Below are 50,028 nucleotides of genomic sequence, written 5' to 3'. Positions count from 1 at the left end.
TTCCCGAACTGGATAAATGCATAGATGGCAAGGACAACTAAATATAATTCAATATTTTAGCGTCGAGTTCACGTTAAAAATACAGGCTTTCAGCAATGAGAGCCTTTTTTAATTTCTAATTTTTCCCGAAATTCGTGGCTCCTAAAATGAATTTAGAAACCTCCATAGAATACGTAAAAGGAATCGGTCCGGAAAAAGCCAAACTCATCAAAAGCGTTCTGGGAATTTCCACCGTGGAAGATCTCCTGAATTTCTACCCGCTCCGTTATCTGGATAAGAGCAAAGTTCATAAAATTTCGCAGCTTGGAGACGTTTCCACAGACGTGCAACTGAAAGGGAAAATCACCAACGTTCAGGAAATACAGACCGGAAAAACCAAAAGGCTTTCTGCGAAATTCAATGATGATACAGGATCGATGGATCTGGTTTGGTTTCAGTATTCAAAATGGCTGAAAGAACAGCTTCCTGTGAATAAAGAAGTTTTTATTTTCGGTAAAATCAATGTTTTCAACAACCAGTTTTCTATGCCACATCCCGAAATAGAAATTGAAGAAAAAAAAGATTCCGAAAACAGATTAAGACCCATCTATCCAAGTTCGGAAAAGCTTACCAAAAGAGGACTGAATCAGCGGTTTTTTCAGGTTGTGTTACGAAATGTATGCAAAGAAATCCCGAATCTTATTCATGAGAATTTTCCGGATTATCTGATGAAGGCATTTAAGTTTTTATCAAGGCAGCACACCTATCTCAATATTCATTTTCCGAAGGATATGGAGCATTTTGAGAAAGCCGATTACCGTTTAAAATTTGAAGAATCATTTTTCTTTCAGTTAGGATTCGGGCTGAAAAAACTTCACCACAAAAGTCATACCGCAGGAAACCCTTTCCCCATCGTTGGAGATTATTTTAATGATTTTTATGAAAATCATCTTCCGTTTGATTTAACGGGAGCTCAGAAAAGAGTACTCAAAGAAATCCGGATGGATATGAAACGTCCGATCCAGATGAACCGTCTTTTGCAGGGAGATGTAGGTTCCGGAAAAACAATGGTTGCTCTTTTAACGATGCTTATTGCGAAGGACAACGGTTTCCAGAGCTGTATCATGGCTCCTACGGAAATTCTTGCCCAGCAACATTATAACGGAATTAAAGAACTTTTAGAAAAGACGGAAGTTAAAATAAGACTTTTAACAGGTTCCACAAAAAAGTCCGAACGGAATAAAATTCATGAAGAACTGGAAAGTGGCGAACTTTCTATTCTTGTGGGAACTCATGCTGTTCTGGAAGATAAAGTAAAATTTAAGAATCTCGGGTTGGCCATCATCGACGAGCAGCATCGGTTTGGTGTGGCACAAAGAGCAAAACTTTGGGCAAAAAATAAAATTCCGCCTCATATTCTGGTCATGACAGCAACGCCAATTCCGAGAACTCTTGCGATGAGTTTTTATTCGGACCTTGATGTCTCGGTAATCGATGAACTTCCTGTTGGAAGAAAACCCATCATTACCGCTCACAGAAGGGAAAAAGACCGCGCGTATGTTTATAATTTCTGCCGCGAGGAAATCCAGAAAGGACGGCAGGTTTATTTTGTGTATCCTTTAATTGAAGAATCTGAAACGTTAGATTACAAAAATCTGATGGAAGGTCTGGAAAATGTAATGGATAATTTCACACATTACAATGTGGCAATGCTTCACGGAAAGATGAAACCGGACGAAAAAGATGCTGCCATGAATTATTTTGCCTCCGGAAAAGCAGAAATTATGGTCGCAACAACAGTAATTGAAGTGGGTGTAAATGTCCCGAACGCCTCGGTTATGGTCATTGAAAGTTCTGAGAGATTCGGGCTTTCGCAGCTTCACCAGCTTCGCGGACGTGTCGGTCGTGGTGCGGAACAGAGCTATTGTATTCTGATGACTTCGGATAAATTGTCTAAAGACAGCAGAACCCGCATTAAAACGATGGTGGAAACCAATGACGGCTTCAAAATTTCTGAGGTAGATATGCAGCTTCGCGGTCCGGGAGATATTTTGGGGACGCAACAAAGTGGTGTTGTGGATTTTAAAAGGCTGGATCTTGTGAATGATGCTGCCATTATCAAAGCAACAAAAAAAACGGTAGAAAAAATACTTGAAGCAGATCCGCTATTATCCAGACCGGAAAACCAGATTATTAAAAATGATTATCTGAGAAATTACAAAGGAAAAAATAAATGGAGTAAAATCTCCTGAAAACAAAAAACCGCGAAAAGATCTTGTCTTCACGCGGTTCCCCCTTATAAAACTGTTATTTGAAGAAAAATTACTTTACTTCTTTAAAATTCACATAAGCCTTTCGCTTAATATTTTGTGATGTGGTGTGATGAATATAGTAATTGTAATGATGTTTAAGCTTAAAAAATGATGTAAAAAAACAAAATGAATTAAGTTTCCAATTGCTTATTTATAAAAACTAACTAGGTTTCTGACAAAGGATTTGAAAAATGAAACGATATATTCTCCTTTGGCAGTACTAAGTTTTCATGATTGTACCGTTTTGTTTAAAGATCTTCTGCGCTTTTAATTGGAAATTATTATAATTCATTTTGTTTAGCTAACATTGTGATTTATATAATTTTTTTCAAAAACTGAAACAATTTTCATTCTTCATTTATCGTTTTTTGATATGATAAATCTGTGTTCCAATTTCGGTAATTTCTCAAGAGATAATCAATGTATTTTCTACTTAATTATCACCTTTGTGTGAGTATTACTTTACAAATATAAAAATTTAATTTTAATTCCAAAATAATTTAATCAAATTTTTCACACTTTCATGATAAAATTATTTTTATTGAATCCTGAAGTATGATATTGCCAGTTTATCGCGATAATCTCACTCACTTTTTTCTTCATATCTGTATAATTATCAGGAAGTTTCATAATAACATTAATTCCTTTTACCAAAAAATCTTCTTCTTCGTCATTCTTAAAATTTTCCGAATAAATAACAATCACAGTATCATTAAACTTCATATGTGATTGTATTACTGAAAAAAAATCAAAATCGTCTTTTGCAATAATATCTTTATTAATCCAGAGCATTTCAGGAATCAAAATATCTTCTTCATCCAGCAAATCCATCACACATTTTATCTTGTGAAAAGCATTTGTTTTAAGGGCAATTTTTGAGTCCGAAAATATATTTTCAAAAAAGATTTGTTTTCCTTCGTCCTCTTCTACAAGAATTATATTCAGATAATCTTTGGTCATACAGCCTTCAAATATTGTTCGTTGATATGGGATAATTTTCTCCTCAGCGAAATAATTTTCTGGAACTGAGAAGGCGTCATTCCCGTCGTATTTTTAAACTGGGTGCTGAGATGTGCTACACTGGAATAATTTAAGCGGTAAGCGATCTCCGTAAAACTCAGCTTTTTACTGATAATCAATTCTTTTGCAAATTCTATTTTGCGGATAATGAGAAAATTTTCAATGGAAGTATGGGTAATCTCCGAGAACAAATTCGAAAGATATCCGTAGCTGTGATTGAGTTTTTCGGCAATGTAAATGGAAGCTTTTACAGAGATTCCTTCTTCGGAAGAAATAAGTTCTACAATGGCATCTTTAATTTTTTGTACCAACGCAGCCTTTTGATTTTCAATTATTTCAATTCCATAATCTTCAAGGTTTTTTTTAAAATTCTTGTGCTGTTCCTGAGTAAGAGATTCATAGAACTCTACTTCTCCGAAATTCAGAAGCCTGTATTTAAGACCGTGCTCCCGAAGTTTCTCATCAAGAATCTTTTTACAGAGGGTATTGAAGTCAAATTTTACGTACATTTTCATCTTTTATATATCCTTTAATGTTTCAATGTAAATATAAAAATTTTATTTCAATTAAAAGTGAAATAATAAAAATCTGCTATTTTTTGCATAAATAAAAAACTCCTGCATTATTAAATACAGGAATTTAAACACTAAGGATGAAAAAAAATATACTGATAAAAAGCCAATAAAGCTTAGCACCAAGCATATGAATGTACTTTTGAAGGTGATTTGGTATGACAAAAATGCGAAAAATAAATAAATCACATTTTATAGAATTATGTTTAAGATTTATAAAATTCCAATCTCAGCTCCTTTAAAGTTTGAATTCCATCAGGTAATCATCCATTACAAAACCGTCTCCAATATCCAGAACTACCTCATCATAAACCTTAAATCCCTGAGATTCGTAGAAATGTTTAGCATTATTATCTTTATTCACATTCAGAATAATTCTTTTATCATTACTCTCAGAAATTTTCTGCTTTAAAAAGTTCAGGGCTCCTTTTCCAAAACCTTTTCCCTTACTTTCCGGAACCAGATAGATTCTGTGGAGCTTCGTTGTAACATCTTCGTAACCGTTTTCATATCCCATAAAGCCTTCAAAGGAATTATTATTTTCATCAAAAATTAAAAAATAATGATAATCCGGATTCTTCAAATGGGATGAAATTTCCTCTTCTGAATACATTTTCTCCAACATATAATTAATCTGTTCATTCGAGATAATCCCCTTATATGCACTTTCCCAGGATCTTCTTGCCAAATCCTGAATCATCGGAATATCTTTTTCTGTAGCTTCTATTAATTTCATTTAATTAAATTTTAAAAATTGAAAAAGGTGAAAGAACTGATTCTTTCACCTGATATTTTGGAATGCTTTAAAATGTTACTGTGAATTCACCATTCATTATAAAGCAGATTAATAACTTCCTTTTAAATATTTGCCATTTCAGCTTTAATTTTAGCATGAAGCCCTTCTGAAGCAGCGATCAACGGAAGTCTCAGATAGTTTTTGATGATTCCCATTTCTGCCAGAATCACTTTAATTCCGCAAGGATTTCCCTCAGCAAAAATCAGTCTTGTGATCTCAACCAGCTTGTTATGGATTTCGTAGGCTTCATCCACTTTTTTATCAAAAGCCAACTGAACCATGGTAGAAAATTCTTTAGGATACGCTTGTCCGATTACAGAAATTACCCCTGCTCCACCTGCTAAAGTTACAGCAAGCGTATATTCATCATCCCCAGAAACCAGATTGAAACCTTCCGGCTTCTTTCTTAAAATATCGAAGTACTGAAGAATATTCGGAGCCGCTTCTTTAATCAGGAATAAATTAGGGAACTCTCTTGCCAAGCGCAGCGTTGTTTCTGCCTCAACATTTTGTCCTGTTCTCGAAGGAACGTTGTAGATAATAATATTTTTCCCGGTTGAAGCCAACATTTTATAATGCTGATAAAGCCCTTCCTGATTGGGTTTGTTGTAATAAGGAGAAACAGAAAGTACTGCAGTAAATTCAGAAAGATCTGCTTCTTCAATCTGTTTCTTTACTTCAAGAGTATTATTTCCGCCGATTCCCAAAACCAAAGGAACCCGTTTATTATTAACCTTAATGATATGCTCAATTACCTGTTTCTTTTCCTCGGCAGAAAGCGTTGCAGCCTCCGCTGTAGTTCCCAAAACAACTAAATAACCTGTTCCGTTTTCGATATTGTAGTCTACCAATTTTGTTAAACTATCGAAATCTACGGATAAATCTTCATTAAAGGGCGTTACCAAAGCAACACCTACTCCTTTTAAAATGCTCATCTGTTAGAATTATTTTTGCCAAATTTAATCATTTGTGAGAAGAATTTCTAATAATTAATAATGTTTTATTATACATATAATTATATTTGCATATACTAAAAGATATAATGGAGTTATCAGCTAAATTGTTTATCAATATACAATAGAATGATAATTACCAATACCTTAATAATATAATTGTCGACGTATGAAAAATAAATTCTTGTTATTAGGAATTGCTCTGGCTGCCCTTTCGGCTTGTAAGACGGCTTCATCGGCTTCTTCCATGCAGATTGCAGAGGTAAAAACCCAGAAAAATATTTCTATTAATAATGAGCTAAAAAATGATGAGGAATTTGTAAAAATTATCGAACCTTACAAGCAAAAACTGGATAAAGAGATGAACCAAAAGATCTCTCACACCGATGTAGATCTTACAAAACAAGGCGATAACAGTAACTTAGGTAATCTTTTAGCAGATTATACTTTCGACGGAGCTGATGTATGGGCAAAGAAAAATTTACAGAAAAATGTAGACGCAGCCCTCATTAACATCGGAGGAATCCGTACCACGATCGGGAAAGGAGATATTTTACTGAAAAGTGTTTTTGAAGTAATGCCTTTTGAAAATGAAGTGATTATCGTAAAAATGAAAGGCAGTGATCTTCAGGGACTTTTCGATTATTATGCAGAACATCAGGTAAACAATCCTGTGTCTCATTTGTATATAGAAACCAATAACGGACAGCTAACCAAAACTTTAATTAACGGAAAGACAGTAAATCCGGAACAGGATTATTATATTGCCACTTCAGATTATCTGGCTTTGGGAGGCGACAATATGAAATTCTTCTCGAAAGGAGAAATGATCCCGACAGGAATTAAATTAAGAGATCTTTTCATCGATTATTTTAAGAAAACTCCTGAAGTTGTTCCCAATACAGATGTTCGTCTAAATTTTATCGGTAAAAAGTAATGGATAGAAAAAGTTTTTTAAAAGCAATAGGTAGCGGAACTTTAGCAATGGCTTTAGCTCCCAATATGATGATGGCGGAAGAATTAAACATTCTTGATTTAAAGTCCGCAACGAAACTTACTATTCTTCACACCAACGATCAGCACAGCAGAATAGAGCCTTTTGACGCAAGCTATACCAAAAATCCCAATCAGGGAGGTTTTGCAAGAAGGGCAAGTTTAATACAACAGATCAGAAATCAGGAAAGCAATGTTTTGCTTCTGGATTCCGGAGATATTTTTCAGGGAACTCCCTATTTCAACTTTTTCGGCGGTGAATTGGAGTTTAAATTAATGTCCATGATGAAATATGATGCTTCCACCATGGGAAATCATGATTTTGATAATGGTCTGAACGGATTTTTGAAAGTTTTGCCCAATGCAAAATTCCCTTTCATCTGTTCAAATTACGATTTTAAAAATACCGTTCTGGACGGAAAAACGTCTCCATACAAAATATTCAATAAAAACGGAATCAAGGTAGGAATTTTCGGAGTGGGCATTCAACTCGACGGGCTCGTTGGCAAAAAACAATATGGAGAAACGGTTTACTCCGATCCTGTTGACGTTGCCCAACATTATTCCAACTTCCTGAAAAACGAACAAAAATGTGATCTTGTGATCTGCCTTTCACACATAGGCTACGATTACAAAGACGAACCCAATAAAATAAGTGATAAAATCTTAGCTGCCAAAACAGAAAATATTGATGTTATTCTGGGCGGTCATACCCATACCTTCCTGCCGGAACCCCAGACTTTTACCAACAGAGCGGGTAAAAATATTCTGGTAAATCAGGTAGGATGGGCAGGTCTTCTGCTCGGCAGAATAGATTTCTTTTTTGATACTAATAAAAATGTAAAACATATTTCCTGGAATAATCAGGTTATAGACAGCAGCATAAAAGCATAAGCATGAAAAAACTCTCTTTAATCTCTCTTGGTATTTTAGCATCCCTGCAAGTTGCACATGCACAGACTATTTCTTCAAAAAAATGGGCAGACTTATTCTCCTACAATAATGTTCTTGCCATGAAAGAAGATAACGGAAAAATAGTTGCAGCAGCAGAAAGCGGGGTTTTCTACTATACCATTTCTTCCGGTGAAATTACCAAACTGTCTAAAGCAAACGGTTTGCATGAGGTTAAAGTTTCAGCTTTTGATTACAATCCGCAGAACAAAATCGGTTTGGTAGGTTATCAAAACGGCTCGCTGGACGTCATAACTCCGGATGGAATTACTTATGTTGTTGATATTCCTATTGCGACCGGGTATAACGGAAGCAAAAAAATCAACCATATCTCAATTACCGGAGACCTTGCTGTTATTTCTGTAGGTTACGGTGTTTCAATATTCGATTTGAAGAAGAAAGAATTTAAAGATTCTGCATTCTTTTTATCAGGAGGAGTTTATCAGGCAAGTAATGAAGCCACGATCTTCGGAAATAAAGTGTTTTCTGTAACCAACACCGGTCTTAGAAGCCATGAGATGAATACTACTTTCCCTGTTTTTTCGACTTGGACTACAGAATTGGCAGGTACATTCAAGCATATCGATTCCGAAGGGGTGCTGAGCTTTTCTTCAGCTAATACAGCCTATGTATATAATGGAGGAGCTTTCACTCCGCTTTCACAATCATTTACCAATGTTCATGATGTCGTAGTAACTAATAACAGTATTGTAGTTACGGATCTCAGCAGAGTGTATACATTCGGAACCAACGGAAACTTTAACGCAAACGTAACTTTTGGTGAGGAATGTAACACCGCAACCACTGTAGGAAGCAGTGTGTATGGCGGAACAATTTTTTCAGGAATTAAAAACGAGGGGGGAAATACCTTCAAACCGGATGGTCCTTATCAGAATTATGCCTATAAAATCAGTCTTTACGGAGAAAATCAGATTTTGGTTTCTACCGGAGGAAGAGAAAGCAGATTCAATACCCCTATTTTCAATATAAAAAATCCCGGATTTTATTATTTTGACGGGATGAGCTGGATCTATCCTTCCTATTTTAAAGGAAATTCAACCGTATTCAATGTATTGGATGTTGTTGCAGATCCTGTAAATCCAACTGATGTATTTTTTGCTAACTACATGACGGATGGATCACGCGGAATTTATAAAATGAAATACAATGCAGGAAACAAGGATTTTACTTTTGTCAAAAGGTATGATTTAGGAACTACTAATATCTTCACAAGACGTCCCGTAGGTTTGACTTTTGATGATTCGAACAATCTTTTTGCTTCTATAGCTTTCTCTGGTGACGGTGCTGCACTTGGACCTTATACAGCAATCGGTGCATATGACAGAACAGGAGATGACTTTGTTATAAAAAATACCACTTCTCAATTTGGAGCTTCCCAAAAGGCTCTTTACAGTGAAGGACTTCTTTTTATTCCTACTCCGCGAACTAATAATTTTATAGCTTACGATACAAAGAAAACGCAAAGCACTTCTGACGATACTGCCTATATTTTAACACAACCTAACGGCTTCGCAACAACTTCCGGTGGAACGCTTTCTGTAGCTGTCGATAAATCCGGAGATGCATGGATCGGTACGGATGCCGGACTAAGAGTTTTGCCAAATGCTGTTTCTGCTATAAAAACACCCTCTTCCGCAACCGTTGAGCCAATTATTATAGAACAGAACGGATTGGGCGAAGAACTTTTCAGAGACGGGCAGATTTTACAGATTGAGGTGGATGCAGGAGACCACAAGTGGGTTTCTGTTGATGGTGGTGGAGTTTATTATCTTTCTGCAGACGGACAACAGACCATTAAACATTTTACCAAAGAAAATTCTCCGCTTCCGACGAATACCATTACCGATATAAAGGTTGATAAAAAAACAGGAAAAGTATATTTTGTTTCTTACGACGGAATTGTAACGTATCAGGGTGATGTTGCCGATGTAACATCAAACTTCGGCAATGTACTTGTTTACCCGAATCCTGTAGTGTATTCTAATTTTAAAGGAAAAGTTACTATTAAAGGTTTGGCAGAAGTTACCAACATCCGAATTGCTGATGCTGCCGGAAACGTTGTACATTCCGCAGTGGCAAGAGGTGGATATTATGAGTGGGATCTCAATAACCAGAGAGGAAGCAGAGTTGCTTCCGGAGTTTATTTTGTTTTAATGACGAATGAAGACGGCTCCGATAAAGCTACAGCGAAGATTGCTGTCGTAAATTAATGAATTCACAAAGCGGATTTTTACTATCCTATATAAAATATGGCGAAAATGATGCAGTACTGCACTGTTTCACCGAAGAAGACGGGTTTCAGTCTTATTTTTTGAAAGGAATATACGCTAAGAAAAATAAGAAAAAAGCCCTTCTTCTGCCGTTAAGCAAGCTTAATTTCTCTTTAAATCCTGTAAAAGGAAACGGAATCCAGACAATTTCAAAATTTGAACTGATTAAAAGCAACGATATTTATACGGATATTCGCTGTAATACGGTTGTTTTTTTTATTTCAGATTTTTTAAATCAGAATTTAAGACATGAAAACAAAAATCATCATATTTTTTTCTGTCTTGAAGAATTTACGGATGAGCTGGAAAGCCGCAACTATCAGTCGCATCTTATTTTTTTAATTAAAATTCTAAAAATTCAGGGTGTTGCGCCATTACTGAATTCGGGGAAATTTCTTGATCCGGAAACCGGAACTTTTACGCATGAAATAATGCATCAACTCTTTACCGAAGAAGTTTCAGCCATTTGGAAAACCATCTTATCGGCTGAAAATCCTTACAGTATTAAAATACATTCCAATTTCAGAAAAGAATTTCTCGACAGCTTACTTGTGTATTATCATTACCATATCACCGATTTTAAAATTCCGACTTCTCTGGAAGTTATTCAACAGATATTTGAATGATTAATACCTGAGAATTGGCGTTAAGTAAGATATTATTGATTTAAAATTCCACATTTTTCGGTGTTTCAGTCTCAGATTCTGCAATATTTTTCCGTGAAAATCTTGGCATTAAAATTTTGGCAATAAGTCCTGTCCAACCTGTCTGATGCGATGCTCCTACTCCACGACCGGTATCTCCGTGAAAATATTCGTAGAACAAAATATAATCTTTAAAATCCGGATCGGTCTGAAATCTGGGATATTGGGAATTAAAAGGACGGTTTCCATGTTCATCCTTCAAAAATAATGAAGACAGTCTTCTGCTTAAAGCCTCTGCAATTTCATCAAGATTAGAATAGTTTCCGCTTCCTGTAGGATATTCCACCAAAAAATCGGGACTGTAATAGAAAAAGAAGCGTTGCAGACTTTCAATAATTAAAAAATTAATCGGAAACCAGATGGGACCGCGCCAGTTGCTGTTTCCTCCGAAAAGTCCGCTGTCGCTTTCTGCGGGAGTATATTTTACCTTATAATCTATTCCGTTGAGATTTAGGGTAAACGGATTTTCTTCATATTCTTTTGACAGCGCACGAACGCCGAATTCGCTTAAAAACTGATCCGGATCGAGCATTCTGCTTAATAATCTCTTTAAACGGTGACCTCTTAAAAGAGAAAGTAAATGTTTGGATTCATCACCTTTTACTTCCCAATGAGAAACCAAAGCAGCCAGTTCAGGTTTATTTTCCAGAACCCACTTCATTCTTTTCTTGAAATTCGGCAGTTTTTCGATCATTTCATCATCGATAACCTCAACTGCAAACATAGGAATAAGTCCCACAATTGTTCTTAATTTCAGATACATATGATCTCCATCGCTCGAAGCAATGGCATCATAAAAGAATTCATCTTCTTCATCCCATAAACTGAAACATTCTTCTCCCATGTTGTCCAGAGAATTGGCAATTGCCAGAAAATGCTCAAAAAACTTCATCGCCATTTCTTCATACACATTGTTATACAAAGCAAGTTCAAGAGCAATTCTCATCATGTTTAAAGCAAACATTGCCATCCAGCTCGTTCCGTCGGACTGTTCCAGATGTTCTCCGTTGGGAAGCGGCATATTCCGGTCGAAAACACCAATATTGTCGAGTCCTAAAAATCCTCCTTCGAAAATATTATTTCCGTTGTTATCTTTTTTATTGACCCACCATGTGAAATTCATCAAGAGTTTCTGAAAAGCACTTTCCAGAAATTGCAGATCGGGATTACCTTTCAGATATTCATCTATTTTAAAAACCCTAAAAACTGCCCATGCATGAACAGGTGGATTTACATCACTAAAATCCCATTCATAAGCCGGAAGCTGTCCGTTTGGATGCATATACCACTCAAAAAGAAACAGTTTGAGCTGATGTTTTGCAAAATCCGGATCAATTAATGAAAAACTGATGGTATGAAAAGCAAGATCCCACGTTGCGTACCACGGATATTCCCATTTGTCGGGCATGGAAATAATGTGTTCATTGTTGAGGTGCTTCCATTCAGAATTTCTGATGTGTTCACGGGATTTTGGGGGTGGGATCTGTGAAGGATCTCCTTTCAGCCAACGTTCCACATTGTAATGATAGAACATTTTGTTCCAGAGCATTCCTGCAAAAGCCTGTCGCTGAACCAGTTTTTCGTCTTCTGTTTTTATTCCGCACTGAATGTCTGCATAAAATTCGTCTGCTTCTTTCTGTCTTGAAACAAAAATTTCCTCAAAATCCTGAAAAGGCTGTTTCAGATCCTGATCCGAAAGTCTGAATTCAAACGTTTTTGTTTCTTTTGGCTTAAAATTTTCGTCGATGAGAAAGGATGCTTTTGTTCCGAAATCTTTTGGGTTTACGGACTGGGAATTTCCGTTGATGATAAAATCGTTGATTCCGTCTTTGGTATATTTTGACTGGTTCTGAGACTGATACAGTCTTTCATTATTCGTTTCGTTATCGCAGAATAATACTTTCTGAGCATTTTTTGCGTATACATTTTTGATTTCTAAATCGTGATGATTAATCGTGAGACAATCTGAATTTTCAGCGTTCATCTGAGGTTTGTAATTATTATATCCCCAGTTCCATGTATTTCTGAACCAGACTGTAGGCAGAATGATTAAAGGAGCTTCTTTTTCTGATTTATTAACCACGGTTAATTTCACAAGAATATCATTCTGACTTTCTTTGGCATATTCAATAAAAATATCAAAGTATTCGTTTTGGTCGAAAATTCCGGTATCGATTAATTCGTATTCGGGATCTTCTTTTCCTCTTTCTGCGTTGGTTTTTATGAGATCATCGTAGGGAAATGCATTTTGAGGATACTTATACAGCATTTTCATATAAGAATGCGTAGGCGTAGAGTCGAGATAGTAAAAATATTCTTTTACATCTTCCCCATGGTTTCCCTGACCGTTTGATAAGCCAAAGAAGCGTTCTTTCACCATTTTATCTTTTTTGTTCCAGAATCCGACTGAAAAAACAAGTTTCTGAAGGTCATCACAGATGCCGCAGATTCCTTCTTCGCCCCAACGGTAGGTTTTGGCTTCAGCAATGTCGTGATTGGTGTAGTTCCATGCATCTCCTTCTGCGCTGTAATCTTCGCGCACCAATCCCCATTCGCGGTTGCTGACGTAAGGTCCCCATTTTTTCCAAGTAACGTCGGACAGTCTTTCTTTTTCTTTCATGCTGTTTTGATAAGTGATGGTTGATTATTGATAAATGATTAAAAATTTTATCGCAAAGTCAGACAAAGCTTTTCTATCTTTTTTTTCTTCTAAATTAAGATAAACAAAGGCGTTTTACTTATTTTTGAAACACTATTTCTTTAAATACTTTATTGACAAGTGAAACGAATTTACCATTGACCATTCACTATTTACAATTCATTTTCTTTAATACCGTTCATACATGTTTCGGCTGCAATGCGCTCCGGATTGAACGGTCTGTCTGAGCTCTTTTTGTAAGCATTAGAAAAAGCAAGGCACAAAAAAGCGAGTAGTGAAAGCCGGAAATATGCGCCCAAAGAATTATCCTCCTGTTGAAAAGCTTTCGAACGTTGTCATTCCGCCATCTACAAAAATACTGGCTCCGGTAATGTAATCTGCGAGATCACTTGCCAGAAACGCCGCCATATTTCCAATGTCCTGCGGTTGACCGATTCTGTTATAAGGAATCAGGTCTAATAATGAGTTTAAAGCTTCGGGAGTGTTCCATGCATCTTTGTTGATGGGTGTCTGGATTGCTCCGGGACAGATGGAATTGACACGGATTTTGTCGGCTCCGTATTCCTGCGCCAAAGTCTGCATGAGCATTCTGATTGCGCCTTTGCTTGAAGCATAATTGGCATGACCTGCCCAAGGAATGACTTCGTGAACGGAACTGATGTGAATGATTTTTCCACAGGCAACGGAACGCGAAGGATCGATGCCACGGCGAAGAAATTCTTTGATGGCTTCTCTCGCACATAAGAATTGCCCAGTAAGATTGATTCCGATGACGGTATTCCACTGATCGAGTGTCATTTCCGTGAATTTTGCATCTTTCTGAACGCCTGCGTTGTTGATGAGAATATCGACTGTTCCGAATTGTGAAACCACATCCTGAAACATTGTAACGACCTGATCTTCTTTGGAAACATCGCACTGATAGATTATTCCGTTTCCGCCTGCATCGGTGATTTCTTTTAAAACGGCTTTGGCTTCATCTGACGAATGCTCCGAAGAGTGATTGACAATAACTGTTGCTCCGGCTGAAGCGAGTGATTTTGCAATTCCTGAACCGATTCCGCTAGAAGCTCCGGTAACGACAGCGACCTGATTGTGAAGAGATATTTCCATGTTTTATTATTTGATGTTACTCAAATTTAGGTGAAAGTTTCACGCCAAACATGAAAATTCTGAATTAAAAATTTCTTAAAGTTTGATTTTTAAGGATTATGCTAAAACTATTTTTTATTGAAACGATAATTTTTTCAAAAATTCTGTTTTACAATTTTTTGTACATCAGATATTGTATTCCGCTTCTGCCCATTCTTGTTTTTCCGTCGAATTTGTAGCCGACTTTGAGATATAGTTCGTAAGCGGAACTATTGTTTTGGTTGACTGCAAGAACGATTTCGCTGCAATCTTTGAAGTGTTCCCGAACAAATTCATCAAGGAGGATCATTGCTGCTTTTCCGATTCCTTTTCCCTGCGATTCAGGATTTATGGAAAGGGAGCGCAATAACGTAGAATTCTGATTGTCTGTAAGGTCTAATTTATCATTTCCGAAATCCAGCACAAAAAAACCGGCAGGATGATGATTTTCCAGAATGGTGATGGGAAAAGCAAGGGTGTCGCTCCGCTCTTCAATTTTCTGTAATGCCTGTTCTGCAGTTGCGGTGTATTGTGACTGCAGTTCGTCCAAAGTATAGCTTACTCCGGGAAAATCTTTCGGTTCGTAAAATTTTAATTTTACCATAATTTAATGATGATAAATGTCTTCATACATTACTCCTGCCCGAATTTCAACCGGCAGCTTATTTTCTTCGGGAACAACGGGACAGTTGTAATCGTAAGCGTTATAAGCACAGTAAGGGTGATACGATTTATTAAAATCCAGAATAATGGTTTTGCCTTTTGGGATCGTTAAATCGAGATATTTTCCACCGCCGTAGGTTTCTTTTTCGTTAGTAGCATCACGGAAAGGCAGAAATAAATGGTCTTTGTATTTTTTCTGTTTGATTAAATCTAAGCTTTGATACAGCGTTAATTTATATGATTTTCCGTCTAACTGAAATGTTGCTTTTCCAAATTCTCTGTAAGGTTTTGTTTTGCCTGAAGAGGTAGGAAGATCAAACGGTTCTGCGTTTTCCGTTTTCTCGAATTTTGCAGTAATTCTGTATTTTAAACTGATCGGAAAGAAAGGATGCTGTTTGAAATTTTTAAAATTATCGCCGCGTAAAGGTGTTTCTTTCGGGTTTACATATTCAGCATTCAGTTCTTTCTGAAATTTTTTAATTTCGGATTCTTCTTTTGACAATTTTTGAGAAAATATCAGAAGTGGAAAAAGTAAAAAGATAAGTAGGTATTTTTTCATGAACTTAAAACTATGATTTACGATAAAGATTTTACGGTAAATAAGCCATTCAGCGGATTAATTTTCAGTAAGATTCTGAAATTTTCACGCGGTAAATGTCTGATGAATTTCTTTTGATGGATTCTACAAAAAATCCGCCTTCTTCCGGAATAACTTCTTTTAAATCAAAGCTTTTACAGTCTTTCGGCAACCCTGAAAACACCAGAGTGAACCAAAAATCTCTCATAAAAGGAACCGGGGTCCAGTTGGGATAAATGGTAATATTTTCCGCATGAATTAGTTTGCTCTGATGTTCCGACTGATTATCAAAAAGATAGGTTGACTGCCATATTCTGATGAGGTTTCCAAAAAAGGGTGATGCCGGAAAACAGCAATGGACAATAACCTGCTGTTCCTCCTCGAATTTGGTTTGAAGGGATTCTAATAATTCTTTCACGATCACAGGTTTTATAAGTGTTTCTGACATAATTTCTTTGTGAGAAGTGAATAGTCAATTGTTTGTAATTTAATACTTTAATTTAAAAAACTGACTATTCAGCGCTCACTTTTTTTAATATTCGAGTTGTAATTTTTCTTTTGAATAGTTTCTCACTTTTTCTGTAAGCTCTGGATGATCTGCCAGTTTTTGCCCGTAAGAAGGAACCATTTCCAGCAGTTTTTCTTTCCACTCGCCATGAAGTTTTTCGGGGAAGCATTTTTCAAGCACGTTCAGCATTGCATAGACTGCTGTTGACGCTCCGGGAGAAGCTCCCAACAGAGAAGCAATTGTTCCTTTTTTATTCACTACTACTTCGGTCCCGAATTCCAGTTTTCCGCCATGTTTTTCATCCTTTTTAATGATCTGAACTCTTTGTCCGGCAACTTTCAGTTCCCAGTCTTCTTCTTTGGCATCTTTAATAAATTCTCTCAAATGCTGAATTCTTTGGGATTTCGTCATTGCCACCTGCTGAACCAGATATTTCGTTAAGGGAATATTATGCCACCAAGCTCCGAAAAGCGATCTCAAATTTTTAGTATTCACACTTTCAGGTAAATCCAGATAGCTTCCTTCTTTTAAAAACTTAGTTGAAAATCCAGCAAAAGGTCCGAAAAGAAGGGCTTTCTCTCCATCAATAATTCTTAAATCCAAATGAGGAACAGACATTGGAGGTGCATCCACAGTTGCCTGTGTATATACTTTTGCCTGATGTTTTTCTACCAATTCCTGATTATGACTTACCAGCCATTGTCCGGAAACCGGAAAACCGCCGTAACCTTCGCTTTCTTTGATTTCTGAACTGTCTAACAATGGCAAAGCATATCCTCCTGCACCGATAAATACGAAATTCGCTTCTACTTCCTGTTTGTGATTATGAATTCTGTCTTTCACTTTCATTTCCCAGGTTCCGTCTTCTTTCGGATCAATGTCTTTTACTTCGTGGTAAAGGAAAACTTCAACATTGGAATCTTCCAGCAAATGTCTTCCCATTTTTCTGGTTAACGTTCCGAAATTAACATCAGTTCCCAGATCCATTTTGGTTGCCGCCATTACTTCCGACTGGTTTCTTTTGCTCATTACCAAAGGAATCCATTCTCTCAATTTATCGTGATCCGTTGAGAATTCCATTCCTTTAAAGAGAACAGATTCTGACATTTTCTCATGACGTTTTTTAAGATATTCTGCATCTTTTTCTCCGAAAACGAGACTCATGTGCGGACAGGAATTGATAAAATCCTTCGGTTCGCTGATGTATCCTTTTGTAATTAAATAAGACCAAAACTGTTTTGAAATTTCAAACTGTTCGGCAATACTTTCAGCCTTGGAAATATCTATTGTTCCGTCGGGTTTCTCAGGGGTATAATTGAGCTCACAAAATGCTGAGTGACCTGTTCCTGCATTATTCCAGGCTGCTGTACTTTCTTTGGCAAACCGTCCCAGTCTTTCGAAAATAGCGATCTCCAGATCAGGATCAAATTCGTGTAATAATGTAGCTAAAGTGGCACTCATAATTCCGCCACCTATTAGAACAACGTCGTATTTTGGTTTCGGCGTTCTGCTTGTAAGCGATTGTGACATAATTTAAATTTTATTACTTCAAAGTTCGGGAAAAGTTTCTTAAAATAGGGTTCGGTTAAACGATTTTAATATGGGTTTTATCAAAAAAATTAATTTACAGAATCTGTGGGAGTATTGATCTGTTTTAAATTCTATGATGCCGGAAAGCTAATTATTGTCTGGAATTTTTATGATCCGACTATTTTATAGTCGTGATTGAGCGGCATGTCTGAGCTCTTTTTAGGTTTTCGGCGGCGGCAAAGCCGCCGCCGAAAACCTAAAAAAGCGAGTAGCGAAAGCAGGAAAAAGCTCCAAAAAAAAGAATTCTAAGCATAAAAAAACACCAGAAGGAGACTTCTGATGTTTTGTGTTATTTAAAATTAAAAATTAATCGAGTTTTGCGGTGAGTTTCTTAAACTGTTTTTCTGCATTTTTTCCTTCATACAGAATTCCATAGATCGTATCTACAATCGGAAGTTTCAGTCCTTTTTCCTTTGAGGTTTTGTAAATAGAATTGGCTGCATAATATCCTTCTGCAATCATGTTCATTGACTGGATTGCTGATTTTACTGTATATCCTTTTCCGATAAGATTTCCCAAATTTCTGTTTCTGGAGAATAATGAGTACGCGGTAACCAGTAAATCTCCCAGATAAGCACTTTCGTTAACATCTCTCGGCGCTTCGTAAATGGCTTCCAGGAAAGTTTCCATTTCACGGATCGCATTGGAAACGAAAACCGCGGTAAAGTTGTCTCCATATCCTAAACCACTCGCAATTCCCGCTCCGATAGCGAAAATATTTTTAAGAATCGCACTGTATTCGTTTCCTAAAATATCTTTGCTGGAATGCATTTTAATAAAATCTGAATTGAAAATATCCACCAGTTTCTGTGAAACTTCATCTTCTACGGTTGCAACGGTAAGATAGGACAGTCTTTCCATTGCCACTTCTTCTGCGTGACAAGGCCCTGCAATCACTGCCTGATTCCTGAAGCCTATTTTAAATTCGTCTCTTAAATAATGTGCTACGACATCATTTACCTTCGGAATAATTCCTTTAATGGCAGAAACGAATATTTTATTCTGATAATCACAGGTCATTTTCTCCAGCGTATCGGAAAGATAGATCGACGGCGTTGCCAAGACAATAATATCACACGCAGAAACAAGCTCGTTGATGTCTGTGGTAAGCTTTAAATTTTTAAGATTGAAATTAACTGCTGTAAGATAAGTCGGGTTATGACCTCTCTGTTCGATCGCTCCTTTTACGTACTCATTTCTTACGCACCAGTGCACAACTTTACAGTTTTCTACAAGCATTTTCACAATAGCAGTCGCAAAACTTCCACTTCCGACTACTCCTACCGCAACATCATTTTTGCTTTTCTTCGGGTTCGATTCTATATTTGTTTTCTTTTTTGCCATAATAGAAATGTGAACTGCAAATATATTAAAACAAAGACGGAAAGAAGGATTTTCGGAGCATGATAAAAACCAAATTTAGACAAAATTAACACTTCAACACAATTAAATATCTAATCGACCGTTAATTACAGAAAAAACTAAAGTTTTGTTAAAAATAAGCCTGAAAGTTTATTTTTAATTAAATTTGCAGGCTTAAAACCGTTTTGTAATTATACTAAGAGAAGAAAAATGAAGAAATTTCTAAGCAGTAAAAAGAACATAAATGTGCTTTTAGGAGGACTTTTATTAGTAGTTTTTGCGCAAGGTATTTTCATTGCGAAGTTGTATTCGGAAAAGGACAACAAAAATTATGAAGTAAACCTTGTAAAAATAAACACTGAAAAAGACAGTGTAGATTATCTGAAAATGAAAACTGATCTTACATTGGTGGATCAAACCGTAGCAGAACTGAATTCTTTCCTTAAATCTAAGGATGTTCCCAACGAGAAAGTTACTATTCTGAGTAAAGACAGTATCTCCAACTCTATTTATCTGGCAAAACAGGCAAACCGATACAGCCAATATTTGATGAATCTTCAGAAAAAGTTACTGGAAGTTCCTTTGGGAATGCCTACTGAAGGTTATATTTCGTCTAATTTCGGAGTGAGAAAAAATCCTATTCCTTTTAAAACCGTTTTAGCCTCTGTAAAAAGCAATGCTGCCAAACCCGCTGCTGTTGCAGCCGCAGCTCCGGAAGTAAAAGCTGAACCCGTGGAAAAAATTATAGAAGTAACAGATAGCTACGGAAATAAAAGAGAAGTAAAAGTAATGGTAACACCAAAAACGACTTCTGCTGCTCCCGCTCCTGCTTCGTCAGCAAAATCTGTTGCAGCCGGATCTGAAAAGCCTGCCGAGAAAAACAATGCGCCTGCAGAAGCAGATCAGATGCAGTTTCATAAAGGACTGGATATAGCCGTTGCTTACGGATCGGATGTCGTGGCAACTGCAGCCGGAACGGTTATTTTTTCCGGACAGAAAGGAGGGTACGGAAACTGTGTGATCGTTTCTCACGGAAACGGACTGGCAACTCTTTACGGACATTTGTCGCAGTTGGTCGCTAAAGTGAATGATAAAGTGAAAGTGGGACAGGTTATCGCCAAATCCGGGAATTCCGGTCGTTCTACCGGACCTCACCTTCATTATGAAGTACATAAGAACAATACTCCGGTAAATCCGAAGTTGTTTATGAATCTTTAAAATGAGAGTTAAAATATAGAGTTTCGGCGGCACCAAAGGTGCCGCCGAAACTTTTAAAACATATCTTAAAAAAATTAGTAGGCTGCTGTAAAACGCTCTCTGATGTGGTTATTCTGTTCCAGTTCATCCACCAAAACCACCGCTACATCTTCTACGGAAAGAACACTTCTTCCGTTTTCATCGAAAACAGGATTTTCCAGAGCGGTTCTGTATTTTCCGGTTCTTACGCCTGCCGTTCCCTGATGCATTTCTATTGCGGGACTGAAAAATGTCCAGTCTAAGGTTTCATTTTCTTTAATTTTGTTTAAATAATCTCTTGCCGCAGTTGCCCCAGGTTTTATTTCTGCAGGAAAATCTGATCCGTCTACCAGTTGTTTTCCATCAATGTAAAGACTTCCTGCTCCTCCAACAGTAATAAATCTTTTTACGCCGGATTGTTCAACTGCTTTTTCGATATTAACGGAACCATTCAGAAAGTCATCATAAAGATTAGGATTGGTCCATCCTGCGTTGAAAGCACTGATTACGGCATCATTTCCTTTTAAAGCTTCTGATAACTCATCTACATTGTTTACATCTACACTTTTAGCTATTACTTTTTCGTTTTGCTCCACTTTTGAAGCATCTCTTACAATAGCTTCTACCTGATATCCTCTGTTGGATAATTCATTTACAACCTGAGTTCCTACAAAACCTGTTGCCCCTATTACTGCTACTTTTTTCATACTGTTTATTTTTTATATTTAATTGTAATAATTTTTGTTACATTTTTAAGCGAAAAATTTTATTTAAACTGTTCGCTGAACTGTTTTAAGGATTTATTTCCTAAAAAATCCAAAACCAACTGATCGGTTTCTGAAAACAAATTTTTAAGATGATTATTAATTTCTTTTCCGACCGGGCAAACCGGATTGGGATTATTATGTTTCTTTCCTAAAACTTCGGTGTTCTTCACAGCCAGATAGATTTCAGAAATTCGTATGGAATCTGCACTTTTTGCCAGCTGACTCCCTCCTTCTTTTCCCTGTCTGCTTGTAATTAAACCTGCTTCTCTTAACACACCAAGCTCTTTACGAACAATCACAGGATTGATATTGATGCTTCCTGCAATCCATTCTGAGGTAAGCCAGTCCTGTGGACTTTCCGTCAATAAAATCATGATATGTATTGCCGTGGCAAATCTTGTGTTGTTCATTATAATTACTCAGCAAAGATATACAATTTTTTAATGTAACAAAAAATATTACAATTAAAATTTGTTAAAGAATCAGACGATCCAGATCCAAAAGCAGATAATTGATATTCTGATTGATGGTTCTGGTTGCCGACTGCATCTGGTTAAGCATTGCGGCACGGTTATGAAGATCATCTGAACGGTAAAATCCTCCGTCACTGAAAATAACAGATTCGTCTGCACGCTTTTTATCATCATCAAACTGATAATGAAGCCAGCGTTCTTTCATACTCGAAATAATAGACTGCTGCTCTCTGTTGGAAAATTTTTTCTCGGTGTACATATACCAGATAAACGGCGGAAAGTTAGGTGACTGTAATTTGCCGTTCCATACATCTCTTAGCAGATTTCTCTGATGAATAAATTCTACTTTTTTACCTTTCGGATTTAAAGTTGCCAAACCAAATCCTGCTCCCAAAACTCCTCCTCCGATATCTATGGCATTACTCCATGAATTATCCTTTACAATTCCTCCCGCTACCGAAGCTGCGGCTCCTGTTACAATTGACAGCAGAATAAGTTTATTGTTTCTGGAATCGTTTAGATTATCCACATAATTTCCGATCTGCGCTACTCTTTCCCCCTCACAGTCGAATTCTGCCGCAACCGCATCCAGCTCGGTTAAAGCAATGGTTATTTTGCTGTTGATTTTGGATTTTAGCTGTAAAACTTTTACCTGAGATTCCAGTGAAGTGTCTTTTTTAAGCTCCATGATCTCATGAACTTCATCCAGATTATCTAAAACATTCAGAATCAAAATACTCTGATCCGAAAATTTATCTCTTAATTCTTTGTTGGCATTAATGATGGAATCTGAGTTATAGGAAGGTAATTTATTACCGTAATTGTATTTGAAAGGCGCTTTACAATAGCTATCCCGAAGCGTTAGAATATTTTGTCTGATTGCCTGATTTTTCCTTGATACACAGGAAGTAAGCAACATACTGAATGCTACAAAGTAAATTATCTTCTTCATTGATCGATGTTTTCTGTGATTCGGGATTCTTATACATCTGTAAGCTACAAACCTGTAGAAAATTTTATAAGAATTACATTATTTCAAATTCAAACCAAATATTTGTTTTAAGTTATTTGAAAGGTAAAATTACGCAAATAAAAAAATTTACCCGAATAACAGGTAAATTTTTAAGCTATTTTTAATAAAACTATTTCTTGATATCCAGCAATTCCACTTCAAAAATAAGCGTAGAATTCGGACCGATCTCTTTGCTGATCTGCTGATCTCCATAAGCCAGATGCGGAGGGAGAATTAATCTCCATTTGCTTCCTACCGGCATCAGTTGAAGTGCTTCCGTCCATCCTTTAATAACTTTATTCAATGGAAATGAAGCCGGAGTTCCTCTTTTTACAGAACTGTCGAAAACTTTTCCGGTGATGGTAGTTCCGTGGTAATGGCATTTTACGGTAGATCTAGGACCTGGTTTTTCGCCGTCGCCTTCCGTAATGATTTCATACTGCAATCCGCTCGGCAATTCTACAACGCTTTCTCTCTTGCCATATTCTGCCATATATTCCTGACCGTCTTTCAGGTTTTTTTCTGCCAATTCTTTTTTACGTTTAAATAACATATCTGCTACTCCCATAATTGATAATTTTTGCAAAGATAGTTCTTTGTGCCGGAAGATGATAGCCGGAAGATGGAAGTTTTTTAATCATAGAAAATTTTCAAAACATATAAATCATTAGTTTTCAATTTATTAAATTTCATTTTTTTTGCATCTTTAACTCAGCTTAAAAATTCAAGTATCATTAATATTCTGTTAATAGGATTTCCGAAACTTGGCGTTATAATTGGACTTAAAAACTAAATGCCCAATCCATTACCCTATAAAAAGGAATACGACAGACTGACTGATGAAGAGAAGCAGCTTCTGGAAATCAATAAAAAAAGCATTACGGATTTTGTTGAGCAGTCACCTTCCGTGAGTGATGTTCATTACGCAACGAGAAATGCTCATGCTAAAACATACACTGTTACGAAAGGAACTTTTCTGATTGATAAAAACATTCCCGAAGAACTGAAACCGTATTTTGATAAAGAAAAATATGATCTTATCATCCGTCTCTCCAACGCTCATTTAAAAATAATGAAGGGGAAAAGAGATTTTCCTGCATATGGCTTTGCCGTGAAAATTAATGATGAGAAAGGAAACGTGATTGCCAATTTTCCTTTGGTGAATTTTCCGTTGTTTCCGATCAACTCGGTGAGTACATTTCTAAAATTATTCACTTCCGTTAATCGTTTTTTTGTAAAAAAATGGAGTTCTTTTTCTTTACTGATGCAGATTTTAAAAGTCATTCCTTCAACAGTTACAGCATCATTCGTCAAAAATATATTCAGACTCTGGAGGAAGAGAAATGATTTTTTTCTTTCATTTGATTTTCATTCTGTCGGTGTGTACAGACTGGGAGATTATATGATGAAAATTAAAATCAAACCGCAATCTGTCAACAAACATTTCGGGAAGAAATTAAAGGTAAAAAATGCTGTGGAACATTATCTTAAAGAAGAAAATTTCACGGCAGATGTTCTTATTCAGCTTTGCTATGACCTGAAAGATCAGCCTGTGAATAAACTTAATGTTGAATGGAAAAATTCGCCTTATATTAAAATCGGGGAAGTGAAAATTGAAAAAAACAATCTTCTGAACTCAAATTCCTGCGACAGCGAATTGCTTTCTTTTAATCCTTTTGAAAGTAAGATTTTCTTTCAGCCCGTCGGAAAGATTCAAAAGCTCCGCGATGAAGCGTATAAGGTTTCTGTACAAACGAGACGGAAAATCAATAAGCTATTGAAATATAACAAATAATGAAAAGTAAATGGTGAATTTTTGACCTTCCTGTCATTTCGACGAAGGAGAAATCTATTTTATTTAATTTTTGACGCAAGATTCGCTAAGTTTTGTTTTACATTGTAGTGGGTATTTTTTGTTCGCAAGGGCGTTTCACTCAGCAAATTTTGATTATTCGGCTCTTGATTTTAGGAGAAATTTATTTTTATTGATTTTAACGCAAGGTTCGCTGGGTTTTGTTTTACATTGTAGCGGGTATTTTTTGTTCGCAAGGGCGCTTCACTCAGCAAATGATAGCAACTTTGATTATTCGGCTCTTTGATTTTAGGAGAAATTTATTTTTATTGTTTTCAACGCAAGGTTCGCTGGGTTTTGTTTTACATTGTAGTGGGTATTTTTTGTTCGCAAAGGCGTTTCACTCAGCAAATGATAGCAACTTTGATTATTCGGCGCTTGATTTTAGGAGAAATTTATTTTTATTGATTTTAATGCAAGGTTCACTAAATTTTGTTTTACATTGTAGTGGATATTTTTGTTCGCGAAGGTATTTGACTTCGTCGAATCTTCGATTTCATTCAGTGAATGATAATTATTAAGACTAAAATCGTGTTTGCCACGCATTTTTTTTAATTCTGTTTAGATTTCTAAAGGATGACAAACTGTACTGGGTAATTCAAATATTGAAACACAGACTATTTTCCTAGCCGCGATTGAAGCAATTGTTTGAGCTCATTTTTAAGCTTTTTGGCGGCGCGGCAAAGCCGCGCCGCCAAAAAGCTTAAAAATAGCGAGTGCGGAAAGCGCGAAACAGCTCCCAAAAATAAAATAATAAAAAGGCTCTACAAATTGTGTAAAGCCTTTCTATTTTTAATAAGAACTGATCTTATTCTTCAATTTTCTCTTTGTCTTCGTCATCTTTTTTATCGGGGAAAATCAGGGATAAAATCACTGAAATTACCAAAACTCCTCCAACGATTCCCAAAGAAACCGGAGACGGAATATGAATCCATGGTGCAATCAGCATTTTTACTCCGATAAACGATAAAATAACTGCCAAACCGTAAGGCAATTTGCTGAACATATGAATGAAATTCGCCAACAGGAAATACAATGATCTTAATCCTAAAATTGCGAAAATATTCGATGTGTAAAGGATAAACGGATCATTGGAAATCGCGAAGATTGCCGGAATGGAATCTACTGCAAAAAGTACATCCGTAAACTCAATTACGGCTACAACAACCAAAAGCGGGGTTGCCATTTTTATTCCGTTCTGTACCGTAAAGAATTTGTCGCCCACGTAATTGTCTGAAACTTTCCAGAATCTCTTAATCAGTCGTGCTCCTGCGGTATTGCTGTAATCTTCTTCGTCATCATCGTCTCCGTCGCCCCACGATTTTATTCCTGCATACACAAGGAACAACCCGAATAAAGTCATTACAATATTGATTTTTACCGGATGTCCGAAAATATTCATTTCAGGAAGGTAAGTAAGGTTGATTAATCCTACACCCGCAAAAATGAAAATTGCCCTGAAAATCAATGCTCCGATAATTCCCCAGAAAAGAACTTTGTGGTGGAGGTATTTCGGAACTTTAAAGAACCCGAAAACCAGAATGAATACAAATAAGTTATCCACCGAAAGTGCTTTTTCAATCCAGTAAGCCGCCTGATACTGCGTGAATTTCTCTACTGCCAAAGCATGACTTTCGGGACTTCCGTCTGTATTGAAAACCCAATAAACCACGCCGGAGAATACCATAGACAGCGAGATCCATACGATTGACCAGATTGTAGCTTCCTTGGAAGAAACTTCATGACTTTTTTTGTTGAAAACTCCTAAATCCAGAAGCAACATGATAACTACCGTTACCGCAAATCCCCAAACCAGACCGGGATGAAGATCTAAAATACCTTGATGTTTGTCCACTTTTAAATGTGCTTATTATACGATAAAAGCAATATTTGTACGGGTACAAGTATTGCTAAATTTTATTTTTATTTTAAAATTTCATTCAACAGTTAATAAGTTTTGGCTAAAGCCGGATTGGAAACTTATTTTTAATGCAAACGGGCTAAAGCCCGTTCCTATTGATGATCATTTTAAATACTTATATTTTACAAATATTTCTGTTTTACAGTTTCTATTGTTTCCTGTAATTTTCTGTCTGCTGTAGGATCTCCGATCGCGTTGAACTTCCATTCTCCGTTTCTTTTGTAGAAAACGCCCATTACCATGGCAACATGACCTTTGAAAGATGCATCGTTCGCAATATCATATTTTGCAAAAACTTCTCTTACGTTGGTTGGCGTTCCTTCATAAATTCTGATGGATGCGAAAGGAATAGTACCGAAATCCTGACCTTTATAACTGTTCAGAACCAAAGCAACGTGCTCTACATTAGAATCCAGATTGCTGAAATCCACAGTAATCACCTCATTGTCAAGACCGTCATCTCCATTTACGTCTCCTGTTAAATCGTCTCCGCTGTGTCTTACCGAACCGTTTTTAGACTTCAGATTCCCAAAATAGATTACTTCTGTCGCGTTTTTATTGGAATCGTATAAGATACAGCTTCCGTCTAAATCTACTGCTTCTTTTGTAACTCCTCCGAAGAATCCTTTCTTTTCGATTGCTCCCCAGTTGATTCCTACACAAGCCTGTGTAAGCGTGGTTCCGTTTTCCTTCGTTAGGTTTATTCTCTGACCCTTTTGTAAGTTAATAGCCATTTTTTTTAAGTTTTTGTTTTATTTTGTGATTGTAAATAGGCTCCTTTTTAGCCCATTTACCATTTTAATTATTATTTAAATTTAAATTCAGCATTGCGCGAAGAATATTGGTTTCTTCATTGATGTCGAACATTTTACTCATCACGTCGGTATTTTCGAGATTTTTAATATAATCCTGAAGTACGGCAATGACCTGTTCCGGCAGCGTTTTTTTCCTTTCGTTCATTGTCTCTTCCAATTGTTCGTTTTTTCTTTTTAACTGATAAACAATTGTTCCCTGATTCGATTCATTGGGCATTGTATCTAGTTTTTCCAGTTTTTTAGGATCAATTAAATACATTTTTCTGCCTTCGATATCAAAAATGAAGTGATCGTCGGACTGGAAGATTTTAAATAATTCATATTCGTTTCCCGTGATGACATATCCGCATACAAAACGAACCTTAAAGTTCTGAATATTAAGCCTTCCCAGTAATTTCCTTTCAATCTGATAATCCTGATACTGATAAGCGGGAAAAGAACCGGATTTCAGCAATTCTTCATCAGCATTCGAACGGTAGAATTCTGCCGCGTATTTTTTATAGAAATACAGAACATTATCCCAGTTTGCCCGAAATTTGTCTTGCGTAAGATCATTATACAGACTTTTCAGCTGATTGGAAAAGATACCGCTGTACATTTTACGGTCTGTCTCGAAACCGTCTACCCGCTTTTCTTCAAAACCGGAAATGTATTTGCTGTTAACATCAATTTCATTAAGCACCGCCAACATCTCATTTTCCTTCTGCCTTTTAATTTTGGTTAAAAGTTCAATAAGACTGTCGGTATACTGAAGATGAAAAAGTTCCAGTTTGCTGTAATCGAGTCCGTTATTTTCCTGAAAAAGATTATGGATAATATCGGTCTTAATGTAGATCGAAATTATATCAACATTTTCAAAAAAATTTGCAAGAAGTTTAAGTTTGGTTAATCTTCTTTTGCTTTGCGACAATATGTTTACAGCATCATCATTCACTTTTCATCTCCCGTTATTATCCTCTTACGTTTGCTTTTAATTCGTGTTCCAGAGTCATTAAATCCTGATCCAGCTTTCTTCTTCCTTCCGCACCCTGTTTTTGGATCTGCTTCACTTCGTTTAATGTATTGATTAGTTTTGCTGTTGTTTCTCTCAATACATCAACGGAAACAATCGTCTGTTCGTTGGCTCTTGCAACATTCACAGAGTTCTGCCCCAAACGTTCTGCATTTTTTCTTAAAATTTCTTCCGTCGTAGCCGAAACTTTCTGCTGAATTTCAATACTTTGCTGCTGTCTGTACATCGCTACTGCCAGTGAAAGCTGATTTTTCCAGAGCGGTAAAGTCGTCGTTAAAATCGTCTGCGCTTTTTCTGCAATAGAAACGTTGTTGTTCTGAACGAGTCTGATCTGCGGAAGCGACTGCATCATGATTAATCGAACCACCTTCAGATCGGCTAATCTTCTGTCTAATCTCGCGATAAAATCTCTCTTATCCGCAATCTGATAATCCTGAAATTCCTGCGTATTGGCTTCCATGTGCGCTAATTCGGCTCCGGCTTTTTCCATTCTCAGGTTTCCGACAATCACCAGTTCTTCGATTTGTTTGATCGCGTTGACATTACTTTCGAAAATCGTCTGTAAAACCGCATTATCTTTCGTTGAAGTAATGATTCCTGCATTTACTTTATAAGCAATCTGATCGATATTGTTGATGATTTTATCATATTTGGCAAATAAATTCTCAATCTGCGTCATGACACTTTTCATGAAAGGCAATTTGCTTAAAAAACTTTTGAATTTATTCTGATTTAATTCTTCAACATCTACATAATTCAACTCGACTAATAAATTATTAATCAATTCACCTACTTCACCGGAATTTGATCTCCTTACATTTCCAAGGAAACTGTCACTCTGGTTGGATAATGTTCTCTGAAGGTCTGCCCCGAAATTAACGATGGATCCAGGATTCGTTTCGTCAATAGAATCTGCAAGGGCTTCATATTTCTGGCGTTCTTCTGCCTGTAACTGCGTAAGATTTACATTTCCGTCTCTGTCCACTAAAGGTGCAGGAGGCGTACTTGGCGTTGCCATACTCGGCGGCGGCTCCATCGGAGTAGGTTCGAATGTCTTTAAAGGTTCGATGGATCCAAGCGGATCTATAGGTTGGTTTTCCTGATTGTCCATAATAGATTATTGATAGATTGATACAAATTTTTCAAGACCTTCTCTCTGTCCGCTTCCTACCGCTTCAAATTTCCATTCGCCGTTTCTGTTGTAGATTCTTCCAAATTCTACTGCGGTTTCGATAGAGAAATCTTCGTCCAATTCATATTTTAAAATTTCTTCGTTGGTATCTGTATTGAAAATTCTGATGAAAGAATTTCTTACCTGTCCGAAGTTCTGTCTTCTTGAATCCGCATCGTGAATGGTTACCACAACAGTAATTTCTTTCACGGCAGGATCGATTTTAGTAAGATCGATTTTAATCTGCTCATCATCTCCTGCTCCGTCTCCCGTTAAATTGTCACCTGAGTGAATTACCGCTTTGTCCGGAGACTCCAGATTGTTGTAAAAGATGAAGTGATTATCTGAAATTAACTTTTTATTTTCACCTAATAAAAATAAAGAAGCATCCAAATCGAAAGCGGTTCCGGTAGATGTATTGTTAATATCCCATCCAAGACCAACCGTAAATTTCGGTGCGTTTATATTTTCTCTCTGTCCTTTCTGTAAGTTAATAGCCATAATATAATTCGGTTTGTGTTAAAGTGTTTATATTGTTTTCGTATTCTTTTATTAAATGATAATTATTGCTGATTGCCAGTTCCAGCAGATTATCCATTAGTTCCTTTTTTACTTTAGACGAAAGATACTCAAAATTACCTGAATCTAAGCCTAAAATATATTTTACAATTCGTGTATTAAACTGAAAACTAGGCTTCCCCATTACTTCCGCTATATCTTCTACATTTTTCACTGCGTAATAGTTAAAGTAATTTTCAATTTTAGGATCAAGATCAAAATTCATCAGCTCAGCATAATACATGAATAAAAAATCTGCCTCTACATTATATTCATCAAGAATTTTATTCACTGTAAACTCATGGCTTCCTGTTATTTTAATATCATCTATAAAAATACAAAGTTTTCCTCTAAGAAAATCTTTATCCAGATAATACGTATCATTCGCGATGAGATTTTTACGGTCTTCAAAACTTAAATTTCCATAATCTGTCGTGTAAGTATGATTTCTGTTAATTTTCGATAAAATGCTTGATTTTTTTCCTTTCTGAAACAAATAAAAATCCAGATGCTTTTTAAAGTAAAAACATAAAAAATTAGACGCTGTAGGAATTGCCATGTAAGGACTTGGCAGCACTACAATTTCTTTATCTGTGTTTAAAATATCTTCATGTCCGGAAATAAATCCTTCGAACAGTTCTTTTGCAAATTTTTCAGCATACGACTTATCGCCATATTTGAAATAGCTGTATTCCTCGGGTGAAAATGTAAATTCATCCGCCGAATGAATGTGGTGTAAGCTGTACCTCTTGTTCATAGTTATATTTTGGGTGTAAGTAAGTGTGCATTGAAACCAAAATCCTTTGCGCCTTTATAATCCGCGACAGGATTATCCCCGATATGTAAAACCTGTTTTACATCTAAATCCTGATTGGGCAGTAAATTTTTCACTTCCTGAAATATTTTCGGATCGGGTTTTGAGCAGTTCATTTCATCAGAATAAATGTGGAAATCAATATACTGATCGAGGTTTTCACTGATCAGGAATTTTCTCATGGTTTTTCCTTTAATAAAACCTGTATTGCTTAGAATATTGATTGTTTTTCCCTGATTTTTAATTTCATCAAAAAACTGATGCAAATTTTCAAAAATCACAACAGGTTTATATTCCAGAAACAGATCTTCGCTTTTCTGGTAGAATTGATTTAACTGATCTTTATTCAATTGTTTTGCATCTACTTCCAGTGCATTTAAAATTAATAAATAAATTTCAAAAGTGTCAACATTTCCTCCAATCACCTCATTGATAGAATTGCAAAGATCATCATAATATTTTACGACTTTCGCAACTTCATCAATTGTTTTTTTTACGTCAAAAAATGAGGAGAACAGCTCAACTCTTTTTGCTTTAAATTCAGGATGAGATTTTATTAAAGTAAGCCACAAATCAAAGGAAAAATGGGAGTGATTGTGGATGTCTATATCTGTTTTCAAAATGGTTTAGTTAAAATTTTTATTTAGCTTTTTCCTGAAAAAGATGTTTTAAATGGTTATTATTTTCTTTCATCTGTTCGTGTTCAAAATACAATTCCTTTCAAAGATAGAATTTTTAAATTAATGTGTAAATGTAGTTTGATGTTTTAAGAAATTTTTATGATTTTCCGTAATATTTGATATTGGAAAATTCTTTTTTAAACGCAAAGTCCTCAAAGATTTTTTTAAAATTATTGTGGGTATTTTTTGTTCGCAAGGGCGTTTCACTCAGCCAAGACTTGATGCTATCATTTGCTGAACGAAGTGCCTTGGCGAACGAAAATGTCTTCAAAGGATTGAACAAAACCTGGCGATCCTCGCGTTAAAAATAATTTAGCAAATAATGTCTTTAAATTTTCAATTTTTCAGTCGTTTAAAAAAAATTAAAAAAAGTTTTTGCTGTTAAAATATTTTTTTTAGTTTTGCAACCGGTTAACAATCAACAATGTCAACAAAAATGATAAATATAATCACTTTAAGCAATCCTATCAGAGCTGTGTACTTTGGTAGCACTAAATATTTATCTGAATAACGACCGACCTTATAAAACTAAAATATAAAGAAGGCCTGTCTGTTTCAGATAGGTCTTTTTTGCTACCCTACTTTTCAGCTTTTACATTCAGAAAGGTTGTCTAATTTTAACGCAAAGAAAAATTTTCTTACTGAATAAGAAAGTGAGCAAAGATTTTAATCAATAAATTGATTTTAAGAAGCTGGCTTCATCAGCGACTTTGTCGCAACTCTTTGCTCTCTTAAATAAAAAACAGTTTTCAAAGAACTTTGCGTTTTAAAACATTTTACAACCTTAAAATCAACAATTTAAATTTAACAAAATGAAATACAACACACGAAATATAGGGATTATAGCACACGTTGATGCAGGAAAAACAACACTCACGGAAAGACTTCTTTATTACACGGGAATGATTCATAAAATCGGAAATGTGGACGAAGGAAATACCACAATGGATAAAGACATCCAGGAGAAAAACAGGGGAATTACGATTTCTTCGGCTGCAATTTCTACCCAATGGAAAAAAGATGAAAATATCTTCAATATCAACATAATTGATACTCCGGGACACATTGATTTTGCGGTGGAAGTTGAACGTTCTTTACGCGTTCTGGACAGCGTTGTAGCAGTTTTCTGTGCTTCTTCGGGAGTTCAGCCACAAACGGAAAATGTCTGGTTTCAGGCTGAGAAACATGGAATTTCAAAGATTTGTTTCATCAATAAAATGGATAGAATAGGGGCAGATTTTTTTGCTGTTTTAAATGAAATTAAAACAAAACTGAATGCAGTTCCTTTAGCTTTACAAATTCCGATGGGTTCAGAAGACAGTTTCGAAGGTGTTATCGATTTAATTAAGCAAAAAGCACTGTGCTGGATGGATGAAAACGGAGAAACCATTACTGAAAAGGAAATTCCGGAACTTTACAACGCTGAAGCTCATGAATAGAGAATGAAACTAATGGAAACTTTAGCGGAATCTGACGAACAGTTTTTTGAATATTTTCTGGATTCTGAAACAAAAATTTCTGAGGAAATGATTACTGAAGCCATAAAAAGAGCTTGTCTTTCAGGAAATTCAGTTCCTGTTTTATGTGGTTCTGCATTCAAAAACAAGGGAGTACAGCCTTTGCTTGATGCGATTGTAAGTTATCTTCCTGCGCCGGATCAGTTGCCTTCCGTGAAAGGAAAAGATGCGAAAACGGAAGAAACGGTGGAACTGGAAAGAAATGAAGAGGAAATGTTTTCAGGATTGGTTTTCAAAGTGGTGATTGATAAACATATGGGTAAACTTTCGATGTTGAGAATTTATTCGGGAAGTATACAATCCGGTGATACGGTTCAGAACGTAAGAACGGGTGAAAGTTTCAGAATTTCAAGGATTTTGCAGATGCAGTCGGACAAAACGATAACGGTTGAAGAAGGAAAAGCGGGAGATATTGTGGCTTTAACCGGAATAAAAGATGCGAGAACCGGAGATTCTTTATCTTCTGTTGAACGGGCTGTTTTGCTTGAATCCATTACGATTCCGGCTCCGGTAATCAGGGTTTCTATTGAACCGAAAACAAATGCGGATGAAAAATCTTTCGGACTGGTTTTAGCGAAAATTCAGGAAGAAGATCCATCGTTGGTTGTTGAAAGAGACCGACAAACAGGAGAAACTTTACTGAGCGGTTTGGGAGAGTTGCATCTTGAAGTTACTTTAGAAAAGATCAGGTTGAATCATGGAATTGAAATCAATCAGGGAAAACCTAAAGTTTCGTATAAAGAAATTTTAACGGAAACCAGAACGCACCGTGAAAAACTCGTGAAACAGAATGGCGGAAGCGGACAGTTTGCAGACATCATGTTTGAAATCGGACCGAGAAATGATGGTGGTATCGGTTTGGAATTCATCAATCAGATCAAAGGCGGAGTGATTCCGAATGAATTTGTTCCGTCTGTTGAAAAAGGATTCAGAGAGGCGATGGAAAACGGAGCGTTGCAGGGTTATCCTCTGGAAAGCATGAAAGTTACGCTTCTGGACGGATCGACTCACAGTAATGACTCTCATGCACAGGATTTTGAAATGGCTGCGAGAGACGGTTTCCGGGAAATAGGAAAATCCTGTAAGCCTAAATTAATGGAACCGATCATGAAAGTTGAGATTCAGACGATTGAGGATTATACCGGAGTGGTGACTGCGGATATCAACAAACGAAGAGGAATCATCATCTCAATTGATGAAAAATCGGGAAGAAAAATCTTCACGGCAGAAGTTCCTTTAGCTTCTACTTTCGGATATATTTCTGATCTGAGAACGTTGACAAGCGGAAGAGCTTCGATCAGCATGAAGTTGTCGCACTATGCTTTGGTGCCCGATTTCATCGCGAATACATTAGTAACCTAAAAGACAAGGGCTGTAAATTTATTTTTGCAGTCCTTGTTTGGGTTATTGAGATGAATTGTCAATGATGAATTGTTTTTTTTCTCCTGCTGATTTTGCAGATTATGCAGATTTTTATTCTCCACAGATGTTTGCATGAATTTTAAATTTCCATCATCGCGCTTCCAGCTTATTCAAAATTTTATTTCCCACAGATTACACAGATTTTTTCAGGTGTTTGCGGAGTATTTCTAAACTTCCATCATCGCTCTTCCATCTTCCATCTTCCCGCCAAACAATCTTCTCAACCACTCAAACTCTCCCACACTTCAACTCAAAAACCCTCCTACTTCTCCGGCATCACTTTATACGTAGGATCATCCTGAATATTCACTTCAATTACAGCTTCTGCGTTTTTCAGCATTTTGCGGCAGTCTTCACTTAGGTGTCTTAAATGCAGTTTTTTATTTTGTTGCGTATATTTTTTGGAGAGTTTATCTAGAGCGTCAATTGCACTCATATCTACAATGCGGCTTTCTTTAAAATCGATGACTACCTGATCCGGATCATTTACAGGATCAAACTTATCAATAAATGTTGTAACCGAGCCAAAGAACAGCGGTCCTAAAATCTGATAATATTTAACCCCATTTTCGTCTGTATATTTTCTGGCACGGATTCTTTTCGCATTGTCCCACGCAAAAACGAGAGCAGAAATGATCACCCCCACTAAAACCGCCAAAGCCAGATTGTGAAGAATAATGGTAATTAAAGCCACCGTAATACCCACAAAAATATCGGATTTCGGCATCTTGTTAATGATACTTATGGAAACCCACTGAAAAGTACTGATCGCAACCATCATCATGACACCAACCAAAGCCGCCATCGGGATTTTTTCAATAAACGGGGCTCCTACTAAAATAATAACCAAAATTGTGAGGGAAGCAATAATTCCGGAAAGTCTGGCTTTGGAACCTGCATTCAGATTCACTAAAGTCTGCGCAACCATTGCACAGCCTCCCATTCCGCCGAAAAAACCGTTGGTAACGTTGGCTAAACCTTGGGCTACCGCTTCTTTATTGGTGTTTCCTTTTGAATTGGTGATTTCATCCACCATAGATAAAGTCAGTAAAGATTCAATTAAACCGACTCCTGCCATAATTAAAGCATAAGGAAAAATAATCTGTAAGGTTTCTAATGAAAAAGGTATTTCCGGAATATGGAAACTGGGTAAATTTCCGCTGATGCGGGCAATATCTGCAACGGTTTTTGTATGAATTCCGAAACCAACAACCACTCCGAAAACAATTAAAATTGCGATTAAAGAACTTGGAAGGGCTTTAGTAATTTTCGGGAAAAAGTAAACGATAGCAATCGTTAAAGCAGTTAAACCTAACATAATATATAAGGAAGAACCCTGCAGCCAAGTCACAACACCGTTTGCATCGGTAATCTTGAACTGTTCTACCTGTGCCATAAAAATAATGACAGCAAGACCATTCAGGAAACCGTACATTACGGGCTGCGGAATTAATCTTACGAATTTTCCGAGTCTGAAAACGCCGACCAGCATCTGAAAAACTCCGGCTAAAGCTACAGTTGCAAATAAATATTCTACTCCGTGGGTTTTTATCAATGCAATTAAAACAACGATGGTTGCTCCTGCTCCACCGGAAACCATTCCGGGACGTCCTCCGAAAATAGCAGTTACCAATCCCATCATAAAGGCGGCGTATAATCCTGTTAAAGGAGAAAGCCCGGCAAGAATGGCAAAGGAAAGAGATTCGGGAATCATCGTCATTGCCACCGTGAATCCGGCAAGAAGTTCGTTTTTGAAATTTATTTTTTGAGAAAAATCGAAAAGTTTAAGAGAATTTTCCATTGGAAAAGTAATGTTTAAGGATTTAATGATATTTTAAAAACAGAAATTGCTGTTTTCTTTTTTAGAAAACAGTTTTATTAAATTTATCAAATCCTTAAGGCGGTGTAACTTCGGAGGAAGTTTTTGTTTTTATTTGCATATTATCTGCAAAGATATTGACTAAAAATTTCTCAGACAATTTTTACCTTCCTTACTTTAAATATTTCACAATATGTTTCCTGTAAAATTATGTTCTCTACAATTATTTCAGAGTGTAATATTTCACAACACATACCACATATTTCATTAAACTTTAACTAAAAACTCTATTTCATGAAATTTTATCCCTCATTCTTTTGGACTGAATCCAATTTTTTCTATATTTGATTTCAGAGAAGTTAGTATTTTTTCTAAATATTTAATTCAATTATTGATGATTAATTAATTACAGAAAGAAAATTATCTTAAATTATAAAAAAAGGCGTTTACATGATGATAAAGTAGATGATAAAGTAATGGAAATTAGTATTGGTGCTTACAAAAAGTCGGGATAGTTAAAGTTTACTGAACAAAGTAATGAGGATCTGAAATACATGAGGGTACTGCAAAATAAAGCATAAATTCTTGGTTTTACATTTCTATATCTTCTGTTTACAAGTAAATTCTATCCAAATTTTTGTGTGTAAATAAGTATTGCGCCAATTATTAAACGGGCATAACGTAATAAATTGTGCTAAAGTTTTCATATTTTTTCTATATTTTATAATTTCGGACTGCAAATTGCTTATTAATCACTAAGGCTTAAAAAAACCTATGCTATACAAAGACATACATATAGGACAATTTATTAAAGAAAGAGCTAACGAACTGGAAGTTAGTAAAGAAAGAATGTGCAGTTTTCTTAAAAAAGATGAGGAAGCTATCGATAAAATTTTCGAAAGTGCATCAGTAGAAACAGATCTTTTATTAAGATGCTCTAAACTTCTGGAATATGATTTTTTCAGAATTTACAGTTCACACCTTATTTTATACGCTCCTCCTTCTGCTGTTGATAAGGTGAAGAATCCGAAATCGGATAAGATTCCTTATTTCCGAAAAAATATTTATACTCAGGAGATCAAAGAATTCATCATCGGAAAAATACAATCCGGAGAGATGACTCATAATGAAATCATCCAGGAGTATTCAATCCCTAAAAGTACGCTTCACCGATGGCTGCAAAAAATTTAAAAAAACATCCCATGCGTCCAAATTATACGAAGATCTATCAGGATATGCTTAAAGAAAAAGATCCTGATAAACTGAACGATCCCAAAGTTCAGCGTCTGATAAAAAATTTAAAAACCACTGAAGATGTTTTGAATTTTAATGAATTGGTTTTCAAGCAATCAAAAGAAAGCCTTGAGAAAAATCAGAAACTGAAGACTTACGATAAGAAAACGATGCTAAAACTTTTACAATACCAAAACAAGCATAATTTTTCTACGAATTATATGTCGAAAAAGTATAAAATCAGCAGAACTACCATTGCAAAATGGAAAAAAACGTTTGAAGAAGAATACGAAAAAATTACTTCAAAGAACTGATTTCAAAATAAAAAAATCCGAAAAGCATACTGTTTTTCGGATTTTTAATATAAAGATTAGCAACGGGAAAAGAAAAGCGGGGCATCGTTCTGCCGGAGTCGAACCGGATAATCTTGCAGGTATGATCTGCTTCATTATTCCTCCCCTTCGATTGGTGACGAAGTATCTTTTCTCTACGACACTTTATATTTTAAAACAAGGCAACAACCAGAAAGTGCAATGTCGTGCTCTAACCAACTGAGCTACTTTTCCTATTTGAATTTTGTGTTTTTTAAACTGTGGAAAAGGCGGGGCTCGAACCCGCGACCCCGTCGTAATGAGCGAAGTAACACTATTCTACGGCACTTGTGTATTATAAAAACAGATAAGGTAAAAGACGAAAAAGGTATTTTTGCTCTTATGAGCGCCGCTCTTACCCGATTTGGGCAGGGAGCCGGCAATTCTACATCTGCGAGAGACTTGCGCTTTCTTTCGAAAACTTTTGCCCAGTTGGTTTTCAACCCAACCTCACCAGTTCGGTCGCCCGAATTACGCTACCTTAGGACCGTTATAGTTACGAAGTAACCTTTCTCTACGACACTTATCTGTAAGTTTTTAAAATTAAAAAAGAGGCAAAAGACGAGAAAACTCTTTATTATAAATCATTTTCAGATTTATTCTGGAGTCGAACCAACATCATTAAGATTAACCGAAGTAAGTTTTCTCTAACGGCACTCTTTATTTTATCAAGGTAAATTTCGTACAGATATTTCTCCGGCGTCTTTACTCAAATTAGACGACAGTTTTTTAGTTACTGACAGGCATCGAACCTGCATTTCCAGTTTGGAACGAAGTATTTCTGTACTACGACACCCGATATTTTTAAATTTTCAATAAAAAAAGGCAAAAGGCGAAAAGACAGACATGCACCTGATCCCTACTGTTATTCAGGAAATTGCACTTGTTTTTTAGATTTTTTTGGTCTAAATAATTGCTGTTCGAAGTAAGCCTTTTCTACGGCACTCTTTTGTTTTTTAAATCAAGGTAATAATGTGAGAATCTTTCAGTGCTTTTGCTCTACCGTCTGAGCTACATCTCGTTTACAACAGAGAAGGCAGGAATCGAACCTGCGACCCAAAGATTAAATATCGAAGTATGATTCTGAAACGACACTTGATTTTTTATGTTTTTTAAATAGTTTTCTTAAAAATTACAAGGCAAACAGTGATAAAAGCTGTCTTAAAAACCGTTTAACCACTCGACCACACCTTTCGGCGAAAGGATTGACTCCGTCGAATCTTCGATTTCGAACCTCTGTACAAATCGAAGTAACTTTTATCTACGGCACTTGTAAGTAATTTTAAAATCGAGCAAAATTTTGAAAGAGACTTTTTCAGTTTGGATTCGAAGGAACTCTTTCTTACGGCATCGATTATTTTTTTAAGTTTTTATGGTTATTGTTTTTTGTTACTGCAAAATTATTGCATTGGTACGCAATCTTTTTACGCAGTTAAAATTATTTTTAAAAAAAACCAAGTAACATGGTATAAGAGTTTTTGATATCAATTCAAATTTTAAGTAAGACGATGGAACTCTTATGATGACGACATTGGTTGTTTAAAACCGGGCAATGTAACGAAAAGACTCTTGTTCAAGTGGAAATCGAAGGATTTCTTTTCTTACGGCACCGGTAATTCTTTTAAAGTAAGGTAAAAAATCAAACAGAGACTTACTGATAGAGTGATACCATTACACCATTCCGAATACTTGGAAACAGGATTCGAACCTGTATTGCTGTCCCTAAACGAAGAAATTCTGTTTTACGGCACTTACTTTTTGGTTTTCCATTGGGTTTTTCTATATTTTTTCCAGTTTCTCTGAAACTTAATTTCTTTTGAATTAATGGTTTCATAACCATGTGGAAAACAATAAGAACACCCCATTTCATTTCCATATAAAATTCTGGAAATCTGCACATTCGAAATTTTCTTCGGAAAATCAATTAATCCAAATTCATTGCTTCCGAAAGACTTCTTTAATGTTTTAATTTTTTTCATAAGTATTGAGTATTTAACCTCAATACAGTGTTCCTTTAAGCCATTTTTTATAGTAATTCATGGTTATCTGTTTTTGTTGATGCAAAGTTATTGTCTTAGTGCGCATTCTTTTTACGCAGTTAAAATTTATTTTGAAAATATTGACCCGATAATCTCTCCCAGCTTAACAAGTCCTAAAAATGGAAGTAAAATAATTCCTCCAATGAGCAAATAAAATCCTACATTACTAAAAAAGCTATCTTTAGATTCCGTATAATTTCCTTTTTCTCTTTGCTTTCTTTTAAAATCAGGAATATGTTTTGTTTTCTTAAAGCTGTCTGTTTCCAATTGTTTCAGAATATTTTTTGCGTAATCTGAAAGCTGAGTTTTATCTCCCCGAAAAACGATATCTTTTAAAATAGCATTTCCTGAATTGCTTAATGAATTTCTGTAGATTTCAATTGCTTCTTTCATTTCGAAATTCTGAGGTTCAGATAAAATCCAAAACTTTCCGGCTTCATCTTTAAACCCTGAATCATAGTAAATCTGCGCCAGTTTGTCTCTCAAAGAAAGATCGTCGGGAAATTCATTAATCAGATTTCGAAGTCTGTCGCAGGCTTTTTTCTTTCTTCCCGCTTTAAGATCCTGTTCAATTCTGTAAAAAATAGTTCCCATTATTTATAATTATTCATTTGTTCGTTTTGAATTTGTTCCTATTTCAAACAGTAGAATCTTCTTAACGTTCGTACAGCTTAATTTTCTTAACACCTTCATTTCATACGTCGGTTTTTAAATTTATATTTCTGTCAAAAGCTTAATAACTCTATCATTGAAATGTATTTGCCGTTCTTTTATTTTATTAATTTCAATTTGCAAATCTAATTCATCGACTTCAAAAACAGATTGTCTATTTTCCCATTCATTTAACAAGTCCTCGGTATAATCGGAAAATTGAATTTTACCATTTTCTTTTTTGTAGAAAATCCACGGATGCCCAATCCATAACTGTGACCAATCTGATGAACTATTTTCGAAAATATATTCCCAATTTTTGATATCCTCAAGATCTGCACAACATTGTGGCTCAAGGAGAAGTTCATTGTCTTTCTTTAAAAGAATTCCTCCATCAAAAAGCATCAAGTAATTTTCTTCTTCAATATCTATATCTTTATCATCGAAAATTATTTTTAAAATAATCTTCAGATTTTCATCGTCAATTGTTTCAATATCTACGAAATAAGAATCTTCCTCGATTAATTTTAGATTAAGATCTAAAGTAGATATAGCTTTTCGCCATCTATCATCCCGTTCTTCAGAACTTGAAGAGTCTGATAATTCAGGAATCTCATAGTCTTCCTGAGAATATTTAAAGGGATTGATTTCAATAACGTTAAAAAGTTGTATCATTTTTAGCATTTTTTAGCCCCGATCGCAGCATTTGTCTGAGCTCATTTTTAGGATTTCGGCTGTGGCGGCTTTGCCGCCACAGCCGAAATCCTAAAAATAGCGAGTGCGGAGAGCGGGATTAAGCTCCTGAAAATAATGGTTATCAGTTTTATTTTAAAAGCAGTGCCTTTTACAGCACTACTTTTTTAATCATTTCTACGGCAGATTTTTTGTCTTCCAAAGCATTCAGTACGTCGAAAATTTTATCGGACCAACCTGCGATAAGGTATACATCGTTTTGTCTGATATCCAAAGGCTGTCTTCCGTAACCCGCCAAGTCAAAAATATACAATTTTGCACTTGGGTGAAAACTTTTGTATTGATTCCAAGAATCTTCGAAAGAATTTCGGGTTCCGTTGCTGTTCCACAATTGGGTATCGGTGAAAATCATCACTTTATCCACTTTTTCGCGTCTATTCAGCAAATCTTCGATGACCAGATAACCGTTGGTAGAGTAACCTACTTCACCTTCTCTTTTGTAGAATGCATCCACGTTTCTCAAAATACCGTTTTTAGGCATCGGAACTCTTTTCCAAGTGTCACCAAACATACCTGAAATTACATTTTTGCACTGCGACTGCAACATCATCGACATCAAAAGACCAATATCGTACAGCAAAACTTTAGATCTTGGAGAAACCGACTTTTGCATTGAACCTGATACGTCTGCCGCAATTACGACCGAAGTATCAAAACCAAAACCTTTGATATTTTTGGCACTCACCAAAACCGCATCTTCCAATGCTTCGAGAATTGATGACAGATAAGGTGATTTCATACTTTTCAGTTCTCTGTACGCCGACAAGAATCTGAAAGGCAGTTGTTTTGAATTTCTCACCGCTTTTTCATCCGAAAGATAGCTGCAAACTTTCTGCATCGCATCCGAAGAAACGTTGGCTTCCAGAATATTTCTAAGGTTTCGCAAAGTTGCCATATAACCCAGTTTGTTGCTGAAAATCAGTTCTTCCCATTTGTTTTTGAAGGCTGCTTTTCTTTCTGCATCATCGGCAAATTTTGTCTGTCCCAAAACGGAAAGTTCTACTTCCCAAGTGTAAGGTGTTTCCAACGAATCGTTGACGATTTTGTTGAAAATAGCCTGTTGGTTTTCATCTTTTGCTTTCGGGTGAACCAGGAACAAGGCATCTTTCAGGGTAACTTCCGCTTTTCTGTTGTATTTTGCGAACTGGTATTCATCAAATTTATTGAATGATTTTACCAGACCTTTCTGAATTTGCTTTGACAGTTTGTTGAGTTTTTTAAGATCTGTTCTTTCGTTTGCCAATTGGTAATATGCCAAAAGTTCAGTAATTTCATCCGCTCTCTGGATCACGCCATCGATGGTTCTGCTTACCAGGTCTGTACCTGAAGTCTGCTTTGCCAATTCGGTCGTCAAAACCAACGGAATGGAACGCAGATACATGTCTTTTCTTGCGTAAACCGCCAGTTTTGCTACGAATTCTGGATCATTTTTCTGAATCAGGGACTGAATTCTTGTGAGTCTTTCATTTCCTTTTTCATAGGTGGTATTGGATAATCCTGTTGTAACAACAGCACTGTATAGTTCTTCTGCAGGTGTCATGGTATAAGCTTTTGCACCTTCGTAGTTCGTTACTACTTTATTCTCTTTTCTTAAAAAATTAAATTTCATGGTTACTGTTTTTTTGTTAAACATTTCAGAGGATTATCACTTTCTCCCTGATTTCTGATGCAAAGTAAGGATGCTTTTGCGCAATGTTTTTGCGTAGTATAATTTTTTTAAAAAAAATTTTATTTAAACACTAATTGTACGGATTCTTGCACTAATAACACAGATTTTTTATTCTGAAATTTTAGGACTCGTTTTAAAATAGATTCTTCATTCCGCCTTGCTTCATTCAGAATGACAAACATAACGCTGAACCAACAACAATCGACAATTACATTTAACAGACAACCAACAACCAGTAACAATCAGCCAAAAGAAAAAATCTATCATTCATTTTATATAAAGGAATCAAGAGTTTGAAGTTTTTGGAAATACGTTTTCTAGCTTTGTTTCATTAAAATTTTAAACTCATGATTAAAGGACTGTACGAAACTCATGTTCAGGTGAGTGATCTGGAAAATGCAATAAAATTCTATACTGAAATTTTAGGATTGGAATTTGCCCATAAAGAAGAAAACCGAAGAATTGCTTTTTTATGGATCGGAAAAAACAAAGAATCCATGTTGGGATTATGGGAGCAGAAGGAACATCTGCAAACGAGACATTTTGCTTTTACCGCTGATAAAGAAGATATTCTGAATTATTCTGTCGAATTTCTGAAAAATAAAAATCTGAAACCTTATAATTTTCTGAAAGACGGCATTGAAAAGCCAATGGTTTTTGCATGGATGCCTGCTTTGGCGATTTATTTTAATGATCCGGATGGAAATCAACTGGAATTTATCTCGGTTTTGGATGGTGACGGAAAACCTGAATTGGGTGTGCTTTCTTATGAGGAGTGGATGGAAAGGAAATAAAAAAACTCCCTTTTTGAAAGGAAGTTTAATAATTATTCTGTAGAACATCAAAAATATCTTTTAATTCATCTTCTTTATCAGAAAAATATGATTGTAGTTCCAGATAAACGAATTCTTTAATTTCGAGTTGAACCTTTGAAGTTCCTAATTTAGCTCTTGTTGCACCTAAATAATTTAATTCGCCAGTTACCGAAGCAAAAAGAATAAGATGATTCTTTAACTTAGCATTTGTTATACTCATATTCAAATTCTTCTTGCGAGATTGTTGTTTAAAAAACAATTTCATTCCCTGAAGTATGCCATCCAAAAGTGATCCTCCCAAAGAACTTTCTTTGTAATTTGAATATACCTTTAATTTTGGATCCATCCAGAAACCTCTTACAAAAGCAAGAGTTAACGAATATGAATATTCTGTTTCTTTATCAAAATTTAGCCTAAAAATCAAATCATTATTCAACATTTTTTCTCTAAGTTCAAAATCAATTTTTTCCGATAAGCCTTTAGAAAAATGAAAGATGTTTGTTTGCTTTTCGATTCCCGATTCATCAATACTTTTAATTCTCAATTTCGAATTTAAATAAGAAAATCTTTTAAGCAAATGATTAATACTGATATAATCTATGACTAAATTTTTAAAAATATCTTTGTCAATTGTAAAATCAAATTTTATTTTGCTTGTATCATTAATAATTTCATTTTGAATTTTAATTATTCCTTTATGAGAGTTTAAAACAAGAAGATCATCAATTTTAACTGTTAAAGAATCAGATAAAGCAACAAGGCTGATTATTGAAAATTAAAAATGCTCATTTTTATAATCATTAATGTTTTTAATGGCATTCGAAATAAAGGTTGAAGTTTTACGACATACAGCCTCTATAATTAACCTATTATTTTCCTTTAGCAAAAAATTAATTTCATAAAACTCTGTTTCTATAAAGTCCTGAATTAAATAATGAATTAATTCATTAAATCCTGAGTGGTCTAAAGAACCAATATACATTCCAGGTCGCTTTCGAACATGTTCTAAAACATTGTAATTCTCAATCATAATTAAAATATAAATCCCCTTAAATATACGAATTTAAAGGGATTTTTCTAAATTTAGATTAAGCTTTCTGCAGACACCAATGTAAGATTTTCGCAATATTTTTGGCATCATCTACTCCTCTGTGATGTGTTCCTTCAAGTGCAAGATTTAATTCGCCTAAAGCTCTTGCCATACCTACGCTTTTACGAATCGTGGGATGCAGTTCTCCGAATAATGTTTTCACATTGATGTGGTCATCGCTCAAAGGATAATCTACATTGAATCTTCTTGCCTGATTTTGAAGCATATTAAGATCGTAGTTTCCGTAACTTGCCCAGGTCAGATCTTCAGAATCGTATTCCACTCTCAGAATATCTAAAGCATCTTCTAACAAAACACCTTCATCATCAAGCATTTGTTGTGTAATGGAAGTCAGTTCTGTACAAAACGGACTTACTTTCGAATATTGAGGTTTTACCAAAATCCCCTCATTTTTGGAAATCTTACCGGTTTTTGCATTCATGATACACACTCCGATTTCTATGATTTCGCTTTCCTGTCCTCTCGGCGGTCGGTCTTCCCAACATGTGGCTTCAAGGTCTATAATTAATATGTTGTCTGTTGTTTTCATTGTTTAAAAATTTATTGTTTGGGCTGGAAGTTTGAAGCTGGAGGCTAGAAGTGAATTACATACTGTAAAACTTCCCGCTTCCATCATCCATCTTCCTTACCAAATTATTTCCCCAAAATTTCTCTTAAAATTCTGGCGGCGTTGTAAGCATCGTCTGCTCCGCTGTGATGATTTCCTTCAAAATCCATGTTCATAAAATGTAAGGCTCTTTTTAAACCCATCATTTTAAACAGTCCATTGTATTTTTTGAACTGATACATAATATTGATGTAGTTTTCGGAAAAAGGATTTTCGATACCGAGATAATCGCACTGTTCCATGATCTGCTCTTTGTCAAAGTTTCCAAAACCTGCCCAAGTAAGCTGAGCTGAGTGATATTTATCTTTGATTTTTTCGCAGGCTTCTTCGAAATAGATTCCTTTTTCTTCGATGAGCTGCGGTGTAATTCCTGTAAGATTTGTACAAAATTTATTGATTTCAGATCTTTCGGGAATTACATAAATGCTTTGTTTTTTGGAAATTTCCTGCGTTGTTCTGTTTAATTCGCAAATTCCTATTTCTATAATATCGGTTTTTTGGCCGGCGGGAATTCTGTCATTTTCCCAACAAGTAGCTTCCAAATCGATAATTACGATTTCGTTTGTTGTTTTCATGATTTTGATTTTAGGTTGGAAGATGGGAGCATGAAGATGGAAGTTTCACACTATGAAAATACTTCCAGCCTCCAGCTTCAGACTCCCAACTTTTTAATTTCTCGGTGCAAACGGAGGTGTCCATTTTTTCTTTTTCATGATTTCCTTTACTTCCTCGTAAGAAACCGGATAAAAATTATGGCAATCTACTCCTACATCGAAGCTCAGAGCCATTTCATCGTCGGGTAATGTTCCGTGCGAATGACCGTAAAGCTGCCAAACTCCGCGGTGTGAGCCGTTCCATGTTCTCATGGCGTAATGAAAGAGGATGATCTTCTGTTTGCCGTTGCTGTTTTCAGGCTCATCAATTTTCAGTTCGTGATAATCTCTGATGGAAGCAAATCGTTTTGGATAAGTCAATGCTGCACCTTCATGATTACCTTTTATCAAATGAATGTTTCCGTTTAACCGATCCAGGATTTCTTTCGTGAAATCCGGTTTGCCTAAACTGATGTCTCCTAAATGATAAACGGTGTCATCTTTACCTATTTTCTCATTCCATCTTTTGATGAGTTCTTCGTTCATGTGTTCCAAAGACTCAAAAGGTCTTTCGGAGAATTTTATAATGTTTTCATGACCAAAATGATGGTCTGCTGTAAAAAATATGTTTGGTTTCATTTTTTTTAATTGTTTGTTTTTAACTATAATATTTCACTATTTCCTCTGTCATTCTGAACGGAACGAAGTGAAGTGAAGAATCTCTAAAATCTTTATGTGAGGTTCTCTGAACTTCGTTCGCATCTCTTCAGGCTGTGTCAGAATGACAACTTAATGCATAAATTTTGAAATTTTAGTTCAATAAATATTAATTCGTTAAGGTTTCATCACCATCCACAGGTCTTTGAAATCCGGAATATGAGTTGTAATCAATGATGAGTTGTGTCCGGAGTTTTCTTTTACTTCACGGGAGCCCCACTCACCACGTTCTCTGTAAGGAATTACTTCTGCCCAGACTGCTTTTGACGGGTCTATCGCCAATAAAGCTGCCACAGTATCATGAAGTGCCTTTTCTTTGAGTTCCACTGCTTTAAGAAACAGCTTCAATCCTTTGTTTTCATTTCGAAACGGGATCAGGATTTCGGCATCTTTCATTGTAAAAACAGCAGCATGACAAACATTTTTACTGATCATCCGTCTCTCAGTCATTGGGATTGAAAGCAGCTTTTCAGCAGCCAATGGATTTCCATTCAGATTGAATGTCGCACAGGTAAGTTTTCCGTCAAATTTTTCCAGTCGATGTTCTTTTTGGACAATATTATCGCCTGCAAAACCACCCTGACAAAACCAACGATCGAAGAAAACTCCGGTTTCCCACAATGAATGCGGATTTGTAAGTGCTGCTCCCGTCAATAAAGTACAATCTGGAAATTGATGAAGTGTTTCATTCATAACGTTTGCTGCGGTATCATCCGCTTCTGATTCCTCAAATTTTCCGATCCAGTCTTGGTAAAAACCCGAAATACGGCTCGCCGAAGATTTTGGAGTTCCTGCGCCGACGCGGACATCTTCCCTATCCAGAATTTGCAGAACACGTTTTACAAATCCTATCTGATCTTTTCCTCCCGGATGTACGGATACGCTTGCGAGATGAACCTTGGGATGCGTCGCCAAAACAGACAACGTCATCGAATCATCAGGATCAGCCGTTTCCATATCGAAATGAAAAGGTAATTTATTTTGCATGATTATTTTTAGTTTTTTTAATTTTAACTGAATAAATAATTTTAATTAATTGATTTATAAAATCATATTAATTTATCGCAAAGAAAAACAAAAGATTTTTTTTACTTATTGAGAGTTGGTAAGCTAAACAAAGGCACTTCGTTTATTTAAAAAAGACAAAAATGGTATTACTTTGATAAGTTTTACGCCTTTGTATATCTTAAAAACTGAATTCTTAATAATTGAAACTCTTTGTTTTACCTTGCGTTTAAGAAGACTTATCACGAACTCAGGTCAATTAATTTCCCTGAAATGCTTTATAAAAAGCGGTTTCAATTTCCAGTTGATCGCTTTCGACATATCGTCTCGAAAAGTGAATAGGAACTACTTCTTTTACTTCACATTCTTTCATGATTTTACCGGATGCAGAAGCAAAACTGTGATAGTTGATCTTTGCAAATTCCTGATCTTCATCTTTGTAGAATGTTTCGATATACACCATATCCGCTTCTCTGAAAACCGTTTTAATTTTTTCATAATTATCTTCGCAGACTGCGTGATCCATGATTACGCCTAATTTATATCCTTTGTTTCGAGTCAGAAAGTGAAATAAATCGGAGGCTTTATAAACCGTTCCTTCGATTTCAATTTCTTTTTCGGAATCGTTGTTTTCAAAGGCTTTCTTCAGTTCGCTGATCCATTTTCCTTTTTTGAATTCTAACCCGTTTTCATTAAAAGTCACCGAATCTTTTTCCCTGAATAAATACGCGATGGAATCTGTTTTGTGATCCAAAATTGCAAAATCAACATTTACATATTCGTCTTCAAAAAGGAAATTCTGAGTTTCTATCAATTCCAGATTCCAATGTGGAGGACGAATTTTATAGACATTAATTTCTTCTTTAGAAACGATTTCTCTAATCTCATATTCAATCGCATTTTCATCAATTAAATTCCAAGTGTAAGATTTTAATCTTGCTTCAATTTGCTGATGAATATTTTTCGGTCCGCAAATCACGATTTTTTCTCCGCTTCCAATCTGATGTCTGAAAATGCCGTCGAAATTGAAAAAGTGATCAATGTGAGTATGACTTATGAATATCGCTGAAACCGACTGTACTTCTTTTACCGTCAGTAAACTCGCTTCACCGCAATCGCATAAATAATGTTTTGCTGAATTGGGTACTTTTATTAATATACTGATGTCTTCTTTTAATAGACTTTTTATTTCTGCCTGTAACATTTTTTTCTAATTTTTTTTGATTATCCGTTATCAATCATAATACTTGATTTTAACGCTAAGCACGCAAAGATTCTTTATAAACAAACTGTTTTTAAGGTTCGCAGAGGCGTTAAAACTTAACCAAGATCGCAGAGGTTTTTATTATGACAAATTACAGACAATCAGATTTTTTTAACAATAATTAATTATTTCTGCTGTCATTCTGAATGTAACAAAGTGGAGTGAAGAATCTCTAAAAAATATTACATAGATTCTCTGAACTTCATTCGCATCCCTTCAGGCTGTGTCAGAATGACAAACTTTCTGCATAATGGATAGATAAATTTATGATTCAATTTTACACATAAAAAGTTCCGATAAAATAAATTACCGAAACTTCATCTTTATTTAAACAATAAGTTCTTTTACTGATATTCTTCGTACACCAAAGTCAGATTTTCTGATCTTGCACATACGGTTGTCAGCAGTATGATGGAAAACGATACCCTCCATATCATTTTCGGGATTGCTCAAAAAGCTCTTGATAAATTCAAAATCCAGACTTTCTAAACTAAGAATATTTTTGCCATGTTTTACCAATAAATGACCTTTAATATTCTCAGGATTTCCTTGTATCTTTTCACCAATGAGTTCGTAGGTTCCATCTTCCACCCTGCCCAATTCAGCCAAAGCAGTGAAACCTTCCCAGAAGTATTGATCTTCTTTTTTACCAATGTCACACGCTATCCAATGCGGATGATGACCTGTAATAAGATCCGCTTCCTGACACGGAATTGCGCCTTCAGGAGCTGTTTTTCTTTTTTTGGCATCGTATCTTTTGTATAATTTACCGTTGATTACTGCACATGCAGAACCATCAAACTTTTGTGTAGCAATAGCTTTCCCATCAAAAACCCAGTTGTTTTCAGGATTAATTTCGTTAATGACTCTTCCTAAATTATGTATATCTTTTTTGAATAATGTACTTATCTTTTTCATTTTTAATAGTTTTAATCACAAAAGTTTTTATTCATCGGCATAACTCTCAAAACTATACTTTTGCGGAAATTAATTCTTCTTTTACGATGTCAATTACTAAAGAATTCAGTTTTTTATTGATTCTTTTCTGTTCTTCTTTCTCAATGGTTTCG

The 50,028-nt window shown here is 35.7% G+C and carries 48 protein-coding genes (1 of these 48 cut by a window edge); 12 read left to right on the top strand and 36 right to left on the bottom strand.

Annotation, left to right across the window (positions count from 1 at the left end; all coding sequences use genetic code 11):
* Positions 1-146: 146 nt before the first annotated feature.
* Positions 147-2,231 (top strand): ATP-dependent DNA helicase RecG, encoded by a 2,085-nt coding sequence (recG, locus tag B0E34_RS09600; protein WP_087708995.1) that lies wholly within the window; start codon positions 147-149, stop codon positions 2,229-2,231.
* A gap of 573 nt (positions 2,232-2,804) precedes the next feature.
* On the opposite strand, the gene B0E34_RS09595 is transcribed toward recG, so the two are convergent.
* The 4 genes from B0E34_RS09595 to dapA form a co-directional block, all read right to left on the bottom strand.
* Entirely contained in the window at positions 2,805-3,251 is a 447-nt protein-coding gene (locus B0E34_RS09595; protein WP_087708993.1) for a response regulator, read from the bottom strand.
* Positions 3,248-3,826 (bottom strand): helix-turn-helix domain-containing protein, encoded by a 579-nt coding sequence (locus B0E34_RS09590; protein ID WP_087708992.1) that lies wholly within the window; start codon positions 3,824-3,826, stop codon positions 3,248-3,250. The genes B0E34_RS09595 and B0E34_RS09590 overlap by 4 nt, the downstream gene beginning before the upstream one ends.
* A gap of 295 nt (positions 3,827-4,121) precedes the next feature.
* On the bottom strand, positions 4,122-4,619 hold the full coding sequence (locus B0E34_RS09585; protein WP_087708990.1) for a GNAT family N-acetyltransferase: 498 nt from the start codon (positions 4,617-4,619) through the stop codon (positions 4,122-4,124).
* A 122-nt stretch (positions 4,620-4,741) separates the two neighbouring features.
* Positions 4,742-5,614, bottom strand: a complete 873-nt coding sequence (gene dapA, locus B0E34_RS09580) for a 4-hydroxy-tetrahydrodipicolinate synthase (protein ID WP_087708988.1) — start codon at positions 5,612-5,614, stop codon at positions 4,742-4,744.
* Between the two features lie 187 nt (positions 5,615-5,801).
* On the opposite strand from dapA, the gene B0E34_RS09575 reads away from it, so the two are divergent.
* The 4 genes from B0E34_RS09575 to recO are packed head-to-tail and all read left to right on the top strand — an operon-like array spanning position 5,802 to position 10,493.
* Entirely contained in the window at positions 5,802-6,569 is a 768-nt protein-coding gene (locus tag B0E34_RS09575; protein ID WP_087708986.1) for a 5'-nucleotidase C-terminal domain-containing protein, read from the top strand.
* Positions 6,569-7,519 carry a bifunctional metallophosphatase/5'-nucleotidase gene (locus tag B0E34_RS09570; RefSeq protein WP_087708984.1) on the top strand — a complete coding sequence of 317 codons (951 nt, stop codon included), beginning with the start codon at positions 6,569-6,571 and terminating at the stop codon, positions 7,517-7,519. The genes B0E34_RS09575 and B0E34_RS09570 overlap by 1 nt, the downstream gene beginning before the upstream one ends.
* Positions 7,520-7,521: 2 nt before the next feature.
* A complete protein-coding gene (gene porZ, locus B0E34_RS09565; RefSeq protein WP_185117451.1) occupies positions 7,522-9,807 on the top strand; it encodes a type IX secretion system anionic LPS delivery protein PorZ in 2,286 nt (761 codons plus the stop codon).
* Positions 9,807-10,493 carry a DNA repair protein RecO gene (gene recO / locus B0E34_RS09560; RefSeq protein ID WP_087708983.1) on the top strand — a complete coding sequence of 229 codons (687 nt, stop codon included), beginning with the start codon at positions 9,807-9,809 and terminating at the stop codon, positions 10,491-10,493. The genes porZ and recO overlap by 1 nt, the downstream gene beginning before the upstream one ends.
* 40 nt (positions 10,494-10,533) lie before the next feature.
* Here the strand turns inward: recO and B0E34_RS09555 are convergent, their stop codons facing one another.
* From B0E34_RS09555 to B0E34_RS09525, 7 genes are all read right to left on the bottom strand, one after another.
* The gene (locus B0E34_RS09555) at positions 10,534-13,191 is read right to left on the bottom strand and encodes an MGH1-like glycoside hydrolase domain-containing protein (protein ID WP_087708981.1); all 2,658 of its coding nucleotides are present in this window, start codon (positions 13,189-13,191) and stop codon (positions 10,534-10,536) included.
* Between the two features lie 342 nt (positions 13,192-13,533).
* Positions 13,534-14,343 (bottom strand): glucose 1-dehydrogenase, encoded by an 810-nt coding sequence (locus B0E34_RS09550; protein WP_087708979.1) that lies wholly within the window; start codon positions 14,341-14,343, stop codon positions 13,534-13,536.
* 148 nt (positions 14,344-14,491) lie between these two features.
* The gene (locus B0E34_RS09545; RefSeq protein WP_087708978.1) at positions 14,492-14,965 is read right to left on the bottom strand and encodes a GNAT family N-acetyltransferase; all 474 of its coding nucleotides are present in this window, start codon (positions 14,963-14,965) and stop codon (positions 14,492-14,494) included.
* Positions 14,966-14,968: 3 nt separating this feature from the next.
* Positions 14,969-15,526 carry a DUF1684 domain-containing protein gene (locus tag B0E34_RS09540; protein ID WP_228423046.1) on the bottom strand — a complete coding sequence of 186 codons (558 nt, stop codon included), beginning with the start codon at positions 15,524-15,526 and terminating at the stop codon, positions 14,969-14,971.
* Positions 15,527-15,647: 121 nt separating this feature from the next.
* Entirely contained in the window at positions 15,648-16,049 is a 402-nt protein-coding gene (locus B0E34_RS09535) for a hypothetical protein (RefSeq protein WP_087708974.1), read from the bottom strand.
* An 84-nt stretch (positions 16,050-16,133) separates the two neighbouring features.
* Positions 16,134-17,639, bottom strand: coding sequence for a malate dehydrogenase (quinone) (mqo, locus tag B0E34_RS09530; protein ID WP_087708972.1), 1,506 nt, complete (start codon positions 17,637-17,639; stop codon positions 16,134-16,136).
* 366 nt (positions 17,640-18,005) lie between these two features.
* The gene (locus B0E34_RS09525) at positions 18,006-19,043 is read right to left on the bottom strand and encodes an NAD(P)H-dependent glycerol-3-phosphate dehydrogenase (RefSeq protein WP_087708971.1); all 1,038 of its coding nucleotides are present in this window, start codon (positions 19,041-19,043) and stop codon (positions 18,006-18,008) included.
* Between the two features lie 228 nt (positions 19,044-19,271).
* Between B0E34_RS09525 and B0E34_RS09520 the strand changes: the two genes are divergently transcribed.
* Positions 19,272-20,279 (top strand): M23 family metallopeptidase, encoded by a 1,008-nt coding sequence (locus B0E34_RS09520; RefSeq protein WP_087708969.1) that lies wholly within the window; start codon positions 19,272-19,274, stop codon positions 20,277-20,279.
* 74 nt (positions 20,280-20,353) lie between these two features.
* Here B0E34_RS09520 and B0E34_RS09515 read toward each other — a convergent pair whose 3' ends face one another.
* From B0E34_RS09515 to bamJ, 4 genes are all read right to left on the bottom strand, one after another.
* On the bottom strand, positions 20,354-21,004 hold the full coding sequence (locus tag B0E34_RS09515) for an NAD(P)-dependent oxidoreductase (protein WP_087708968.1): 651 nt from the start codon (positions 21,002-21,004) through the stop codon (positions 20,354-20,356).
* Positions 21,005-21,063: 59 nt separating this feature from the next.
* Positions 21,064-21,474: an Rrf2 family transcriptional regulator gene (locus B0E34_RS09510; protein WP_087708967.1), complete on the bottom strand. Its 411-nt coding sequence runs from the start codon at positions 21,472-21,474 to the stop codon at positions 21,064-21,066.
* Positions 21,475-21,538: 64 nt separating this feature from the next.
* Positions 21,539-22,489, bottom strand: a complete 951-nt coding sequence (locus B0E34_RS09505; protein ID WP_087708966.1) for a hypothetical protein — start codon at positions 22,487-22,489, stop codon at positions 21,539-21,541.
* Between the two features lie 190 nt (positions 22,490-22,679).
* On the bottom strand, positions 22,680-23,117 hold the full coding sequence (bamJ, locus tag B0E34_RS09500; RefSeq protein ID WP_087708965.1) for a BamJ family beta-barrel-assembly machinery protein: 438 nt from the start codon (positions 23,115-23,117) through the stop codon (positions 22,680-22,682).
* Between the two features lie 225 nt (positions 23,118-23,342).
* On the opposite strand from bamJ, the gene B0E34_RS09495 reads away from it, so the two are divergent.
* Entirely contained in the window at positions 23,343-24,344 is a 1,002-nt protein-coding gene (locus tag B0E34_RS09495; RefSeq protein ID WP_087708964.1) for a catalase family protein, read from the top strand.
* Between the two features lie 865 nt (positions 24,345-25,209).
* Here the strand turns inward: B0E34_RS09495 and B0E34_RS09490 are convergent.
* The 7 genes from B0E34_RS09490 to B0E34_RS09460 form a co-directional block, all read right to left on the bottom strand.
* On the bottom strand, positions 25,210-26,256 hold the full coding sequence (locus B0E34_RS09490) for a TerC/Alx family metal homeostasis membrane protein (RefSeq protein WP_087708963.1): 1,047 nt from the start codon (positions 26,254-26,256) through the stop codon (positions 25,210-25,212).
* A 188-nt stretch (positions 26,257-26,444) separates the two neighbouring features.
* Positions 26,445-27,056: a TerD family protein gene (locus B0E34_RS09485; protein ID WP_076392787.1), complete on the bottom strand. Its 612-nt coding sequence runs from the start codon at positions 27,054-27,056 to the stop codon at positions 26,445-26,447.
* Positions 27,057-27,120: 64 nt separating this feature from the next.
* Positions 27,121-28,071, bottom strand: a complete 951-nt coding sequence (locus B0E34_RS09480) for a hypothetical protein (RefSeq protein ID WP_087708962.1) — start codon at positions 28,069-28,071, stop codon at positions 27,121-27,123.
* A gap of 16 nt (positions 28,072-28,087) precedes the next feature.
* Positions 28,088-29,260, bottom strand: coding sequence for a toxic anion resistance protein (locus B0E34_RS09475; protein ID WP_185117450.1), 1,173 nt, complete (start codon positions 29,258-29,260; stop codon positions 28,088-28,090).
* Positions 29,261-29,266: 6 nt separating this feature from the next.
* Complete coding sequence (locus B0E34_RS09470; protein ID WP_087708961.1) at positions 29,267-29,821, bottom strand: TerD family protein; 555 nt, start codon at positions 29,819-29,821, stop codon at positions 29,267-29,269.
* Complete coding sequence (locus tag B0E34_RS09465; RefSeq protein WP_087708960.1) at positions 29,811-30,635, bottom strand: phosphoribosyltransferase family protein; 825 nt, start codon at positions 30,633-30,635, stop codon at positions 29,811-29,813. Before B0E34_RS09465 ends, B0E34_RS09470 begins: the two co-directional genes overlap by 11 nt.
* A gap of 2 nt (positions 30,636-30,637) precedes the next feature.
* A complete protein-coding gene (locus B0E34_RS09460) occupies positions 30,638-31,312 on the bottom strand; it encodes an HAD family hydrolase (protein ID WP_087708958.1) in 675 nt (224 codons plus the stop codon).
* An 872-nt stretch (positions 31,313-32,184) separates the two neighbouring features.
* On the opposite strand from B0E34_RS09460, the gene B0E34_RS21575 reads away from it, so the two are divergent.
* Both B0E34_RS21575 and B0E34_RS09455 read left to right on the top strand, forming a co-directional pair.
* Positions 32,185-32,811: a GTP-binding protein gene (locus B0E34_RS21575; protein ID WP_228423045.1), complete on the top strand. Its 627-nt coding sequence runs from the start codon at positions 32,185-32,187 to the stop codon at positions 32,809-32,811.
* A gap of 12 nt (positions 32,812-32,823) precedes the next feature.
* On the top strand, positions 32,824-34,251 hold the full coding sequence (locus tag B0E34_RS09455; RefSeq protein WP_228423044.1) for an elongation factor G: 1,428 nt from the start codon (positions 32,824-32,826) through the stop codon (positions 34,249-34,251).
* Between the two features lie 322 nt (positions 34,252-34,573).
* Here B0E34_RS09455 and B0E34_RS09450 read toward each other — a convergent pair whose 3' ends face one another.
* Positions 34,574-36,112 carry a SulP family inorganic anion transporter gene (locus tag B0E34_RS09450; RefSeq protein ID WP_087708956.1) on the bottom strand — a complete coding sequence of 513 codons (1,539 nt, stop codon included), beginning with the start codon at positions 36,110-36,112 and terminating at the stop codon, positions 34,574-34,576.
* Between the two features lie 792 nt (positions 36,113-36,904).
* Between B0E34_RS09450 and B0E34_RS09445 the strand changes: the two genes are divergently transcribed.
* Positions 36,905-37,321 (top strand): transposase, encoded by a 417-nt coding sequence (locus B0E34_RS09445; protein WP_076392800.1) that lies wholly within the window; start codon positions 36,905-36,907, stop codon positions 37,319-37,321.
* A gap of 11 nt (positions 37,322-37,332) precedes the next feature.
* Positions 37,333-37,677 (top strand): hypothetical protein, encoded by a 345-nt coding sequence (locus B0E34_RS09440; RefSeq protein ID WP_076393123.1) that lies wholly within the window; start codon positions 37,333-37,335, stop codon positions 37,675-37,677.
* A gap of 1,808 nt (positions 37,678-39,485) precedes the next feature.
* Here B0E34_RS09440 and B0E34_RS09435 read toward each other — a convergent pair.
* The 4 genes from B0E34_RS09435 to B0E34_RS09420 form a co-directional block, all read right to left on the bottom strand.
* Complete coding sequence (locus B0E34_RS09435) at positions 39,486-39,713, bottom strand: phosphate ABC transporter substrate-binding protein (RefSeq protein ID WP_087708954.1); 228 nt, start codon at positions 39,711-39,713, stop codon at positions 39,486-39,488.
* A gap of 126 nt (positions 39,714-39,839) precedes the next feature.
* Positions 39,840-40,367: a DUF6584 family protein gene (locus tag B0E34_RS09430; RefSeq protein WP_087708952.1), complete on the bottom strand. Its 528-nt coding sequence runs from the start codon at positions 40,365-40,367 to the stop codon at positions 39,840-39,842.
* A gap of 120 nt (positions 40,368-40,487) precedes the next feature.
* Entirely contained in the window at positions 40,488-41,099 is a 612-nt protein-coding gene (locus B0E34_RS09425) for a hypothetical protein (protein ID WP_123956596.1), read from the bottom strand.
* A 169-nt stretch (positions 41,100-41,268) separates the two neighbouring features.
* Complete coding sequence (locus B0E34_RS09420; protein WP_087709009.1) at positions 41,269-42,786, bottom strand: TROVE domain-containing protein; 1,518 nt, start codon at positions 42,784-42,786, stop codon at positions 41,269-41,271.
* A 407-nt stretch (positions 42,787-43,193) separates the two neighbouring features.
* Here B0E34_RS09420 and B0E34_RS09415 point away from each other — a divergent pair, with 407 nt between their 5' ends.
* Positions 43,194-43,640 (top strand): VOC family protein, encoded by a 447-nt coding sequence (locus tag B0E34_RS09415; RefSeq protein WP_087708948.1) that lies wholly within the window; start codon positions 43,194-43,196, stop codon positions 43,638-43,640.
* Positions 43,641-43,665: 25 nt separating this feature from the next.
* On the opposite strand, the gene B0E34_RS09410 is transcribed toward B0E34_RS09415, so the two are convergent.
* The 9 genes from B0E34_RS09410 to B0E34_RS09370 form a co-directional block, all read right to left on the bottom strand.
* Entirely contained in the window at positions 43,666-44,205 is a 540-nt protein-coding gene (locus B0E34_RS09410) for a hypothetical protein (RefSeq protein ID WP_123956594.1), read from the bottom strand.
* A gap of 231 nt (positions 44,206-44,436) precedes the next feature.
* The gene (locus tag B0E34_RS09405; protein WP_087708944.1) at positions 44,437-44,691 is read right to left on the bottom strand and encodes a hypothetical protein; all 255 of its coding nucleotides are present in this window, start codon (positions 44,689-44,691) and stop codon (positions 44,437-44,439) included.
* 58 nt (positions 44,692-44,749) lie between these two features.
* Positions 44,750-45,301, bottom strand: a complete 552-nt coding sequence (locus B0E34_RS09400) for a 3'-5' exonuclease (protein ID WP_087708942.1) — start codon at positions 45,299-45,301, stop codon at positions 44,750-44,752.
* Positions 45,302-45,405: 104 nt separating this feature from the next.
* A complete protein-coding gene (locus B0E34_RS09395) occupies positions 45,406-45,954 on the bottom strand; it encodes a 3'-5' exonuclease (RefSeq protein WP_087708940.1) in 549 nt (182 codons plus the stop codon).
* Between the two features lie 93 nt (positions 45,955-46,047).
* Complete coding sequence (locus tag B0E34_RS09390; RefSeq protein WP_087708938.1) at positions 46,048-46,611, bottom strand: metallophosphoesterase family protein; 564 nt, start codon at positions 46,609-46,611, stop codon at positions 46,048-46,050.
* Between the two features lie 195 nt (positions 46,612-46,806).
* Positions 46,807-47,676 (bottom strand): nucleoside hydrolase, encoded by an 870-nt coding sequence (locus B0E34_RS09385; RefSeq protein ID WP_087708936.1) that lies wholly within the window; start codon positions 47,674-47,676, stop codon positions 46,807-46,809.
* Positions 47,677-47,953: 277 nt separating this feature from the next.
* Positions 47,954-48,898: an MBL fold metallo-hydrolase gene (locus B0E34_RS09380; protein ID WP_087708934.1), complete on the bottom strand. Its 945-nt coding sequence runs from the start codon at positions 48,896-48,898 to the stop codon at positions 47,954-47,956.
* Between the two features lie 387 nt (positions 48,899-49,285).
* Complete coding sequence (locus B0E34_RS09375; RefSeq protein WP_087708932.1) at positions 49,286-49,876, bottom strand: RNA ligase 1 family protein; 591 nt, start codon at positions 49,874-49,876, stop codon at positions 49,286-49,288.
* A gap of 52 nt (positions 49,877-49,928) precedes the next feature.
* On the bottom strand, positions 49,929-50,028 hold the 3' portion of the coding sequence (locus B0E34_RS09370) for an RNA ligase, Rnl2 family (protein ID WP_087708930.1). The gene runs 917 nt beyond the window's last position; the window shows 100 of its 1,017 coding nt (coding positions 918-1,017); the start codon falls outside the window, past its right edge; its stop codon occupies positions 49,929-49,931.

The organism is Chryseobacterium mucoviscidosis (assembly GCF_002177115.1).
GTDB lineage: Bacteria > Bacteroidota > Bacteroidia > Flavobacteriales > Weeksellaceae > Chryseobacterium > Chryseobacterium mucoviscidosis.
This window is presented reverse-complemented; position numbering and strand designations above follow the sequence as displayed.

Bases quoted from the DNA above. Each gene is read 5' to 3' on its own strand.
- recG (WP_087708995.1), top strand. From the start codon at position 147: ATGAATTTAGAAACCTCCATAGAATACGTAAAAGGAATCGGTCCGGAA.
- B0E34_RS09595 (WP_087708993.1), bottom strand. From the start codon at position 3,251: ATGACCAAAGATTATCTGAATATAATTCTTGTAGAAGAGGACGAAGGA.
- B0E34_RS09590 (WP_087708992.1), bottom strand. From the start codon at position 3,826: ATGAAAATGTACGTAAAATTTGACTTCAATACCCTCTGTAAAAAGATT.
- B0E34_RS09585 (WP_087708990.1), bottom strand. From the start codon at position 4,619: ATGAAATTAATAGAAGCTACAGAAAAAGATATTCCGATGATTCAGGAT.
- dapA (WP_087708988.1), bottom strand. From the start codon at position 5,614: ATGAGCATTTTAAAAGGAGTAGGTGTTGCTTTGGTAACGCCCTTTAAT.
- B0E34_RS09575 (WP_087708986.1), top strand. From the start codon at position 5,802: ATGAAAAATAAATTCTTGTTATTAGGAATTGCTCTGGCTGCCCTTTCG.
- B0E34_RS09570 (WP_087708984.1), top strand. From the start codon at position 6,569: ATGGATAGAAAAAGTTTTTTAAAAGCAATAGGTAGCGGAACTTTAGCA.
- porZ (WP_185117451.1), top strand. From the start codon at position 7,522: ATGAAAAAACTCTCTTTAATCTCTCTTGGTATTTTAGCATCCCTGCAA.
- recO (WP_087708983.1), top strand. From the start codon at position 9,807: ATGAATTCACAAAGCGGATTTTTACTATCCTATATAAAATATGGCGAA.
- B0E34_RS09555 (WP_087708981.1), bottom strand. From the start codon at position 13,191: ATGAAAGAAAAAGAAAGACTGTCCGACGTTACTTGGAAAAAATGGGGA.
- B0E34_RS09550 (WP_087708979.1), bottom strand. From the start codon at position 14,343: ATGGAAATATCTCTTCACAATCAGGTCGCTGTCGTTACCGGAGCTTCT.
- B0E34_RS09545 (WP_087708978.1), bottom strand. From the start codon at position 14,965: ATGGTAAAATTAAAATTTTACGAACCGAAAGATTTTCCCGGAGTAAGC.
- B0E34_RS09535 (WP_087708974.1), bottom strand. From the start codon at position 16,049: ATGTCAGAAACACTTATAAAACCTGTGATCGTGAAAGAATTATTAGAA.
- mqo (WP_087708972.1), bottom strand. From the start codon at position 17,639: ATGTCACAATCGCTTACAAGCAGAACGCCGAAACCAAAATACGACGTT.
- B0E34_RS09525 (WP_087708971.1), bottom strand. From the start codon at position 19,043: ATGGCAAAAAAGAAAACAAATATAGAATCGAACCCGAAGAAAAGCAAA.
- B0E34_RS09520 (WP_087708969.1), top strand. From the start codon at position 19,272: ATGAAGAAATTTCTAAGCAGTAAAAAGAACATAAATGTGCTTTTAGGA.
- B0E34_RS09515 (WP_087708968.1), bottom strand. From the start codon at position 21,004: ATGAAAAAAGTAGCAGTAATAGGGGCAACAGGTTTTGTAGGAACTCAG.
- B0E34_RS09510 (WP_087708967.1), bottom strand. From the start codon at position 21,474: ATGAACAACACAAGATTTGCCACGGCAATACATATCATGATTTTATTG.
- B0E34_RS09505 (WP_087708966.1), bottom strand. From the start codon at position 22,489: ATGAAGAAGATAATTTACTTTGTAGCATTCAGTATGTTGCTTACTTCC.
- bamJ (WP_087708965.1), bottom strand. From the start codon at position 23,117: ATGGGAGTAGCAGATATGTTATTTAAACGTAAAAAAGAATTGGCAGAA.
- B0E34_RS09495 (WP_087708964.1), top strand. From the start codon at position 23,343: ATGCCCAATCCATTACCCTATAAAAAGGAATACGACAGACTGACTGAT.
- B0E34_RS09485 (WP_076392787.1), bottom strand. From the start codon at position 27,056: ATGGCTATTAACTTACAAAAGGGTCAGAGAATAAACCTAACGAAGGAA.
- B0E34_RS09475 (WP_185117450.1), bottom strand. From the start codon at position 29,260: ATGGACAATCAGGAAAACCAACCTATAGATCCGCTTGGATCCATCGAA.
- B0E34_RS09470 (WP_087708961.1), bottom strand. From the start codon at position 29,821: ATGGCTATTAACTTACAGAAAGGACAGAGAGAAAATATAAACGCACCG.
- B0E34_RS09465 (WP_087708960.1), bottom strand. From the start codon at position 30,635: ATGAACAAGAGGTACAGCTTACACCACATTCATTCGGCGGATGAATTT.
- B0E34_RS21575 (WP_228423045.1), top strand. From the start codon at position 32,185: ATGAAATACAACACACGAAATATAGGGATTATAGCACACGTTGATGCA.
- B0E34_RS09455 (WP_228423044.1), top strand. From the start codon at position 32,824: ATGGAAACTTTAGCGGAATCTGACGAACAGTTTTTTGAATATTTTCTG.
- B0E34_RS09450 (WP_087708956.1), bottom strand. From the start codon at position 36,112: ATGGAAAATTCTCTTAAACTTTTCGATTTTTCTCAAAAAATAAATTTC.
- B0E34_RS09445 (WP_076392800.1), top strand. From the start codon at position 36,905: ATGCTATACAAAGACATACATATAGGACAATTTATTAAAGAAAGAGCT.
- B0E34_RS09440 (WP_076393123.1), top strand. From the start codon at position 37,333: ATGCGTCCAAATTATACGAAGATCTATCAGGATATGCTTAAAGAAAAA.
- B0E34_RS09435 (WP_087708954.1), bottom strand. From the start codon at position 39,713: ATGAAAAAAATTAAAACATTAAAGAAGTCTTTCGGAAGCAATGAATTT.
- B0E34_RS09430 (WP_087708952.1), bottom strand. From the start codon at position 40,367: ATGGGAACTATTTTTTACAGAATTGAACAGGATCTTAAAGCGGGAAGA.
- B0E34_RS09425 (WP_123956596.1), bottom strand. From the start codon at position 41,099: ATGATACAACTTTTTAACGTTATTGAAATCAATCCCTTTAAATATTCT.
- B0E34_RS09420 (WP_087709009.1), bottom strand. From the start codon at position 42,786: ATGAAATTTAATTTTTTAAGAAAAGAGAATAAAGTAGTAACGAACTAC.
- B0E34_RS09415 (WP_087708948.1), top strand. From the start codon at position 43,194: ATGATTAAAGGACTGTACGAAACTCATGTTCAGGTGAGTGATCTGGAA.
- B0E34_RS09405 (WP_087708944.1), bottom strand. From the start codon at position 44,691: ATGATTGAGAATTACAATGTTTTAGAACATGTTCGAAAGCGACCTGGA.
- B0E34_RS09400 (WP_087708942.1), bottom strand. From the start codon at position 45,301: ATGAAAACAACAGACAACATATTAATTATAGACCTTGAAGCCACATGT.
- B0E34_RS09395 (WP_087708940.1), bottom strand. From the start codon at position 45,954: ATGAAAACAACAAACGAAATCGTAATTATCGATTTGGAAGCTACTTGT.
- B0E34_RS09390 (WP_087708938.1), bottom strand. From the start codon at position 46,611: ATGAAACCAAACATATTTTTTACAGCAGACCATCATTTTGGTCATGAA.
- B0E34_RS09385 (WP_087708936.1), bottom strand. From the start codon at position 47,676: ATGCAAAATAAATTACCTTTTCATTTCGATATGGAAACGGCTGATCCT.
- B0E34_RS09380 (WP_087708934.1), bottom strand. From the start codon at position 48,898: ATGTTACAGGCAGAAATAAAAAGTCTATTAAAAGAAGACATCAGTATA.
- B0E34_RS09375 (WP_087708932.1), bottom strand. From the start codon at position 49,876: ATGAAAAAGATAAGTACATTATTCAAAAAAGATATACATAATTTAGGA.